The 57,671-nt window shown below is 71.2% G+C and carries 41 protein-coding genes (2 of these 41 only partly in view); 24 read left to right on the plus strand and 17 right to left on the minus strand.

The annotated features are described in order from the left end of the window. The 6 genes from ACFYXV_RS18300 to ACFYXV_RS18325 form a co-directional block, all read left to right on the plus strand. Positions 1-87, plus strand: the final stretch of a protein-coding gene (locus ACFYXV_RS18300) for an HAD family hydrolase (protein ID WP_389383441.1). 564 nt of this gene lie to the left of the window's left edge; the window shows 87 of its 651 coding nt (coding positions 565-651); its start codon lies beyond the left edge, outside the window; its stop codon occupies positions 85-87. Positions 88-288: 201 nt separating this feature from the next. Further along, the gene (locus tag ACFYXV_RS18305; protein ID WP_389383443.1) at positions 289-2,031 is read left to right on the plus strand and encodes an ABC transporter substrate-binding protein; all 1,743 of its coding nucleotides are present in this window, start codon (positions 289-291) and stop codon (positions 2,029-2,031) included. A 20-nt stretch (positions 2,032-2,051) separates the two neighbouring features. Then, entirely contained in the window at positions 2,052-3,071 is a 1,020-nt protein-coding gene (locus tag ACFYXV_RS18310) for an ABC transporter permease (protein WP_389383444.1), read from the plus strand. After that, positions 3,068-4,054 carry an ABC transporter permease gene (locus ACFYXV_RS18315; protein WP_385460619.1) on the plus strand — a complete coding sequence of 329 codons (987 nt, stop codon included), beginning with the start codon at positions 3,068-3,070 and terminating at the stop codon, positions 4,052-4,054. Before ACFYXV_RS18310 ends, ACFYXV_RS18315 begins: the two co-directional genes overlap by 4 nt. After that, positions 4,054-5,166, plus strand: a complete 1,113-nt coding sequence (locus ACFYXV_RS18320) for an ABC transporter ATP-binding protein (protein WP_389383446.1) — start codon at positions 4,054-4,056, stop codon at positions 5,164-5,166. Before ACFYXV_RS18315 ends, ACFYXV_RS18320 begins: the two co-directional genes overlap by 1 nt. Before the next feature lie 98 nt (positions 5,167-5,264). Beyond that, a complete protein-coding gene (locus ACFYXV_RS18325; protein WP_389383502.1) occupies positions 5,265-6,200 on the plus strand; it encodes an ABC transporter ATP-binding protein in 936 nt (311 codons plus the stop codon). A 149-nt stretch (positions 6,201-6,349) separates the two neighbouring features. Here the strand turns inward: ACFYXV_RS18325 and ACFYXV_RS18330 are convergent, their stop codons facing one another. Then, complete coding sequence (locus ACFYXV_RS18330) at positions 6,350-8,419, minus strand: prolyl oligopeptidase family serine peptidase (protein ID WP_389383447.1); 2,070 nt, start codon at positions 8,417-8,419, stop codon at positions 6,350-6,352. Between the two features lie 97 nt (positions 8,420-8,516). Here ACFYXV_RS18330 and ACFYXV_RS18335 point away from each other — a divergent pair, with 97 nt between their 5' ends. Further along, positions 8,517-10,064: an MFS transporter gene (locus ACFYXV_RS18335; RefSeq protein WP_385460628.1), complete on the plus strand. Its 1,548-nt coding sequence runs from the start codon at positions 8,517-8,519 to the stop codon at positions 10,062-10,064. A gap of 18 nt (positions 10,065-10,082) precedes the next feature. Here ACFYXV_RS18335 and ACFYXV_RS18340 read toward each other — a convergent pair whose 3' ends face one another. Together ACFYXV_RS18340 and ACFYXV_RS18345 are read right to left on the minus strand one after the other, a co-directional pair. After that, positions 10,083-11,501 (minus strand): cytochrome P450, encoded by a 1,419-nt coding sequence (locus ACFYXV_RS18340; RefSeq protein ID WP_389383448.1) that lies wholly within the window; start codon positions 11,499-11,501, stop codon positions 10,083-10,085. A 130-nt stretch (positions 11,502-11,631) separates the two neighbouring features. Further along, positions 11,632-12,276 carry an excalibur calcium-binding domain-containing protein gene (locus ACFYXV_RS18345; RefSeq protein ID WP_389383449.1) on the minus strand — a complete coding sequence of 215 codons (645 nt, stop codon included), beginning with the start codon at positions 12,274-12,276 and terminating at the stop codon, positions 11,632-11,634. A gap of 207 nt (positions 12,277-12,483) precedes the next feature. Between ACFYXV_RS18345 and ACFYXV_RS18350 the strand changes: the two genes are divergently transcribed. From ACFYXV_RS18350 to ACFYXV_RS18365, 4 genes are all read left to right on the plus strand, one after another. Further along, a complete protein-coding gene (locus tag ACFYXV_RS18350; RefSeq protein ID WP_389383450.1) occupies positions 12,484-14,580 on the plus strand; it encodes a protein kinase in 2,097 nt (698 codons plus the stop codon). A 132-nt stretch (positions 14,581-14,712) separates the two neighbouring features. After that, on the plus strand, positions 14,713-15,687 hold the full coding sequence (locus ACFYXV_RS18355; RefSeq protein WP_389383451.1) for a serine/threonine protein kinase: 975 nt from the start codon (positions 14,713-14,715) through the stop codon (positions 15,685-15,687). A 4-nt stretch (positions 15,688-15,691) separates the two neighbouring features. After that, complete coding sequence (locus ACFYXV_RS18360; protein WP_389383452.1) at positions 15,692-17,920, plus strand: protein kinase; 2,229 nt, start codon at positions 15,692-15,694, stop codon at positions 17,918-17,920. Positions 17,921-18,107: 187 nt separating this feature from the next. Beyond that, entirely contained in the window at positions 18,108-18,869 is a 762-nt protein-coding gene (locus tag ACFYXV_RS18365) for a hypothetical protein (RefSeq protein WP_389383453.1), read from the plus strand. Positions 18,870-18,942: 73 nt separating this feature from the next. Here the strand turns inward: ACFYXV_RS18365 and ACFYXV_RS18370 are convergent, their stop codons facing one another. Together ACFYXV_RS18370 and ACFYXV_RS18375 are read right to left on the minus strand one after the other, a co-directional pair. Continuing rightward, a complete protein-coding gene (locus ACFYXV_RS18370) occupies positions 18,943-20,472 on the minus strand; it encodes a UDP-N-acetylglucosamine 1-carboxyvinyltransferase (RefSeq protein ID WP_351782796.1) in 1,530 nt (509 codons plus the stop codon). Between the two features lie 145 nt (positions 20,473-20,617). Continuing rightward, on the minus strand, positions 20,618-22,531 hold the full coding sequence (locus tag ACFYXV_RS18375) for an amidohydrolase (RefSeq protein ID WP_385460652.1): 1,914 nt from the start codon (positions 22,529-22,531) through the stop codon (positions 20,618-20,620). 104 nt (positions 22,532-22,635) lie between these two features. Here ACFYXV_RS18375 and ACFYXV_RS18380 point away from each other — a divergent pair, with 104 nt between their 5' ends. The 6 genes from ACFYXV_RS18380 to ACFYXV_RS18405 all read left to right on the plus strand — a co-directional run bounded on the left by ACFYXV_RS18380 (position 22,636) and on the right by ACFYXV_RS18405 (position 30,846). Continuing rightward, positions 22,636-23,652 carry a LacI family DNA-binding transcriptional regulator gene (locus ACFYXV_RS18380; RefSeq protein WP_385460655.1) on the plus strand — a complete coding sequence of 339 codons (1,017 nt, stop codon included), beginning with the start codon at positions 22,636-22,638 and terminating at the stop codon, positions 23,650-23,652. 112 nt (positions 23,653-23,764) lie between these two features. Next, positions 23,765-23,965, plus strand: a complete 201-nt coding sequence (locus ACFYXV_RS18385; RefSeq protein WP_389383455.1) for a hypothetical protein — start codon at positions 23,765-23,767, stop codon at positions 23,963-23,965. 528 nt (positions 23,966-24,493) lie between these two features. Beyond that, a complete protein-coding gene (gene acnA / locus ACFYXV_RS18390; RefSeq protein ID WP_385460661.1) occupies positions 24,494-27,208 on the plus strand; it encodes an aconitate hydratase AcnA in 2,715 nt (904 codons plus the stop codon). A 297-nt stretch (positions 27,209-27,505) separates the two neighbouring features. Beyond that, positions 27,506-28,930: an N-acetylglucosamine/diacetylchitobiose ABC transporter substrate-binding protein gene (gene ngcE, locus ACFYXV_RS18395; protein ID WP_383337804.1), complete on the plus strand. Its 1,425-nt coding sequence runs from the start codon at positions 27,506-27,508 to the stop codon at positions 28,928-28,930. A gap of 22 nt (positions 28,931-28,952) precedes the next feature. After that, the gene (locus ACFYXV_RS18400; RefSeq protein WP_383337615.1) at positions 28,953-29,897 is read left to right on the plus strand and encodes a carbohydrate ABC transporter permease; all 945 of its coding nucleotides are present in this window, start codon (positions 28,953-28,955) and stop codon (positions 29,895-29,897) included. 13 nt (positions 29,898-29,910) lie between these two features. Beyond that, positions 29,911-30,846 carry a carbohydrate ABC transporter permease gene (locus ACFYXV_RS18405; RefSeq protein ID WP_383337617.1) on the plus strand — a complete coding sequence of 312 codons (936 nt, stop codon included), beginning with the start codon at positions 29,911-29,913 and terminating at the stop codon, positions 30,844-30,846. Here the strand turns inward: ACFYXV_RS18405 and ACFYXV_RS18410 are convergent. Together ACFYXV_RS18410 and mgtA are read right to left on the minus strand one after the other, a co-directional pair. Then, entirely contained in the window at positions 30,839-31,573 is a 735-nt protein-coding gene (locus ACFYXV_RS18410) for an MgtC/SapB family protein (protein ID WP_389383456.1), read from the minus strand. The two genes, ACFYXV_RS18405 and ACFYXV_RS18410, sit on opposite strands and share 8 nt — an antisense overlap. 27 nt (positions 31,574-31,600) lie before the next feature. After that, complete coding sequence (gene mgtA / locus ACFYXV_RS18415) at positions 31,601-34,321, minus strand: magnesium-translocating P-type ATPase (RefSeq protein ID WP_389383457.1); 2,721 nt, start codon at positions 34,319-34,321, stop codon at positions 31,601-31,603. A gap of 605 nt (positions 34,322-34,926) precedes the next feature. Between mgtA and ACFYXV_RS18420 the strand changes: the two genes are divergently transcribed. From ACFYXV_RS18420 to ACFYXV_RS18445, 6 genes are all read left to right on the plus strand, one after another. Further along, positions 34,927-36,129 carry an ROK family transcriptional regulator gene (locus ACFYXV_RS18420; protein WP_099889000.1) on the plus strand — a complete coding sequence of 401 codons (1,203 nt, stop codon included), beginning with the start codon at positions 34,927-34,929 and terminating at the stop codon, positions 36,127-36,129. Positions 36,130-36,246: 117 nt separating this feature from the next. Then, the gene (locus ACFYXV_RS18425) at positions 36,247-37,362 is read left to right on the plus strand and encodes a sugar ABC transporter substrate-binding protein (protein ID WP_383337625.1); all 1,116 of its coding nucleotides are present in this window, start codon (positions 36,247-36,249) and stop codon (positions 37,360-37,362) included. 237 nt (positions 37,363-37,599) lie between these two features. Then, positions 37,600-38,388, plus strand: a complete 789-nt coding sequence (locus ACFYXV_RS18430; RefSeq protein WP_382985137.1) for an ATP-binding cassette domain-containing protein — start codon at positions 37,600-37,602, stop codon at positions 38,386-38,388. A gap of 29 nt (positions 38,389-38,417) precedes the next feature. Continuing rightward, a complete protein-coding gene (locus tag ACFYXV_RS18435) occupies positions 38,418-39,677 on the plus strand; it encodes a sugar ABC transporter permease (RefSeq protein WP_383337806.1) in 1,260 nt (419 codons plus the stop codon). Between the two features lie 240 nt (positions 39,678-39,917). After that, on the plus strand, positions 39,918-41,834 hold the full coding sequence (gene dxs / locus ACFYXV_RS18440) for a 1-deoxy-D-xylulose-5-phosphate synthase (RefSeq protein WP_385460675.1): 1,917 nt from the start codon (positions 39,918-39,920) through the stop codon (positions 41,832-41,834). A gap of 120 nt (positions 41,835-41,954) precedes the next feature. After that, positions 41,955-43,451 carry an amino acid permease gene (locus ACFYXV_RS18445; protein WP_385460678.1) on the plus strand — a complete coding sequence of 499 codons (1,497 nt, stop codon included), beginning with the start codon at positions 41,955-41,957 and terminating at the stop codon, positions 43,449-43,451. Positions 43,452-43,533: 82 nt separating this feature from the next. Here the strand turns inward: ACFYXV_RS18445 and ACFYXV_RS18450 are convergent, their stop codons facing one another. After that, the gene (locus tag ACFYXV_RS18450; protein WP_385460681.1) at positions 43,534-44,598 is read right to left on the minus strand and encodes an LCP family protein; all 1,065 of its coding nucleotides are present in this window, start codon (positions 44,596-44,598) and stop codon (positions 43,534-43,536) included. 125 nt (positions 44,599-44,723) lie between these two features. Here ACFYXV_RS18450 and ACFYXV_RS18455 point away from each other — a divergent pair, with 125 nt between their 5' ends. Further along, positions 44,724-45,905, plus strand: coding sequence for a hypothetical protein (locus tag ACFYXV_RS18455; protein WP_389383459.1), 1,182 nt, complete (start codon positions 44,724-44,726; stop codon positions 45,903-45,905). A 70-nt stretch (positions 45,906-45,975) separates the two neighbouring features. Here ACFYXV_RS18455 and ACFYXV_RS18460 read toward each other — a convergent pair whose 3' ends face one another. From ACFYXV_RS18460 to ACFYXV_RS18500, 9 genes are all read right to left on the minus strand, one after another. Further along, positions 45,976-47,577, minus strand: a complete 1,602-nt coding sequence (locus ACFYXV_RS18460; protein WP_385460687.1) for a glycosyltransferase family 2 protein — start codon at positions 47,575-47,577, stop codon at positions 45,976-45,978. A 16-nt stretch (positions 47,578-47,593) separates the two neighbouring features. After that, positions 47,594-48,394 (minus strand): Ig-like domain-containing protein, encoded by an 801-nt coding sequence (locus tag ACFYXV_RS18465; RefSeq protein WP_389383460.1) that lies wholly within the window; start codon positions 48,392-48,394, stop codon positions 47,594-47,596. Then, entirely contained in the window at positions 48,391-49,218 is an 828-nt protein-coding gene (locus ACFYXV_RS18470; RefSeq protein ID WP_389383461.1) for a rhamnogalacturonan acetylesterase, read from the minus strand. Before ACFYXV_RS18470 ends, ACFYXV_RS18465 begins: the two co-directional genes overlap by 4 nt. 2 nt (positions 49,219-49,220) lie before the next feature. Next, a complete protein-coding gene (locus ACFYXV_RS18475) occupies positions 49,221-50,726 on the minus strand; it encodes an SDR family NAD(P)-dependent oxidoreductase (RefSeq protein WP_383497403.1) in 1,506 nt (501 codons plus the stop codon). Between the two features lie 93 nt (positions 50,727-50,819). Continuing rightward, a complete protein-coding gene (locus ACFYXV_RS18480) occupies positions 50,820-52,814 on the minus strand; it encodes a hypothetical protein (RefSeq protein WP_385460698.1) in 1,995 nt (664 codons plus the stop codon). Positions 52,815-52,923: 109 nt separating this feature from the next. Continuing rightward, positions 52,924-53,979 carry a signaling protein gene (locus tag ACFYXV_RS18485; RefSeq protein ID WP_389383463.1) on the minus strand — a complete coding sequence of 352 codons (1,056 nt, stop codon included), beginning with the start codon at positions 53,977-53,979 and terminating at the stop codon, positions 52,924-52,926. Between the two features lie 123 nt (positions 53,980-54,102). Beyond that, entirely contained in the window at positions 54,103-56,232 is a 2,130-nt protein-coding gene (locus ACFYXV_RS18490) for a 3-hydroxyacyl-CoA dehydrogenase NAD-binding domain-containing protein (protein WP_385460704.1), read from the minus strand. Continuing rightward, positions 56,229-57,455 carry an acetyl-CoA C-acyltransferase gene (locus tag ACFYXV_RS18495; RefSeq protein WP_030154540.1) on the minus strand — a complete coding sequence of 409 codons (1,227 nt, stop codon included), beginning with the start codon at positions 57,453-57,455 and terminating at the stop codon, positions 56,229-56,231. The genes ACFYXV_RS18490 and ACFYXV_RS18495 overlap by 4 nt, the downstream gene beginning before the upstream one ends. Before the next feature lie 133 nt (positions 57,456-57,588). After that, positions 57,589-57,671, minus strand: the end of a protein-coding gene (locus ACFYXV_RS18500) for a ferritin-like domain-containing protein (protein WP_389383465.1). Its footprint extends 667 nt past the window's final position; the window shows 83 of its 750 coding nt (coding positions 668-750); the start codon falls outside the window, past its right edge — the gene reads right to left on this strand; it ends in the stop codon at positions 57,589-57,591.

Here is a 57,671-nt window from a genome sequence, read left to right on the forward strand (position 1 = left end):
CCGACCCCCGCCGGGCGGCTGGAAGGCCCCGGCACCATCGTCTTCGACGACATGCGCAAGCTCCCGGAGCTGCTCGCCGCACTCTGATGCCCGGCCCGCTCCTCCGGCCGGCCGCGCGCCTCCTGGTCGCCCCCGCCCCCCGGCCGTGCCCCGCGTCCCCAACCCGCCTTCGGTGGGCCGGATTTGGACACGGCTGGATAACGGCGACACCAACCTCTTGTCAGTGCAATTTCACATTACTATGTTACCGGTCACATCATAGAGCGCGGCCCTTCACTGGAGTGACCCATGACCAAGCGCACCCAACTCGCCCTCGCCACCACCCTCGTGGCGGCACTCGCACTCGGTGCCTCGGGATGCTCCGACCCCAAGAAGGGCTCCGCGGGTGCCGGCGCGAGCAACCCCGCCGCCGCCAACGAGGGCAAGGTCCTCGGCGGCACCCCGGTCAAGGGCGGGACCCTGACCGTCCTGTCCAACCAGGACTTCTCCCACCTCGACCCCGCCCGCAACTGGGTCATGCCGGCCATGGACTTCGGCACCCGCCTCCTCTACCGCACCCTCGTCACCTTCAAGGCCGAGCCCGGCAAGGCCGGCAGCGAGCTCGTCCCGGACCTCGCCACCGACCTCGGCACCCCCTCCAACGGCGGCAAGACCTGGACGTTCACCCTCAAGGAGGGCGTGAAGTACGAGGACGGCTCGCCCATCAAGGCGCAGGACGTCAAGTACAACGTCGAGCGCTCCTTCGCCCCCGACCTGACCGGCGGCCCCGACTACGCCGCCCAGTACCTGGCCGGCGGCGAGGGCTACAAGGGCCCGCTCCAAGGTCAGCACCTCGACTCGGTCAAGACCCCCGACGACCGCACGATCGTCTTCGAACTGAAGCGTCCTGTAGCCGAGTTCTCCGCCACCGCCACCCTCCCCACCTTCGCCCCGGTCCCGCAGGCCCAGGAGAAGGGCACCCAGTACGACGCCCGGCCGTTCTCCTCCGGCCCGTACAGGATCGAGTCGTACGACCGCGACAAGAAGCTCGTCCTCGTCCGCAACGAGCACTGGGACCCGAAGACCGACACCGTCAGGAAGGCCTACCCCGACAAGTTCGTCGTGGTCATGGGACTCAAGGGCGGCCAGATCGACGACCGGATCATCGCCGGCGAGGGAGCCGACGCCTCGGCCGTCCAGTACATGGACATGCGCCCCGAGAGCGCCCCCAAGGTGCTGCCCAAGCCGGAGGTCAAGGCGCGCATGCTCGCCGAGTCCCAGGGCTGCACCGAGATGCTCTACCTCAACAACTCCCGGGCGCCCTTCAACGATCCCAAGGTCCGCGAGGCCATGCAGTACGCCGTCGACAAGGAGGCGGTGATCACCGCGGGCGGCGGTCCGGCCCTCAACGAGGTCGCCACCGCCTACCTGCCCCCGGCGCTCTCCGGCGGCAAGCAGGCCGACACCCTCAAGATCGCCCCGGCGGGCGACCCGGCCAGGGCCAAGGAGCTCCTCAAGGCCGCCGGCAAGGAGTCCCTCAAGGTCTCCCTCGCCGTCTCCACCGGGGACAAGGGCAAGGCCGAGGCCATTCAGCAGGGCCTCTCCCGCGCCGGCATCGAGGTCGTCGTCGACACCATCGACCCGGGCGCGTACTACGACGTGATCGGCGACCTCTCCACCACCCCCGACATGACGCTCTCCGGCTGGTGTCCCGACTACCCCTCCGGCTCCACCTGGATCCCCTTCGTCTTCGACGGACGCACCATCAAGGAGAAGGGAAACCAGGGCAACAACAGCCAGTTCCGCGACGAGGCCACCATGAAGCGGATCGACGAGATCAACGCCATGGCCGACGCCAAGCAGGCCAACCAGGCCTGGATCGACCTCGACGCCGAGATCATGAAGAAGTCCCCGGCCGTCCCGGTGCTCCTGGAGCGCAAGCCGCTGCTCGTCGGCCCCAACATCGCCGGCGCCTACGGCCACCCCGTGTGGACCGGCACCATCGACTACGCGACCGTCGGTCTCAAGGACCCCTCGAAGAGCCAGGGCTGAGGGACACGGACCCCGACACCATGACCACCACCGCACCCGGAGCCGGAGGCGAGGCCGCCAAGGCCAAGGCCCCGGTCCCGGCTCCGGGCCTGCCCCCGGCCCCCGGCGCCGCCGAGGACGCCACCGCCGCGGCGGCCGCCACCGGCAGCAGCCCCTGGCAGCTCGCCCGGCGCGAGCTCCGCCGCCGCCCCGCCGTCCGCGTCAGCCTCGGCGTCGTCCTCCTCTTCGTCCTGATGGCCGCCACCGCCCCCTGGCTGGGCGCCCTCGGCGGCTGGTCCCCCGAGGAGTTCGACAAGAGCGCCATCGACCCCTACCTCGGCGGCCAGCCCCTCGGCTCGCTCGGCGGGATCAGCCCCGAGCACTGGCTCGGCGTCGAACCCGTCACCGGCCGCGACCTGTTCGCCCGCGTCGTCCACGGCGCCCAGGTCTCCCTCCTCATCGCCTTCGCCGCGACCGCCATCGTCGTCGTCGCCGGCACCGCCGCCGGGATCGCCGCCGGCTACTTCGGCGGGCGCACCGACACGCTCCTGTCCCGCCTCATGGACCTGACCATGTCCTTCCCCTCCCTCATCTTCATGATCGCGATGCTGTCGGTGGCCAAGGACGTCAACCGCATCGTGCTGATGACCGCCGTCATCGGCGTCTTCGGCTGGCCCGGCGTCGCCCGCGTCGTCCGCGGCCAGACCCTCTCCCTCAAACACCGCGAGTACGTGGACGCCGCCCGCGTCGGCGGCGCCGGACCCTGGCGGATCCTGACCCGCGACATCCTCCCGGGCGTCTCGGGCCCGGTCATCGCCTACACCACCCTGCTCATCCCCGGCATGATCAGCACCGAGGCCGCGCTCAGCTACCTCGGCGTGGGCGTCCGCCCGCCGACCCCGTCCTGGGGCCAGATGATCGCCGAGTCCGTCGCCTTCTACGAGACCGACCCCATGTACTTCGTCATTCCGAGCACCTTCCTCTTCCTCGCGGTACTCGCCTTCACCCTGCTCGGCGACGCCCTGCGCGACATCCTCGACCCGAGGGGCGGCCGCAGTTGATCCTCTACCTCGCGCGCCGGCTGCTCGCCCTCGCGGGCGTCCTGCTCGCCATCGCCGCCGTCACCTTCCTCATCTTCTACGTCCTGCCCACCGACCCGGCCGCGGCCGCCTGCGGCAAGACCTGCAGCGCCGAACGGCTGGCCGACGTGCGGGCGTACCTGGGCCTGGACCAGCCCATCTGGCGGCAGTTCGCCGACTTCCTGACCGGCATCTTCACCGGCCGCACCCTGGGCACCGGCCAGTACGCCGTCCAGTGCGACTTCCCCTGCCTGGGCTACTCGTACGAGAACTCCCTGCCCGTGTGGGACCTGCTGATGGACCGCCTCCCGGTCTCCGCCTCCCTCGCCGTCGGCGCCGCGGCCTTGTGGCTGCTCCTCGGCCTCGGCGCCGGGGTCACCGCCGCCCTGCGCAAGGACACCGCCACCGACAAGGCCCTGATGGTCGGCGCGGTCGCCGCCGCCTCACTGCCCGTCTACTTCACCTCCGTCATGCTCATCTACGGGGTCATCCGGGTCGCCGGGCTCCTGCCCTACCCGACCTACCAGGCCTTCACCGACGACCCGCTCTCCTGGGCAGCCAACCTGCTGCTGCCCTGGACCGCGCTCGCCCTGCTGTACGCGGCCATGTACGCCCGCCAGAGCCGCGGCTCGATGATCGAGGCGATGGCCGAGCCGTACATCCGTACCGCCCGCGCCAAGGGCATGCCCGAGCGCACGGTCGTCGTCAAGCACGGCCTGCGCTCCGGGATGACCCCGATCCTCACCATCTTCGGCATGGACCTCGGCGGGCTGCTCGCCGGCGCCGTCATCACCGAGTCCATCTTCGGACTCCCGGGCATCGGGCGGCTGTTCTACGGGGCGCTGGTCAGCTCGGACCAGCCCGTGGTCCTCGGGGTCACGCTGCTCGCCGCCTTCTTCATCGTCGTCGCCAACCTCGTCGTCGACCTCCTGTACGCCGTCATCGACCCGAGGGTGAGGTACTGATGGCCGTCGTCCCCGACGCCCCGCTGCTCGAAGTGCGCGACCTGCACGTCACCTTCGCCACCCCGCGCGGACCCGTACGGGCCGTCGACTCGCTCGGCTTCACCGTCGAAGCCGGGCGCACCCTCGGCATCGTCGGTGAATCCGGATCGGGCAAGTCCGTCACCTCGCTCGCGGTCATGGGCCTGCACCGGGGCGCCGAGGTGGGCGGCTCCATCGCGCTCGCCGGGCAGGAGCTCACGGGCATGTCCGAGAAGCGGCTGTCCCGGCTGCGCGGCCGCAAGATGGCCATGATCTTCCAGGACCCGCTGTCCAGCCTGCACCCCTATTACACGGTCGGCGAGCAGATCGCCGAGCACTTCCGCGTGCACTTCAAGGCCGGGCGGGCCGCCGCGCGCAAGCGGGCCGTCGACATGCTCGGCGAGGTCGGCATCCCGGAGCCGGCCCGGCGCGCGGGGGAGTACCCGCACCAGTTCTCCGGCGGCATGCGCCAGCGCGCGATGATCGCCATGGCCCTGGCCTGCGAACCCGACCTGCTGATCGCCGACGAACCCACCACGGCCCTCGACGTGACCGTCCAGGCGCAGATCCTGGAGCTCATCGCCCGGCTCCAGCAGGAGCGCGGCCTCGGAGTGGTGATGATCACCCACGACCTGGGGGTGGTCGCCCGCGTCGCCCACGAGGTGCTGGTCATGTACGGCGGCCGGGCCGCCGAACAGGCGGGCGTCGACGAGCTGTTCGCCGACCCCGCGCATCCCTACACCCGGGGCCTGCTCGACTCGCTGCCCCGGCTCGACGACGCCGACGACGAGCCGCTGCGGGCCATCCCCGGCTCCCCGCCCTCCCTGCTCGCTCCCGCCCCGGGGTGCGCCTTCGCCCCGCGGTGCGGCCTCGCCGCCGCGGGCACCCCGGACCAGCGCGGCCGCTGCGCCACCGAACGCCCCGAGCTGCGGCCCCGGGGCGGCTCGCGCACCGCCGCCTGCCATTTCGCGGGGGCCGGCGCTCCGGCTTCCACGGCGACGGCAACGACAGCGACGACGGCAACGACGGCAACGACAGCGACGACGGCAACGACAGCAACGACGGCAACGACCGCTCCGGAGGCGACCCGATGACCGTAGAGGCCCGCCCCCCGGACACCACCGCACGCGCGGAGGGGGCCGGGACGGCCCCGGCGCCATCCGGGCCGCTGCTCTCCGTACGGGACCTGACCATGGCCTTCCCCGGCAAACGCTCCGCGTCGGGGCGCCGGGGGGCACCCGTGCGCGCGGTCGACGGGGTCTCCTTCGACCTCGCGGCGGGCGAAACCCTGGGCCTGGTCGGGGAGTCGGGCTGCGGGAAGTCCACCACCGGCCGGATGCTGGTGCGGCTGCTGGAGCCCACGTCCGGGGGCATCACCTTCGACGGACGCGACATCACGAGGCTGTCGCAGCGCGGGCTCCGCCCGCATCGGCGCCACCTCCAGATGGTCTTCCAGGACCCGCACTCCTCCCTCAACCCCCGCCAGACGGTGGCCCGGATCATCTCCGACCCGCTGCTCGTGCAGGGATGGTCGGCCGCCGACGCGCGCCGCCGTGCGGCCGAGCTGATGGACCTGGTCGGGCTGATCCCGGAGCACATCGACCGCTACCCGCACGAGTTCTCCGGCGGCCAGGCGCAGCGCATCGGGATCGCCCGATCGCTGGCCACCAGCCCCCGGCTGATCGTCGCCGACGAGCCGGTCTCCGCCCTCGACGTCTCCGTACAGGCCCAGATCGTCAACCTGATGGAACGGCTGCGCCGCGAACTGGGCCTGGCGTACGTGTTCATCGCGCACGACCTCTCCGTGGTGAAGCGGGTCAGCGACCGGGTCGCCGTCATGTACCTCGGCCGGATCGTCGAGATCGGCGAGAAGCGCGCCCTGTACGAGAGCCCCCAGCACCCGTACACCCGGGCGCTGCTGTCCGCCGTACCGCTGCCGGACCCGGCGGCGGAGCGGCGGCGCGAGCGGATCGTGCTGCTCGGCGATCCGCCGAGCCCGGCCGCCCCGCCCCCGGGCTGCACGTTCCATCCGCGCTGCCCGAAGGCGCAGGATGTCTGCCGCACGGACCGCCCGCTGCTGCGGATCGCCGCCTCCCGCGAGGTGGCCTGCCACTTCCCCGGTGACTGACGGGGATCCAGGGGAAGAGGGAGGACCCCGGGCCGATCGCATCGGCCCGGGGTCCTCCCGCTGCCCGCGGCGGAGCGCCTCGGTGCCGGACCGCAGGAGTGCCCGGTCGTCGAGGACGCGCCGTCCGGGGCCGGGGCCGGGCGTGCCCCTCAGGCCAGTGCGCGGCGGAAGAAGTCCAGTTCCAGCGCCGTGATCTTCTCCCGGGCCCCGTTCGGGGTCATGTGCGTGACACCGGGGAGGGCCAGGAGCTGGTGCGGGCGGCCCGCGTCGGTCAGGGCCTGCGAGAGCCGCAGGGTGTGCGAGGGGTGGACGTTGTCGTCGGCCAGGCCAGTGATCAGCAGCAGCGGCCGGGCCAGGTTCGGTGCGTCGGGGACGAGGGAGTCCCGCTCGTAGACGTCCGGGTGGTCCTGGGGCAGTCCCAGGTACCGCTCGGTGTACGCCGTGTCGTACCGGCGGAAGTCGGTCGGCGCGGCCCCGGCCGCCGCCGCATGGAAGACGTCCGGGCGGCGCAGCACCGCCATCGCGGAGAGGTAGCCGCCGTACGACCACCCGCGCACCCCGACCCGGCCGAGGTCCAGGTCCGGGTGGCGCAGGGCGAGTGCGTGCAGGGCCGCGACCTGGTCGTCCAGGGTGACCTCGGAGAACCCGCGGTACATGGCGTGGGTGAAGGCGGGGGACACGTACGGGGTGCCGCGGTTGTCGACGGTGACCACCGCGAAGCCGCGGTCGGCCCACCACTGCCGCTGCTGCCAGCGGCGCGGCTCGGCGGACACGTCCTGGTAACCGGGGCCGCCGTAGCTGTCCATCAGCACGGGCAGCCGCCGGCCCGGGACGTGGCCGCGGGGGAGGACCAGCGCGGTCGGGATGCCGTGCTCGGTGACCCGCTCCAGCACCGGCACCACCCGGTAGGGCAGCGGCGCGGACAGGTCGACGGGCGCGAACTCGCGCCCGTCGGCGGTGCGTACGGTCCGCCGCACCCCTTCGGCGTCGGCGCTGGTCAGCAGCAGCGTCCCGGCCGAGGCGTGCACGCCGTGCACCCCGGGTCCGTCGGCGAGCGGGGTCAGCTCACCGGTGTCGGGGTCGAGCAGGAGCACCTGCTGCTCGGCGGGGTCGCGTTGCCCGGCCTCGATCAGCAGCCGGCCCTGGTGGACCCCGGCCACCCGGCGGACCTGGATCCCGTCCCCGGTCAGGAGCTTCCCGTCGAGGGCGAGGGCGCGCGCGGCCCCGCCCTCGGTGTCGGCGCTGGTGAGCATCCGCCCGTCGGCCAGCCGGGCCGGGGTGCCGGGCACCAGCGGGTCGACCCAGTGGGGGTGTTCGGTGCGCGACAGCTCCCGGGTGCGGCCGGTGGCCGGGTCGGCGCTGAGCAGCAGCACGTTCTGCTGGAGCCGGTCCTGGACGGTCAGCAGGATCTCCGTCTCCGACTCCCAGCCGGCGTCGGAGACGTACGGGTACCGCGCCGCGTCCCACTCCAGCCGTACCCGGGCGCCGCCTTGGCCGAGCACCCACAGCCGGACCTCGGCGTTGGGTCCGCCCGCCTCGGGGTAGGCGAAGTCCTCGGCCGGGAGCTCGGGGTGGGCGGGGTCGGCGAAGTGGCGCCGCTGGAGGGCGGATTCGTCGACGCGGGCGGCCAGCAGGGTCCGTCCGTCGGGGGACCACCAGTGGCCCCGGTCCCGGCCCAGCTCCTCGGCGGCGGCGAACTCCGCGAGGCCCCAGCGGGCCCCGTCGGCGGGGCTGATCCGGCCGCCGGGGTGGGTGTACAGGGCGTCGTCGGTGACGTACGCGGTGCGGGAGCCGTCGGCGTTGGGGCGCGGGTCGAGGGCGGGCCCGGCGGCCGGGATCTCCTCGGGCCCGCCCTTCCCCCCGGCGCCGCCTTCGCAGCCCACCCGGTACAGGCGCCCGTACAGCGGGAACACCGCGCTGCGGCCGTCGCCGGAGAGCGCGTACGAGCCGATCCCCGCGGCCACGAGCCGGATCCGCTCGCGCAGTCGGCGCTCGGCGACCGGCAGGGTGCCCGGCTCGGGGGAGAGCTCCCGGGGATCGGCGAGCAGGGTTTCGGTGCCGGTCGCGGTGTCCAGCACCCAGAGGCCGTCGAAGGCGTCGGTGGGGCCGGTGGAGCGGAGGAACCAGAGGAGCCGGCCGTCGTCCCCGAAGGAGAAGGCGCGAGGGGCGCCGTACGTGAAGCGGCCGGTGCTCGCGGAGAGCCTGAGGAAGTCATCCATGATCATAGTGTGTCATGTGAAATGGCACACTGTACATGTCATGCAGCCTAGGCCATTCGAGTGGTGTACCCCCGGGAGCGGGTTTAGCGTCGAGAAGGTGGACGAGAATGCAGCGCCGATCAGCAACGGAACCGACGGCAAGGTCCGCGGAAGCGGAAACGGCCTCGCGCTGTTCGTCATCGCGTCCTGCCAGCTCATGGTCGTTCTCGACATCACCATCGTGAACATCGCGCTTCCGCACATCCAGACCGCCCTCGGCTTCTCCACCGAAAGCCTGTCCTGGGTCGTCAACGCGTACACCCTCACGTTCGGCGGACTCCTCCTCCTCGGCGGACGGACCGGCGACATCCTCGGCCGCAAACGCGTGTTCATCTTCGGCATCCTGCTCTTCGGCCTGGCCTCGCTGCTCGGCGGCCTCGCGCAGAACGAGAGCCAGCTGCTGGCGGCCCGGGCCCTCCAGGGCGTGGGCGGCGCCATCGCCTCCCCGACCGCCCTGGCGCTGATCACCACCACGTTCCGGGAAGGCCCGGCGCGCAACCGGGCGTTCGGCGTGTTCGCCGCCGTCTCCGCGGGCGGCGGCGCGATCGGACTGCTGGCCGGCGGCATCCTCGTCGAATGGCTCGACTGGCGCTGGGTGCTCTTCGTCAACGTCCCGATCGCCGTGGCCATCGCGGTGATGGCCGTGCGGGTCATCCGCGAGTCCGAACGCCACCCCGGACACTTCGACCTCGCCGGCGCGCTGCTGTCCACCCTGGGCATGGTCGCCCTCGTCTACGGCTTCATCCGCGCCTCCCAGCAGGGCTGGACCGACCCGTACACCCTGGGCTCCTTCGGCGCGGCCGTGGTCCTGCTCCTGCTGTTCTTCCTCAACGAGCGGCGTTCGCCCCAGCCGATCACCCCGCTGCACATGTTCGCCGACCGCAACCGGGCCGGCTCGTACGGCATCATGCTCTTCCTCGCCTGCGCGATGTTCGGCATGTTCTTCTTCCTGACCCTGTTCGTGCAGAACGTGCTGGGCTTCAGCCCCATCCAGGCCGGCCTCGCGTTCCTGCCGGTGAGCGCCGTCATCGCCGTGGGCGCGGGCATCACGTCCCAGCTGCTGCCCAGAGTCGGGCCGAAACCCTTCATGGTGGCGGGCGCCCTGTGCTCGGCTGCCGGCCTGGCCTGGCTGACGCAGACCGACATCCACTCGACGTACCTCGGCAGCATCCTGGGCCCGGTGCTCGTGTTCAGCCTCGGCATGGGAATGCAGTTCGTCTCGCTGACCCTGATGGCCCTGTCCAACGTCGCCGACCGGGAGTCGGGCGCAGCGTCCGGACTCCTCAACACGACGCAGCAGGTGGGCGGATCGCTGGGCCTGTCGATCCTGGTCACGGTCTTCGGCACGGCCAGCCGCAACGAGGCCCACGACCAGGTCCCGGCCTTCCTGAGCCAGGCCGACCCCGCCCAGAAGGCCCTCTTCCTGCGCACCGGACAGCTCCCGGACCCGTGGGGCGACCAGGTGCTCACCTCGGGCGTGAGCGCCGCGTTCATCGTGGCCGCGGGTTTCGCCCTGGTCGCGGCGCTCATCGCCCTGCTGGTGATCCAGGTACGCCCCTCGGACCTGGAACGCCTCAAGGGCAACCACACGCCGGCGGCGGTCTGACGGCCCCTCGGGGGAGGTCTACCGCGCGGTGCTCCGGATCCGGCAGCGGACCGGTCCCCGCGCCTGGAGGGTGATACCGGCGGTGACCGGGACGTCGGTGTCCACGGCCTCGAACTCGTACGCGCGCAGGATCATCGCCAGCGCGATCACCGACTCCAGCATCGAGAAGTGCTGTCCGATGCAGGCGCGCGGGCCGCCGCCGAAGGGGAACCAGGCGTAGCGGGGGCGTCCGGCCTCCGCCTCCGGAGTGAAGCGGTCCGGGTCGAAGCGGTCGGGGTCCGGCCAGTAGCGCGGGTGGCGGTGCGTCACCCACGGGGCCAGGATCACGTCCGCGCCCGCCGGGATCGTCAGTCCGCCGACCTCGGTGGCCGCGACCGCGTTGCGCCCGATGACCGGGGCCGCGGGGAAGAGCCGCATCGCCTCCTTGAGAACCCGCGTGAGGTAGGGGAGCCGGTCGAGGTCGGCCGCCTCCGGCGTACGGTCGCCGAGGACGCGGGAGACCTCCTCGCGGGCCCGCGCCTGCTCCTCGGGGTGGCGGGCCAGCAGGTGCAGGGAGAAGGCGAGCGAGGTGGCGGTCGTCTCGTGCCCGGCGAGCAGGAAGATCAGCACCTGGTCGCGCAGTTCGGCGGCGTCGAACTCCCCGTCGTCCGTGTCGTCCGTGCCGGAGGCGGCGGCGAGCAGGCTGAGCAGGTCCTCGCCCGGACCGTCGCCGGCGGCGGTACCCTCACCGCGCCGGGCGGCGATGATCGTGTCGCACGCCGCGTACAGCTCGTCCATCGCGGCGGCCGCCCGCTTGTTGCCCGGAGTGGGCCAGCCGCGCGGGATGTTGGCGGGGGAGTAGCCGCGGCGCAGCACGTACTCGGTGATGACCGGAAAACACCGGTCGACGACGTCGACGGTGGCCTCGACGCCGGTGCCGAAGAGGATGCGGGCGACAGCGCGCAGGGCGAGCCGCATCATCTCCTCGCCGACGTCGACCACACCGCCCGGCGCCCGTTCCCAGTCCGCGACGACGGCCCGGGTCTCGGCGGCCACGGCGCCGGCGTACCCGTCGACCCGGCGCTTGGTGAACAGCGGCTGGACGAGCCGCCGCTGGCGCAGGTAGTCCTCGTCCTGGCTGGTGAGCAGGCCGTTGCCGAAGGAGTCCCGGACCTCCTGGTAGAAGGAGTTGTCCTTGCGGAAGTTGGCCGACTCCGAGGCCAGGACCTGCTGCGCGCCCTCGGCGGAGAAGACGCAGTAGAGCTCGGCGCGCAGCCCGGGCGGGCCGGCGGTGATCCGTACGACGTCGCCGTGCCGCTGCTGTGCGCGCAGGTAGGTCCCGAGCGAGTCGGATGTCAGGTCGAAGAGGGATCCGAGCAGGGGGACCCCGCTGAGCGTCGGGACCTCCGCATCGCTTCGGCTGCCGCTCCCTGACCCCGTACGTGTTCCCACTGTCATGGCCGCCCCCTCGACACCGCCCGTACCGACCCCCCGATTCTGCCCGCCCGGACCCGGCACCGCCGGGCACGCCCGCTCCGACCGGCTGAATCAGGCCGACAGGACGGCCGACAGGACGGCCGGCCGACGGCTATTTGTCGCAGGCGATCCCGTCCTTGTCCCGGTCGAGGGCCTCCCGGTACCCGGGCCCGCCGCGCCGCATGGGGGCGGCCCCGGCGGCCTTGGCGTCGGCGCAGGTCTTGTAGTAGACGCTGCTCCCACCGCCACCGCCACCGCCACCGCCACCGCCACCACCGCCACCGTCGCCCCCGGTGGAGCCGGTGTCGGTCGGGGGCGAGGTCTTGGGCTTCGGCGGGGCCGGAGTCCTGGTGGGTGCCAGGGCGGCGCCGGCCTTGTCCGGGCAGGGCCGCCCCGGCGCGACGAGGGAGAGCTCGACACCGGACGCCGGCTCCACGGGGACCCCGGCCGCCGGCGTCTGGAAGCAGACCACCCAGGCCGCGTGGTCGGCGGCCGGTTTCACGTCGGAGTAGGCGCTGCGCGCCTCGACGGGGCGGGTGACCAGCTTCTTGACGGCGGCCTCGGCGTCGGCGAACTTCTGCCCGACGAGCGAGGGCATCGCGGGAGCCGTGGGCGAGGGCGAAGGCACGGGCGCGACGGCGGCCGCCGAACTCGCCGCCGCCGGGGCCTCCTTGGGAGCCGGATCCTCGCACCCGCTGCCGAGCGCGACCACCACCCCCACGACCGCCGCCACCGCGAAACCCCGACGCTGGAACACGCCCGACCCCCCAAGATCGACACTCTGCGCAACCGCCGCAGCGTACGCGGGTCACTCCACCACACGTGAACCGGTTTCGCGCCGTTTTCCCTGGCATGGGCATGTGGACGGGTGCGCCACCGCGGGACAGGCGGGACTTTGCGGACACCCCCTAGGATCGGGCAGGCCCCGGCGGCGGGCCGGCCCCCTGACAGAAGGCAGCACCCCATGGAACCGCTCGGCCCCGGCGACCCGATCCGGCTCGGCCCGTACCGGGTCGTCGGCATCCTCGGCGAAGGCGGCATGGGCAAGGTCTACCTCGGCCGCGACGGCTCCGGCCGGCCCGCCGCGGTCAAGGTCCTGCTCCCCGAACTGGCCGACGACCAGAACCTCGCCCGGCGCTTCCTGCGCGAGGCGCAGACCGCGCGGTCGGTCACCGGCGGCGGCGTGGCCCGCGTGCTGGACGCGCAGAGCGAGGGCAACCGCCCCTGGATCGCCACCGAGTTCCTCTCCGGCCCCACCCTCGACGAGGCCGTGCGCCGGTACGGTCCCCTCGCCGGCGACGCCGTACGGGCGCTGACCGCCTCCCTCGCCGCCACCCTGCGGGAGATCCACGCCGCGGGCCTGGTCCACCGCGACCTGAAGCCGGCCAACATCGTGCTCACCTCGGGCGGGCCGCGCGTCATCGACTTCGGCATCGCCCGCCCCGAGCACGGGCTGACCCTCACCACCACGGGCCAGATCCCGGTCACCCCCGGCTACGGCGCCCCCGAGCAGGTGCTCGGCAGGCGCGTCGGTCCGGCAGCGGACGTCTTCTCGCTCGGCGCGCTTCTCGCGTACGCGGCGACCGGGCAGCGCGCGTTCGACGGGACGCACGTGGCCGCCGTGCAGTACGAGGTCGTGCACGGTGAGCCGCAACTCGACTCCGTTCCGGCGGACTTGCGGCACCTGATCGCGCCCTGCCTCGCCAAGGACCCGGCGCACCGGCCGACACCCGAGCAGATCGAGGCCGCCTTCGCCCCGCCGCGCGGGGCGGACCGGGCCTGGCGCAAGGGGCCGATCGCCGACGACATCGCCCGCCGCACCGCCGAGGCCAGGCGGCAGACCGCGCTCGACGGGCCGGGGCCCGGATCCGGAGCCGGGCCGTCCCGGCGCCGCCTGCTGCGCGGCTCGCTGGCGGCGGGCGGCGTGCTGGTCGCCTCGGGCACGGCGACCGGCTCCTGGTGGCTCCTGCGGGACGACACGCGCCCGCTCCCCGCCGCCGGGCCGGCCCGCACCGAGCAGCCGATGTCCCTGTCGGCGGCCGACTACGGCCGGCTGCCGCCGCCCCTGTGGGGGCCGCTCCCGGTGGCGGCGCAGGCGGTGGACGGCGTGGTCACGCCCCCGCTGCCGCTGGTCGACGTGGTCGTGTTCGCCGCCAAGGGGGGAGGCCTGGCGGCCCGAACGGCGCACGACGGCAAGGAGAAGTGGCGGCTGCCCGACGTGTCGCCGAAGGCCGGCCTCCTCGCCCTGCCGGACCAGGGGTTCGTGGCCGCCGGCTCCGACGGCGCGCTCCTGCGCTTCGAGGCCTCCACCAGCAGGCGGTCGTGGAAGGTGGCGGGCGCCGACACGGGCCGCATCCTGGCCGCCGACGAGTCGGCCGTCTACCTGCTGACCCGCGATCGGCAGCTGCGCGCCGTGGACACGCTCGGTCGCAAGGTCCGCTGGACGGTGCGGCTGGCCCAGGGCGCCGTGCAGGGCGCCGGGCCGCTGGCCGCGGCCGGATCGGGCCGGCTCGTCGTGTCCGGAGCCGACGGCGACGTCCTCGCCCTCGACACCGCGACGGGAAACCGGGTCTGGTGGGCCAACGGCCAGGCGAAGTCGGCCGTCGCACCCCTCGTCGACAAGGACACCGCATATCTGGGCGGCCGGAACCTGACCGCCCGCGACCTCGCCGACGGAAAGGTGAAGTGGAAGGCGGACGAGGCGGAGCACGGCGCTCAGCCGGGTACCGCCGACTGGGGTCCGGCGGTCCCGTACGGCGACTACGTCATCGGCGTGCACGGCTCCGTGCTGAGCTGGGCGAGGACCGGCACCGGCCTCCCGTGGTCGAAGGTCCGCGGCGGCAAGAGCTCGTTGCCGAACACGCCTCCCGTGGTGCAGAGCCGCACGGTCTGGGCGGTCGAGGCGGGCGGGCACGGCGTGTCGGCCTACTCCGCCGAGCACGGCGCCCTGTACTGGACCTTGGCGCCCGAGTCGCAAGGACCCTGGGGCGTGTCCGGAGCCGGCAACCGCGTCTTCCTCGTCAACGACGGGAAGCTCACGGCCATGCCCAGCGTCGACTGAGGTCCCGCTGCCCGCGGCCCGGCCCGCGGCCCGGCCCGCGACCCCGCCCGCAGGAGCGCTCACCCGGTTCTCCCGCGCACCCGACCAGCGCTTAGGCTCGGTCCGCCACTTCACCGAACCCGGGGACCGCGCATGGAACGCCTACGCCAGGACGACCCGCCGTACATCGGGCCGTACGCGACCCTGGCCCGGCTCGACGCCGATTCCACCGAGCGCACCGTGCCCGAACGCCGCTACCTCGCGCGCACCGCCGACGGCGGGCGCACGGTCCTCGTCTGCCTGCCCCGGGCCGGCGCCGATCCCTCCCGCTGGGCGATCGAGGCCGAGTGGGCCCGCCGGCTGTCGGTGGCCCGGTTCCTCAACGTCGCCGAGGTGGGCGGGACGGCCGGATCCCCCTGGTACGCGGCCCCGTACACGCCCGTACTGCCGCTGCCGGCCGTGCTCGGCGCGTACGGCGGCCCGCTGCCCGAGAACCTCGTACGCGGGCTCGGCGCCGCGCTCGCGGAGGGGACGGCCGCCGCGCACGCCCAGGGCGTGACGCACGCGGGCCTGTCACCGGCAGCCGTACTGGTCACCCCGGGCGGCCCGCTGCTGACCTGCTTCGGTGCGGTACGGGCCGCCGCCCCCGACGGAACGCCGCGGACGGGGCTTCCCGGTCTCGACCCGGGCTGTCTGGCCGCGGAGGAGGCGGCGGGCGGCCCGCCCGGGCCGCTCGGGGACGTCTTCGCGCTCGGCGCCGTACTGGCGTACGCCTCGACCGGGCACACCGTGCCCGAGCAGGGCGAACTGCCGCCGGGGCTGCGGCGCCTGGTGGCCGCGTGCCTGGCGCGCGACCCGGGGGACCGGCCTTCGGCGCAGGAGCTGCTGCGCGAGCTCGCGGCGCCGGGCGCCCGTACCGGCCCCACGGAGGTCTCGCCGCTGCCGGGCGCCCGTACCGGCCCCACGGAGGTCTCGCCGCTGCCGGGCGCGACGGTCCTCGACCACGCGGCCCCCCTGCCGCTGCCGGGGCGCGTCGTCGCCGCGCTGGCGCACCAGTCCGCACGGCTGCTCGGCATGGAACTGGCCGCGGCGCAGGAGTCGTTCGCGCCGACCGGGAAGGCGCACTGACCCCGTGTCCCAGGCATCGCCCCCGACCTCCCCGAACCTTCCCTCCTCCCCGGACCTTCCCTCCTCCCCGCACGTCCCCCGTTCCCCGCTCGCGCCGCTCACCCATGAAGACCCGCAGGAGGTGGGCGGCTTCCGGCTGCTCGCCCGGCTGGGCAGCGGCGGCATGGGAACGGTGTACCTGGCCCGCTCGGCGGGCGGGCGCACGGTGGCCCTGAAGACCGTGCACACCCGGATCGCCGCCGACACCGCCTTCCGCACCCGGTTCCGGCTGGAGGCGGACGCGGCCCGCATCATCGGCGAGCGGTACGGCGCCCGCGTCTTCGGCTCCGACGCCCTGGCCGCGACCCCCTGGCTGGCCGCCGAGTACCTGATCGGACCGCAGCTGGACGAGGCGGTCCGCACCGGAGGCCCGCTGCCCGAGCCGGGTGTCCGGTCGCTGGGCGCGGACCTCGCCCGGGCGCTCGGCCTGCTGCACCGTTCGGACGTGGTGCACCGCGACCTCAAACCGTCCAACATCATGATCACGGCGGCCGGGCCCAAGGTCATCGACTTCGGTATCGCCCGCGCCCTCGGCGACGAGCGGCTGACGCGGATCGGCGCGGTGGCGGGCACGCCGGCGTACATGTCGCCCGAGCAGGCGGGCGGTCTCGAACACACCCCGGCGGGCGATGTGTTCGCGCTGGCCGGTGTCCTCGTCTTCGCGGCGAGCGGGCACGCCCCCTTCGGCGGCGGGCAGGCCGCCGATCTGCTCTACCGGGTGCGGTACGCGGAGCCCGACCTGAGCGGCGTACCGGTGGGACTGGCGACGCTGCTCGCCCGCTGCCTGGACAAGGACCCGGCGCGGCGGCCCACGACCGCCGAGCTGGCCCAGATGCTCGCGCCCGGCGACGGCCTCTTCGGGGACGGGCTGCCGCAGCCCGTCCTCGCGGACATCGCCCGGCGCAGCGCGCTGGTCTGGACCGAGCCCCCGCACCGGCTCCCGCCACCCGCTGCGGAACCCGGCGCGACAGGCGTCTCGCGACGCACCCTCCTCACGCTGGGCGCGGCCGCGGTCGGCGGCGCGGCCCTCGCCGGCGGCGGCCTGTGGGCCTGGCGGGCCAACCGCGCCCAGGACGGTTCACCGGACGCCCGGACCCCCCTGCAACCGGCCCCCGCTCCCCTGTGGACGCGCGACATCGCGCGCGCGAAGGAGGGCGCCGAGCCGATGAGCGTCGGCGGCATGCTCTTCGCGGTCGCGGGGATCACGGCCGTCGGCATCGACCCGCGGACGGGCGCACTCCGGCAGGACTACCGCATCACGGGGACCTGGCGGGTCGCCACCGACGGCACGGCGCTGTACGCGCTCAAGGAGCAGGACGCCCCTGACCCGGCGGCACTTGAGGTGCTGCTCCTTCCCCTGGAGTCCGGGAAGGAGCCGTCCCCCGTCGTGAAGCTGCCCGCGTTCGACGGCACCCACGTACTCAACCAGCTGCTGTGCGTGGACGGCGGCACGGCATACCTCCTCGCCAAGTCCGCCGCGGGCGACGCGTGGTTCCTGGTGGCGGCGAACCTGCAGTCCGGCCGCGAACTGTGGCGGAGGCCCGCGCCGGCCCCCGACAGCGCCCTCGTCACCCGGCACGTCCCGGCCGTGGTGCGCGGCATGCCGGTCAAGGGCGGGCTGCTCCTGTGCCGCCGCGCGGACGCGGGCGACACCCTGGCGCTGAGCCTGCACGACACCGCGGGCGGTGCGACGCGCTGGCAGAAGTCGCTGTCCGTCCCCGGTGCGGTGCCGCACCGTCTGGCCGCGGACGAGGACCACGTCTACCTGGGCACCGCGACCCTGCAGGCGGTGCGGCTCTCCGACGGCGCGCCGGCCTGGTCCTTCGGCAAGGACCGCGAGCAGGTGAAGAACCTGTACGGACAACGCCGCTACGGCATCCCCACCGTCCGCGACGGGGTCGTCTACACCGTCGAGGGCGCCGCGGGCATCGTCGCCGTGGACGCCCGTTCGGGCACCGAACGCTGGACGGAGCCCCCCGTGCAGGACGCGACCCCCAACGGAGACATCGCCCCGGTGGTATCCGCGGGCCACGTCTACACCATGGACAGCACCGGCATCCGCGCGGTCGACATCCGCACCCACCGCCCGGTCTGGCGCTACGAAACGCAGGCGGACACCCTGGCCTCCGACCCCGGGTCCACCCGGCTCTACGCGCGCGACATGACCAGACTGCACGCCTTCCGCATCGGCTGAGGGCCGTCCCGCGGTCCCCGGCGGGTGCGGGTCGCGGGACCCCTCGCGGGTCCGGCAGGTGGCCGGCGCGGCAACTCCGGCCCGGTGAAACCCGTTTCACGTGATGGACCGCTCGGGAGTGGTCTACGTTCGCGGTCTGCAGTTCGCGAGCTCCCCCGCCGAAAGACCACCCTCCGGAGGTCCCATCGTGTCCACGCCGCCCAGCCCGGACCCCATACCGCCGCGGCCGGCCCACCAGCCCGCGTACGGCCACCCGCAGCCCGGACCCCCCGGCGCCCCGGAATGGCCGGCACCCCCGCAGCCGCCCCGGAAGTGGCCCACCTCGGCGAAGGTGGTCACCGGGGCCGCGGCGGCGGTGCTGATCATCGTGGGGACGGTGCTGGTGACCACGTCCGTGACCGGTGGCTCCGAGAACACCGCCGCCCCGAAGACCGTGCCCATGCCCAGCCTCGTCGGGAAGGCGTTCACCGACATACCCGCCGACATCTCCACGCGTCAGTACGTCAACCAGCGCAGTGCGTTCGGCGGAACCGCCCCCGCGTCCGGCAACGTCATCTGCTTCCAGGAACCCGCCGCGGGCTCCCCCCTCACCGCCGCGCAGAACGTCTACGTCTACGTGGCCGAAGCCAGGGAAACCTGCCCGGCCCGGCTCGGTGACCTGCGCCCGCAGCCCACTGCGACCCCCGCTGCGACCCCGACGGCGGCCCCCGCCCTCGACCCGACGGCGGAGGCGGCCCTGGCCAAGATCATGGCTCCCTCCATCGTCGAGAAGCAGTGGAAGGAGATGAAGGCGGAGGACAGGAAGAGCATGTGCGACGCCTACACGACGTACGGCGCCGACTTCGTGGTGGCCATGTTCACCTCCGGGATCAAGCCCGGCACCGATGGCTACGCGTTCAAGGACGTCCTCGCCGACGCGTTCAGGGCCTCCCTCGCCAAGAACTGCTGACCGGGTCAGCGGAACACCGTTGACCCGGTCACCCGTCGCCCACGCCCACCGACCGGGCTTCGGCCCTGCTCGGCTAGATGTCGCGGAAGATCTCGATCTGGGCGCCCACCGAGTTGAGGCGCTCGGCGAGTTCCTCGTAGCCGCGGTTGATGACGTAGACGTTGCGCAGGACCGAGGTGCCTTCGGCGGCCATCATCGCCAGGAGGACGACCACCGCCGGGCGGAGGGCCGGCGGGCACATCATCTCCGCCGCGCGCCAGCGCGTCGGGCCCTCGACCAGGACGCGGTGGGGGTCCAGGAGCTGGAGGCGGCCGCCGAGGCGGTTGAGGTCCGTCAGGTAGATGGCCCGGTTGTCGTACACCCAGTCGTGGATCAGCGTCTGGCCCTGGGCCGCGGCCGCGATGGCCGCGAAGAACGGGACGTTGTCGATGTTCAGCCCGGGGAACGGCATCGGGTGGATCTTGTCGATCGGGGCTTCGAGCTTCGAGGGGCGGACCGTCAGGTCGACCAGGCGGGTGCGGCCGTTGTCCGCCGTGTACTCCGCCGAGCGGTCGTGGTCGAGGCCCATCTCCTCCAGCACCGCGAGCTCGATCTCCATGAACTCGATCGGGACGCGGCGGATCGTCAGCTCGGACTCCGTGACCACCGCGGCGGCGACCAGGCTCATCGCCTCGACCGGGTCCTCGGAGGGGGAGTAGTCCACGTCCACGTCGATGTTCGGGACGCCGTGGACGGTCAGCGTCGTCGTGCCGATGCCGTCCACGCGCACACCGAGCGCCTCCAGGAAGAAGCACAGGTCCTGGACCATGTAGTTGGAGGAGGCGTTGCGGATGACCGTGGCGCCGTCGTGCCGGGCGGCGGCCAGCAGCGCGTTCTCGGTGACCGTGTCCCCGCGCTCGGTCAGCACGATCGGGCGGCCGGGGGAGACCCCCGCCTCCACCTTCGCGTGGTAGATGCCCTCGGTCGCCGTGATGTCCAGGCCGAAGCGGCGCAGGGCGATCATGTGCGGCTCGATGGTGCGGGTGCCGAGGTCGCAGCCGCCGGCGTACGGCAGGCGGAACTGGTCCATCCGGTGCAGCAGCGGGCCCAGGAACATGATGATGCTCCGGGTGCGCCGGGCCGCGTCCGCGTCCATGGCGTCCATGTCGAGGCGGGCCGGCGGGACGATCTCCAGGTCCACGCCCTCGTTGATCCAGCGGGTGCGGACGCCGATGGAGTTCAGGACTTCGAGGAGCCGGTAGACCTCCTCGATGCGGGCGACCCGGCGCAGCACCGTACGGCCCTTGTTGAGCAGCGAGGCGCACAGCAGCGCCACGCAGGCGTTCTTGCTCGTCTTGACGTCGATGGCGCCGGACAGGCGGCGGCCGCCGACGACCCGCAGGTGCATCGGGCCGGCGTAGCCCAGAGAGACGATCTCGCTGTCGAGGGCTTCACCGATTCGGGCGATCATCTCAAGGCTGATGTTCTGGTTGCCGCGCTCGATCCGGTTCACGGCGCTCTGGCTGGTGCCCAGCGCGTCCGCGAGTTGACTCTGCGTCCAGCCCCGGTGCTGCCGGGCGTCACGGATGAGCTTGCCGATGCGTACGAGGTAGTCGTCTGCCATGGATGCACCGTATCTCAGATATGAGATGCCCCCTGCGTCGGGTGTGGCAGACGGGTGTTACCGACCGTCAGATGCCCGGCGTGTCGCTTCCACCCGTCTCCCGACGCATCACTTCAATTATGGACATCCCCCTCATTATGCAGATTTAGTGTCCACATGCATGGTGGCGGCCTCCGTGTACCGCCGCGTACGCCGCCGGGCGCGGTCCGGATCCCGCGCGCGCCGCCCGGGCCACCGCGGCGCGGCCCGCCTGCGAGTCCGCGTCGTGCACCACCCGGCCGCCGACCAGGGTCATCCGTACGCCGGTTCCGCTGATGTCGGCCACCGGACAGCGGGTCACATCCCGGTCCAGCAGCACCAGGTCCGCGGCCTTGCCCTGCTCCACCGTCCCCGTCAGCCCCTCCTGCCGCAGCTGCCACGCCGTCCCGGCCGTGTGCATCCGCAGCACCGAGGTCCGGCTGAGCCCCTCCAGTTCGCGGTACAGCTCACCCGTCCCGTGCGCGCCCTGCCGGTCGATCGCCGTCCGCAGCTGGTTCCACACCTGGAGCGCGTCCACCGGCCAGTCCGAGCCGCCGGTCAGCCGGGCCCCCGCCCGCTCCAGGCTGCGCGCCGGGTACATCCACCGGTGGCGCCGCGGGCCGATGTAGGGAAGCAGCGCGTCCATCGTCCAGGTGTCCTCGGCCGCCCACTGGAGCTGCATGCAGGCCGCGACGCCCAGCTGGGCGAAGCGCCGCAGGTCCGCCGGGTCCACGATCTGCAGATGGGCGATCGCGTTGCGCGCGTCCCGCTGCCCGGTCACCCGGTGGGCGTAGGCGTACCCGTCCAATGCCGTACGGACCGCCCGGTCTCCGAGCCCGTGGGCGTGCAGCTGCCAGCCGGCCTTGTTGAAGGCGGCCGTCAGGCGGCCGTAGTCGGCCGCCGAGGTGTAGAGCTCGCCCCGGTTCGCCGTCGGCTTCCCGTTGCCGTCCAGGTACGGCTCCAGCAGCGCGGCCGTCTGCGCCGGGTACTCGATGACCCCGTCCAGGAACACCTTGACCATCCCGAACCGCAGGCCCCGCACCCCCTCGAACTCCTTGCGCAGGCCGCGCGCGTACGCCAGCGAGCCCGCCGGGTCCTTCGTCTGCCCGGCATCGAGCCGGATCGCGGGCACGATCCGCTGCGGCAGCTTCCCCGCCGCCGCGAGGGCCTGGTAGAGCTCCAGCTCGTGCCGCCCGACCAGGGCGTCCATCATCGTGGTGACCCCGGAGGCCGCCGCCAGCTCCAGCACCTTCGCGCAGGCCGCGACCAGTTCGGCCCGGGAGGGCTCCGGGATGTGCCGCTTCACCAGGTCCTGCGCGTCGTCCTTCAGGACACCCGTCGGCTGCCCGTCCGCCCCCTTCACGATCCGTCCGCCGACCGGGTCCGGGGTGGCCGCGGTGATCCCGGCGATGTCCAGGGCCCGCCGGTTGGCCCAGAGGTTGTGCCCGTCGCCGCCGACCAGAGCGACCGGCCTGCGGGTGGCCAGCGCGTCCAGCATCGAGTGGTGCGGCACGCTCCCGGTCGGCAGCAGCCCGACCGGATTCCAGTCCTCCACCACCAGCCAGCGGTCCGGCTCCGCGTCCGCGCCCCCGGTGTCGGCGAGGAAGCCGGCCAGCAGCTCCCGGAGCTCGGGCAGCGTGGTCTCGGCCCCCTCCAGCGAGGGCCGCAGCGACCGGTCGCCGGCCCCCAGCGGGTGCACGTGGCCGTCGTGGATGCCGCTCATCACCGTGTTCCCGCGGGCGTCGACGACCTCGGTGTCCCGCCCGACGTGCCGGCGCACCGCCGAACCGCTCCCGGTCGCCAGGATCTTCCCGTCCCGCCCGACCGCCACCGCCTCGACCGGCGCCCCGCCGCCCGCCGCCCCGGTGAACACCCGGGCGTTGTGGATGACCAGGGCGGCCGAGCCGCGCCCGCCGGAGGAGGCGGCCGCCGCCGCGGGGCCCGCGCCCAGCAGACCGGCGGCGCCCGCCGCCCCGACGGCGCCGACGGCTCCGAGAAGGCCCCGGCGGGACAAGGGGGAAGAGAAGGAAGCAGAGGTCATGGCCACTCCAAACGTCGGTGTGGCCAGGACACTGTTTGATTAACCCCTTAACCAGAACCCGCCGCGGCCGACGAAATCCGCACCGCCGTCCGTACGATGACCCCGTGCCCGGCCCCGGACCGACCATCGCCGACATCGCGCGCGCCGCGGAGGTCTCCACCGCGACCGTCTCGCACGCGCTGGGCGGCACCGGCCGCGTCGGCGAGTCCACTCGCCGCCGGGTCCGCGAGGTGGCGGCCGCCCTCGGCTACAGCGCCCGCCGCGGCCCCCGCACCCGTACGCTCGGCCTCGCCGTCACCACGTACGCGGGCTCCCCCTGGAACTACGTCGAGATCGCCTACTTCTCCCGGCTGCTGACCGCTGCCACCGCGGCCGCCCACGCCCGCGGCTACGCCCTCACCCTGCTGCCCGCCGACCGGGGCGCCGAGCCGCTGTGGCACGACCTCGCCGTCGACGGGATGCTGCTGCTCGACAGCCCGGCCGGGGATCCGGTCCTCCGCGCCCTGCGGGCCCGCGGTCTGCCGGTGGTCTTCGACGGCCGGCCCCCCGACCCCCGGCCCGGGGACGTATGGGTGGACAACGACCACGAGGCCGCCACCCGCGAGGTCCTCGACCACCTCGCCGCCGCCGGGGCCACGCGGATCGCGCTGCACTCCGCGTACGGCCGCGAGTACTACACCGAGGCCGTCACCTCGGCCTACGCCCGCTGGTGCGCCGAGCGCGGGATGGCCGGGCTGGTGGTCGCGTTCGACCCGGAGGACGCCGCCGGCCACGCCTTCGACCCCGTCTTCGCCGCGCCCGGCCGCCCCCGCCCCGACGCCGTGTACTGCGTGTACGACCCGGGCGGGCGCCAGGTGCTGGCCGCCGCCGCCCGGCACGGGCTGCGGATACCGCACGAGCTGCTGCTCGTCTGCGCGAGCGAGGACCCCTCGTACGCGGCGGGCGACCCGCCCGTGAGCACCGTGACCCTGTGCCCGGAGGTGATCGGGGAGAGCGCCGTCGGCGCACTGGTGGCGCTGCTGGAGTCACCGCGGGGAGCGGAGCCCGGCCAGCTGACCGTCCCGGCCGCGCTGACGGTGCGTACGTCCTCCCGTCCGCACGGGGGCATGCCCGGACTGTGATCCGGCCCATTGTCCGGTCTCGTCGAAGACAGTCGGTGACGGCCAGTGCCATGCAAGGATCCCGCTCATGATGCCGAAGCCGACTCTGACGGAGCGCCACTCTCCTCGGGTCGTGTTCACCTCCCCAGCTGACCCCTGGCTGGCGTCGGAGACGGCCGCGCTCGTGCAGCGGAACGGTCTGGTCCTGCGGCTGGACGGCCGTGAAATGCGGGATGCCGCGTCTGTCTTCCGCACGTTCGAACGGGAGCTCTCGTTCGTCGGCCACTTCGGCCACAACACGTACGGCGTCGAGGTCCGCTGCCCTTGTGCTTGAGGGGGTCCAGGCCCAACAACCGGACCGCCGTGTCCTCGGCGACCAGTTCGTGGTGCCAGAGGAGGTGGAACAGTGCGGGCAGCGTCGCGAAGACCTCCCGCAGGCGGTCCGCAGCCGTGCTTAGTCCGGAGGGTGCCGACGCTCCCGCAGCCCGTCGTGCCAGTGCAGCCAGAAGGTGCAGACCCGCAAGATCCACCCCGGCCGGTATGGCCACCCAGAACCCCCAGCGGGATGGCCCGCACGACCGGGTTCGCTGAGACGGAAGGCCGAACGACTGGGTTCGGTGAGCAAACGCCTCGATTGGATGAGAGCGGTCACCCGGACTGTGATCTGGCCCATGCCGTGCATGACCAGGGCGCGGCAATGCACTAGAGTTATCTCGACATCGAGATATCTGCCGAAGGCGTACCGCAGCCGCCCCTGCTGGTAAGGCTCACCTAACTTAGCCTTACCTTAGCGGATTGGCCACAGGGCGTGGCGGCAGGATTGCGGTAAAACGCGCGAATTTCATGCATGAAGGAGACTGTCGTGTCGGCGAACAGCTTCGACGCCCGCAGCACGCTGCAGGTGGGCGACGAGTCGTACGAGATCTTCCGGCTGGACAAGGTTGAGGGCGCTGCCCGCCTTCCCTACAGCCTGAAGGTGCTGCTGGAGAACCTGCTCCGCACCGAGGACGGCGCGAACATCACCGCCGACCACATCCGGTCGCTCGGCAACTGGGACTCGCAGGCCCAGCCCAGCGAGGAGATCCAGTTCACGCCGGCCCGCGTGATCATGCAGGACTTCACCGGCGTCCCCTGCGTCGTCGACCTCGCCACCATGCGCGAGGCCGTGAAGGCCCTCGGCGGCGACCCGGCGAAGATCAACCCGCTCTCGCCCGCCGAGATGGTCATCGACCACTCGGTCATCGCCGACAAGTTCGGCACGAAGGACGCCTTCGCGCAGAACGTCGAGCTGGAGTACGGCCGCAACAAGGAGCGCTACCAGTTCCTGCGCTGGGGCCAGACCGCCTTCGACGACTTCAAGGTCGTCCCCCCGGGCACCGGCATCGTCCACCAGGTCAACATCGAGCACCTGGCCCGCACGGTCATGGTCCGGAACGGCCAGGCGTACCCCGACACCCTCGTCGGCACCGACTCGCACACCACCATGGTCAACGGCCTCGGCGTGCTCGGCTGGGGCGTCGGCGGCATCGAGGCCGAGGCCGCGATGCTCGGCCAGCCGGTCTCCATGCTGATCCCGCGCGTCGTCGGCTTCAAGCTGACCGGCGAGCTGCCGACCGGCACCACCGCGACCGACCTCGTGCTGACCATCACCGAGATGCTCCGCAAGCACGGCGTCGTCGGCAAGTTCGTCGAGTTCTACGGCGAGGGCGTCGCCGCCACCTCGCTGGCGAACCGCGCCACCATCGGCAACATGTCGCCGGAGTTCGGCTCCACCGCCGCGATCTTCCCGATCGACGACGAGACCCTGAAGTACCTGCGCCTGACCGGCCGCGACGCCCAGCAGGTCGCGCTCGTCGAGGCGTACGCCAAGGAGCAGGGCCTGTGGCTGGACCCGGCCGCCGAGCCGGACTTCTCCGAGAAGCTGGAGCTCGACCTCTCCACGGTCGTCCCCTCCATCGCCGGCCCGAAGCGCCCGCAGGACCGCATCGTCCTCGCCAACGCCTCGCAGCAGTTCGCGCAGGACGTGCGCAACTACGTCAGCGACGACGAGGAGGCCGGCAAGGAGTCCTTCCCGGCGTCCGACGCCCCGGCGTCCTCCAACGGTGTGCCCACCAAGCCCACCCTGGTGACCCTGGCCGACGGCACCTCCTTCGAGATCGACCACGGCGCCGTCACCGTCGCCGCGATCACCTCCTGCACCAACACCTCGAACCCCTACGTCATGGTCGCCGCGGCGCTCGTGGCCAAGAAGGCGTCCGAGAAGGGCCTGACCCGCAAGCCCTGGGTCAAGACCACCCTGGCCCCCGGTTCGAAGGTCGTCACCGACTACTTCGACAAGGCCGGCCTGACCCCGTACCTGGACAAGATGGGCTTCAACCTCGTCGGGTACGGCTGCACCACCTGCATCGGCAACTCCGGTCCGCTGGACGAGGAGATCTCGAAGGCGATCAACGAGGCCGACCTCGCGGTCACCTCGGTGCTCTCGGGCAACCGCAACTTCGAGGGCCGCATCAACCCCGACGTCAAGATGAACTACCTGGCCTCCCCGCCGCTGGTCGTCGCGTACGCCATCGCGGGCTCCATGAAGGTGGACATCACCAAGGACGCCCTGGGCACGGACACCGACGGCAAGCCGGTCTTCCTCGCGGACATCTGGCCCTCCGAGGCCGAGGTCAACGACGTCGTGGCGAACGCCATCGGCGAGGACATGTTCAGCAAGTCCTACCAGGACGTCTTCGCGGGCGACGCCCAGTGGCAGGCGCTGTCGATCCCGACGGGCAACACCTTCGAGTGGGACCCGCAGTCGACCTACGTGCGCAAGCCCCCTTACTTCGAGGGCATGACGATGGAGACCACCCCGGTCTCCGACATCGCCGGCGCGCGCGTGCTGGCGAAGCTGGGCGACTCGGTCACCACCGACCACATCTCCCCGGCCGGTGCGATCAAGGCCGACACCCCGGCCGGCAAGTACCTCACCGAGCACGGCGTCGAGCGCCGCGACTTCAACTCGTACGGTTCCCGCCGCGGCAACCACGAGGTCATGATCCGCGGTACCTTCGCCAACATCCGCCTGCGCAACCAGATCGCCGAGGGCACCGAGGGCGGCTTCACCCGCGACTTCACCGTCGAGGGCGCGCCGGTCGCGTTCATCTACGACGCCTCCCAGAACTACCAGGCCGCCGGCATCCCGCTGGTCATCCTGGCGGGCAAGGAGTACGGCTCGGGCTCGTCCCGCGACTGGGCCGCCAAGGGCACCGCGCTGCTCGGCGTCAAGGCCGTCATCGCCGAGTCCTACGAGCGCATCCACCGCTCGAACCTGATCGGCATGGGCGTGCTCCCGCTCCAGTTCCCGGAGGGCGCCTCGGCCGCCTCCCTGGGCCTCACCGGCGAGGAGACCTTCTCCTTCACCGGTGTGGAGGAGCTGAACAACGGCACCACCCCGCGCACCGTCAAGGTCACCACCGACACCGGTGTGGAGTTCGACGCGGTCGTCCGCATCGACACCCCCGGTGAGGCGGACTACTACCGCAACGGCGGCATCATGCAGTACGTGCTCCGCAACCTCATCCGAGGCTGACGGCAGTAGCGGCACCAAAGGGCCGTATCCCCGTTAAGGGGATACGGCCCTTCCGCTTTTTTCCGGACCGGGCCAGGTTTCGGGGAGGTCTCAACTCGGAAAAGCTGACGGACAACCGTGTGCATGATCTTGCTCACATGAACGGAAGTGGACTATACCTGTGCCTCGTCCGGATCATCGCGTTACGAGCGGCACCGGACCGGGGGACGGCGGGGACCTGCGGTGATGTCCGTACGTGCGGTGACCGCCGCTGTTTCCGGCCTCCTTCACACTTCTGACGAAGGCGAGGACATGAGCATGGGATCCACTGGTGAGGGCCTCGGCCGCCGTGACCTGATCAAGCGCTCCGCAGCGCTGGGACTGATCTCGGTGCCCACGATGAGCTTCCTGTCCGCCTGCGCCTCCGGCGGCGAGGACACCACGAAGGGCCCGGACAAGGGTGCGGTGACCAAGGAGAACCCGTTCGGCGTCGCCAAGGGCGGCAAGCTGGACGTCGTCGTCTTCAAGGGCGGCTTCGGCGACGACTACGCGAAGGCCTGGGAAGCCGCCTTCGACAAGAAGTGGGGCACCACCAGCTCCCACCTGGGCACCCAGGAGATCGCCGCGAAACTCCAGCCCCGCTTCAACGGCGGCAACCCGCCGGACGTCATCGACGACTCCGGCGCCCAGCAGATCAAGGTCGACGTCCTCGCCAAGGGCGGCCAGCTCGCCGAGCTCACCCCGGTGCTCGACGCGCCCTCGCTCGACGACCCCGCCAAGAAGGTCCGGGACATGCTCATCCCCGGCACCGTCGAACAGGGCACCCAGGGCGGCAAGTTCGTCGCCCTCTACTACGTCTACACCGTGTTCGGCTTCTGGTACTCGGGCAAGCTCTTCAAGGAGAAGGGCTGGGCCGAGCCGAAGACCTGGGACGAGTTCCTGGACATCTGCACCAAGGCCAAGGCGGCCGGCATCGGCGGACTCGCCCACCAGGGCAAGTACCCGTACTACATCAACGTCGTCATCATGGACCTGATCGCCAAGAAGGGCGGTCTGGAGGCCATGAAGGCGATCGACAACCTGGAGCCGAACGCCTTCGAGGGCAACCCCGCCGCCCTCGCCGCCGTCGAGGCGGTCTACGAGGTCGTCGAGAAGGACCTGCTGATGGCCGGCACCAACGGCCTCACCCACACGGAGTCCCAGACCGCCTGGAACCAGTACAAGGCGGCCTTCATCCCCTCCGGCTCCTGGCTGGAGAACGAGCAGCTCAAGCAGACCCCGGACGACTTCGACATGAAGTTCCTGCCGGTTCCGACCCTCGCCGACAGCAAGCTGCCCTTCGAGGCCATCCGGGCCGGCGCCGGCGAGCCCTTCATCGTCCCGGAGAAGGCCGCCAACAAGGCCGGCGGCCTGGAGTTCCTCCGCTCGATGCTGTCGCGCGAATGGTCGACCCTCTTCGCCCAGCAGGCCAACTCCCTCACCGTGGTCAAGGACGGCGTCGACCCGAACGTCAAGCTGCGCCCGGGCACGGCCTCGGCGGTCGCGGCCGTCAAGACCGCCGGGACGAACACCTTCAACTACCTGTACCCCGACTGGTACAGCGAAATGGACACCGAGATCCAGAACGCGTCCAATGAGCTGATGGCCAAGCGGATCCAGCCAAAGGAATGGATCAAGCGGGCCCAGGCTGCGGTAGACAAGGCTGCCAAGGACCCGAACGCCAAGAACAACCACCGCAGCTGACATCGTCCAAGGGGCGGACACCATGAGCCAAGTAGCCCGGGGCAAGGGAAGGACCGGCTTCATCGCCGGCTTCCTCTTCCTGCCGCTCGCGCTGTACCTGACTTTCGTCATCTGGCCGTACGTTCAGACGTTCGGCTACTCCTTCACCAACTGGTCCGGACAGTCGCCCACGTTCGACTTCGTCGGCCTGGACAACTACTCCGCGCTGATGGAGGACGAGGTCTTCCGCGGAGCCCTCTGGCACAACCTGCTGCTCCTGGTGTTCGTCCCGACCATCACCATCCTGCTGGCCCTCTTCTTCGCCTTCATGGTGAACGCGGGAGGGCGCAGCGGGGCGGGCGGGGTGCGGGGCGTCCGAGGCTCCTCCGTCTACAAGATCGTCTACTTCTTCCCGCAGGTCCTGTCGCTCGCCATCCTCGCCGTGCTGTTCGGCGCCGTGTACCGCAGCGACGAGGGCGGCCTGCTGAACGGATTCCTCACCAAGCTGGGCCTGGTGGACCCGGCCCACCCCGTCGAATGGCTGAACCAGCCGAACCTCGTGCTGTGGTGCCTGCTCCTGGTGGTCGTCTGGCACGGGGTCGGCTTCTACCTGGTGCTCTTCTCGGCCGCCATGCAGTCCGTGCCCAAGGACATCTACGAGGCCGCCCTGCTCGACGGCGCCGGGCGCGCCCAGACCTTCCTCAAGGTCACCCTGCCCCTGCTGTGGGACTCCGTGCAGACCTCCGCGGTCTACCTGGGCATCGCCGCCATGGACATGTTCGTACTGGTGTCGACCATGACCTCCGGCCAGTTCGGCGGCGGCCCCGACCACCACAGCGAGGTCATGGCCACGGTGCTGATGCGCAACTTCCTGTACTTCGGCAAGAGCGGCTACGCCTGCGCCATGGGCGTCGTCATGCTCGTCCTGACCATGATCCTCTCCGTCGTCACGCTGCGCGCCACCCGCCGCGAGCGCATCGAGTTCTGAGCGGAGTTCCACGATGACTGCAGAATCCACGGTGATCAAGGCGCCGGGCGAGGCCTCGGCCGAACGCGCCGGCGGCAGCGGCCGCCCCGGGCAGGGCGCGAAGCGCGGCTCCGACGGCATGGTGCTGAACGTCTTCTCCCACGGGTTCCTCGCCGTCTGGGCGATACTGATCGTCCTGCCCCTGATCTGGCTGGCGCTCGGCTCGTTCAAGACCGACGCCCAGATCGGCGGCTCGGCCCTCAGCTGGCCCTCCAACTGGCATTTCGACGCGTTCTCCCGGGCCTGGGACAAGGGCATCGGCGACTACTTCGCCCACACGCTGATCGTGATGGTGTTCTCGGTCCCGCTGACCATGCTGCTCGGCTCGATGGCGGCGTACGTGCTGGCCCGCTACCCCTTCCCGGGGAACCGGCTCTTCTACTACTTCTTCGTCAGCGGGGCCATGTTCCCCGTGTTCCTGGCGCTCGTCCCGCTGTTCTTCATGGTCAAGCGCCTGGACATGCTCAACACGTACCAGGGTCTGATCCTGGTCTACGTGGCCTACTCGATGCCCTTCACCGTCTTCTTCATGCACTCCTTCTTCCGCACGCTGCCGACGGCCGTGCACGAGGCGGCGGTGATCGACGGGGCCTCCGACACCCGGATCTTCTTCCAGGTGATGCTGCCGATGGCCAAGCCCGGCCTGATCAGCGTCGGGATATTCAATGTCCTGGGGCAGTGGAACCAGTACATCCTGCCGTCGGTGCTGATGCAGCCGCAGACCGGATCGGACCCCGAGCGCTACATGCTCACCCAGGGCCTGATCCAGCTGCAGTACCAGATGGGGTACGAGACGGACCTGCCGGTGCTGTTCGCCGGTGTGACCATCGCGATGATCCCGATGCTGGTGGTCTACCTGTCCTTCCAGCGGCAGATCCAGGCCGGCCTGACCTCGTCCACCCTCAAGTAGCCGAGGCCGAGGGGTCGGGCACGACCGACCAGCTGACCGCCGAGACGGACGGGTCGAGCGAGAGGTTGCTGACCGCCTCCTCCAGCATCCGGCCCCCCGCCGCCCCTTCGGCGGTCAGCAGCGCGGACACCGTGACCAGGCCGGCCCCCGGGCCGTCCTGGCTGCGGATCGAGCGCAGCGTGTAGCCGGGCCGGCCGAGGGCGTCGACCAGCCGGTGGCGGATGTGGGCCTCCTCCGCCTCCAGGCACACGGCCTCGAAGTGGAAGTCGGTGGCCACCTCCGCCCCGCCGCGCGGTTCGCGGTCCAGGCGCCGGCCCAGCGGGCGCAGCAGGAGGTTGGCCCCCACGACGCCCGCCGTGCCGAAGGCAGCGAGGACGAACATCCCGGTGCCGGCCAGGCAGCCCACGGCCGCCGAACACCACAGGGTGGCGGCCGTGTTCAAGCCTCGTACGCTCAGCCCGTCGCGCATGATCACTCCGGCGCCGAGGAAGCCGATGCCCGAGACGATCTGGGCCGCGACCCGGGAGCCGTCGTACTGGACCTCCGAGACGGCGCCGATGAACCCGTACTGCGAGAGCAGTACGAACAGCGCCGCGCCGCCCGCCACCAGGGCGTTCGTGCGCAGTCCGGCCATCCGGGCCCGCCACTGGCGCTCCAGGCCGATGGCCGCCCCGAAGCCGAGCGCGGCGGCCAGGTGCCCGGCCATCTCCCATTCGTTGAGCAGCATCGGTCTCCCCCTCCTCGGCGCGGCCGGTTACAGCCAGGTGCCGAACTTGCGGATGTACAGGGTCTTCAGGAGCTGGGTGAGCGTGCAGTACGCCAGCAGCACGCCGATCAGCCACGGGAAGTAGCTCGCCGGCAGGGCCACGAAGCCCAGCGAGGAAGCCAGCGGCGAGAAGGGCAGGTAGAGCCCGGTCAGCACCGCGAGGACCGTCATCACCATCACCGGCCACGAGGCGCGGGACTGGATGAACGGGATCTTCCGGGTACGGATCATGTGGACGATCAGGGTCTGCGAGAGCAGGCCCTCGATGAACCAGCCGGACTGGAACAGCGCCTGGTGCGCCGCGCTGTCGGCCGCGAACACGTTCCACATGATCACGAACATGGCGATGTCGAAGATCGAGCTGATCGGGCCGATGCAGACCATGAACCGGCCGATGCCCTTGGCGTCCCAGTTGCGGGGCTTGCGCAGGTACTCCTCGTCCATCCGGTCCCACGGCGTCGCCAGCTGGGAGATGTCGTAGACCAGGTTCTGCACCAGGAGCATGATCGCGAGCATCGGCTGGAAGGGGATGAACGCGCTCGCCACCAGGACCGAGAAGACGTTGCCGAAGTTCGACGAGGCCGTCATCTTGATGTACTTGATCGTGTTGCCGAAGGTGGTCCGGCCCTGGATCACGCCCTGCTCCAGGACGGTCAGGTCCTTCTCCAGCAGGATGATGTCCGCCGACTCCTTGGCGATGTCGACCGCCGTGTCGACGGAGATGCCGACGTCCGCGTCGCGCAGCGCGGCGGCGTCGTTGATGCCGTCCCCGAGGAAGCCGACGGTGTGCCCGTCCGCCTGCAGGGCGCGTACGATCCGGGCCTTCTGGACCGGGTTGACCTTGGCGAAGACCGTCGTACGGGCGGCCAGCGCGCGCAGCGCCGCGTCGTCGAGGGCGTCGGTCTCGGGGCCGAGCACCACGCGCCCGACGTCGATGCCGACGTCCGCGCAGACCCGGGCGGCCACGAGGTCGTTGTCGCCGGTGACGACCTTGACCGCGATGCCCTTGTCGGCCAGGGCCTGCAGCGCCCGCGCGGCGTCGGCCTTCGGCGGGTCGAGGAAGGCCAGGAAGCCGACCAGGGTGAGGCGGTCCTCGTCCGCGACGGAGTAGGTCTCGCGCGGGGTGCTCATCGTGCGGGTGGCGACGGCGAGGACGCGCAGGCCCCGGCGGTTGTTCTCCTCGGCGATGCGGGTGACGTGGGCACGCAGCTGATCGGTGAGCTCGACCGTCTCGCCGCGGTCGCGCATGTGGGTGCACAGGTCCAGGACCTCCTCCACCGCGCCCTTGGTGATCATCACGTGCTCGGGGCGGCCGAGGCCGCCGACGATGCTGTTGCGGTCCAGGACCACGGACATCCGGCGGCGGGCGAAGTCGAAGGGGATCTCGTCGACCATCGAGAACCGTGCGTCGACGACAACCTCCTCGGCCTCGTCCACGCGGTTGATGACCGCCTGGTCCATCAGGTTCTTCAGACCGGTCTGGAAGTGGGAGTTGAGGTACCCGTACTCCAGGACCTCGCCGTCCTCGTTGCCGTGCACGTCCAGGTAGCGGTCCAGGACGATCCGGTCCTCGGTGAGGGTGCCGGTCTTGTCCGTGCAGAGCACGTCCATGGCGCCCAGGTTCTGGATCGCGTTGAGGCGCTTGACGACGACCTTGCGCCGGGACATGGCGACCGCGCCGCGCGCCAGGTTGGCGGAGACGACCATCGGGAGCATCTCGGGGGTCAGACCGACGGCGACGGCGATGCCGAAGAGGAAGGCCTCGTTCCAGTCGCCCTTGGTGAGGCCGTTGATCGCGAACACGACCGGGACCATGACCAGCATGAAGCGGATCAGCAGGAAGCTGACCTTGCGCACGCCGTTGTCGAAGTTGGTCTGCGGGCGCTCGCCGACCAGCGAGCCGGCCATCGAGCCGAACCAGGTGTCGGCGCCGGTGGCGACGACCACGCCGGTGGCGGTGCCGGAGGTGACCGAAGTCCCCATCAGGCAGAGGTTGTCGGCCTCGACCGGGTCGGTGGTCTCGGACTGGCCCCGGTCGTCCGTACGCGTGTCGGCCTTGGCGACGGGCAGGGACTCGCCGGACAGCGCGGCCTGGCCGACCATCAGGTCCTTGGAGGTGATGAGCCGCAGGTCGGCGGGGATCAGGTCGCCGGCGGCCAGTTTCACCACGTCGCCCGGGACCACCTGGTCCATGGGCACCTCGAAGGTGGTCGGCGCGGAGCCGCTGCCGGCCCGGCGCTGCACCGCGCAGGTGGTGGTGACGAGCCTCTTGAGCGCGTCGGCGGCCCGGCCGGAGCGGAACTCCTGCCAGAAGCGCAGCAGCCCGCTGATCGCCACCATCACGGAGAGGATGACGACGCCCGGATCGGCCGGGTCCTGCCACCACATGACGGCGGCCAGGAAAACGAGGACGCCGATGAAGGGGTTCCAGAACGCCTTCGCCAGCTGGAACCACCAGCGCGGGGCGCGCTCGTGGGCGACGACGTTGGCGCCGTGCCGCTCCAGGCGCAGGGCCGCCTCGGCGTGCGTGAGGCCGCTGCGGGAGGCGTCGACCTCCTGGAGGACCCGGACGCCCGGGCTGGCGCTGAATCCGGCGAGCCGCTCGCCGGCGATGCGGGTACGGCCCTCCAGCTCGGCGGCCTTGCGCTCGCGGCGGCCCTTGCCCGGCGGTGCGAGCTTGGTCGGGGTACGGGGGGTGAGCATGGTCATGACGAATACCTCCCTCCACCGCGTCCGGGCAGCGCGAAGCCGCACGGTCACGTGGAGTGATCGCGGGTCGGCGCGCGGCGGCGCGAAACGCCGCCGGGCACGCCGAGGGGCATGGATGACGCACGCCCGGACGGAAGGGCCGGGGCATGCGGAAGGAAAGGGAGGGGGGAAAGATGAAGGAATGCAGAACCGCACGCGGGCGGCGGGATGTGCCGCAGCCACGCCGTGAAGATCACGGCCGTGCGCACTCAGGGAAAGATCGGCCGATCAGGTCAGCCGACGAGAGCGCTGCAAGGACTTCGATCGGGACTCATCCCGAACACCTCCTTGCGTAGCGCCGTCATTGCGAGGCAGCCGATCCGGCTCGAAAGCCGCAGAGAACCGGTTGCCTCAGCGACCGTAACACGATCCAGAGGGATGTCTCTCATACTTATGACCGGTAGTGGCCGATTCGTTCTGTGTCAGCCTCTTGACGTCTGGAGGGCCAAAGGCTCGACTTAAGGTTCACAAGTTGGAGAGACGCCGGGGTCTCGGAGCACCAAGCCGCGACCGCCGGCTCGGGGGGCGACGGCCAGCCGTCGCTAATGGGCAGGAGTGGATGAGTCGTGCAGACTCCCGGATCGCAGTCTTCGCTGCACCGCGCGAATCTCGAACGGGTCGTGCGGGCGGTGCGGCTCGCGGGTTCGCTGACCCAGGCGGAGATCGCCCGGTCCACCGGACTGTCGGCGGCCACGGTCTCCAACATCGTCCGCGAGCTCAAGGACGGTGGGACCGTCGAGGTCACGGACACCTCGGCGGGCGGACGCCGCGCACGCAGCGTCTCGCTCAGCGGTGACGCGGGCATCGTGATCGGCGTGGACTTCGGCCACACCCACCTGCGGGTGGCCGTCGGCAACCTCGCCCACCAGGTCCTGGCCGAGAAATCGGCCCCGCTGGACGTGGACGCCTCCTGGGCGGACGGCTTCGACCGGGCGGAAGCGCTGGTCGGAGAGCTGATCGCGGGCATCGGGGTGGGCCTGGAGAAGGTCATCGGCGTCGGGCTCGGCGTCCCCGGCCCCATCGACGTGGAATCCGGGACCCTGGGCTCCACCGCGATCCTGCCGGGGTGGGCAGGGATCAACCCGCGCCAGGAGCTGTCGCAGCGCCTCGGCGTGCCCGTGTACGTGGACAACGACGCCAACCTCGGAGCGCTCGGGGAGCTGGTGTGGGGGAGCGGCCGGGGGGTCAAGGACCTCGCGTACATCAAGGTCGCGAGCGGTGTCGGCGCGGGCCTGGTGATCAACGGGCAGATCTACCGGGGGCCGGGCGGCACCGCCGGCGAGATCGGGCACATCACCCTGGACGAGTCCGGCCCGGTCTGCCGCTGCGGCAACCGCGGCTGCCTGGAGACCTTCGCGGCGGCCCGCTACGTACTGCCTCTGCTGCAGAGCACGCACGGGCCCGAACTCACCATGGAGCGCGTCGTCGAACTGGCGCGGGAGGGCGATCCGGGCTGCCGTCGCGTGATCGCCGACGTGGGCCGCCATGTGGGTAGTGGTGTCGCGAACCTGTGCAACGTCCTCAATCCGAGCCGTGTGGTCCTCGGCGGTTCGCTGGCGGAAGCCGGTGAACTGATCCTGGCCCCCATACGTGAGTCGGTGGGGAGGTACGCGATCCCCAGTGCGGCACGCCAACTCTCCGTGCTCACAGGGTCGTTGGGCGGCCGGGCCGAGGTATTGGGAGCGCTGGCCCTGGTGCTGAGCGAGATGGGCGATTCGACCCTTCTGGCCGGTTCGCCGACCCTCAAGCTCTTGCCTTCAGTTAGATAACGGATGGCACCGTTGTCATCTCGTTAAGGATTCACTCCTTGACGGCAAACTGCGGCCGAGGTTGACTCACGTCCACCTCGGCCGCAATGTTGCGGCCTCGTCAGGGAGGTTCAGGAAATGAACACGCGTATGCGCAGAGCCGCCGTTGCCGTAGCCGCCACCGCCATGGCCGCTTCCCTTGCCGCCTGTGGCAGCGCCAAGGAGGCCGGCGAGAAGCCGAAGGAGTCCGGCTCCGCCGCCGCGGGTGGCGCGATCAAGATCGGTCTGCTCCTGCCGGAGAACCAGACCGCGCGTTACGAGAAGTTCGACAAGCCGCTCTTCGAGAAGAAGGTCGCCGAACTCACCGGCGGCAAGGCCGAGGTGGTCTACGCCAACGCCAAGCAGGACGCGACCACGCAGAACTCCCAGGTCGACACGATGATCACCAACAAGGTGAACGTCCTCGTCGTCGACGCGGTGGACTCCAAGGCCATCGCCGGCTCGGTCAAGAAGGCCAAGGAGGCGGGCATCCCCGTCGTGGCCTACGACCGCCTCGCCGAGGGTCCGATCGACGCCTACACCTCCTTCGACAACGAAGAGGTCGGCAAGGTCCAGGGCAAGGCCCTTCTGGAGGCCCTGGGCGACAAGGCCGGATCCGGCCAGATCGTCATGATGAACGGTTCGGTCACCGACCCGAACGCCGCCCTCTTCAAGAAGGGTGCGCACTCCGTCCTCGATGGCAAGGTGACCATCGGCAAGGAGTACGACACCAAGGAGTGGAAGCCGGAGAACGCCAACACCAACATGGCGGGCGCCATCTCCGCGCTGGGCAAGGACAAGATCGTCGGCGTCTACTCCGCCAACGACGGCATGGCCGGCGGCATCATCACCGCCCTCAAGGCGGCCGGCATGGACCCGCTGCCCCCGGTCACCGGCCAGGACGCGGAACTCGCCGGCGTGCAGCGCATCGTCGCGGGCGAGCAGTTCATGAGCGTCTACAAGCCGTACGCCCCCGAGGCCGAGGCCGCCGCGAAGATGGCCGTCGCGCTCGCCAAGGGCGAGAAGCTCGACGGCGTCACCACCTCCAAGGTCGACAGCCCCACCACCAAGGGCATCCCGTCGGTCCTGGTCCCCGTCGTCTCGCTGACGAAGAACAACATCAAGGACACTGTCATCAAGGACGGTGTCTACACGGCCGACGAGATCTGCACCGACAAGTACGCGGCCGCCTGCACCACCCTCGGCCTGAAGTAGGCCCCGGGGCCTCGTCCAGGCCCTTCCGGCCTCCCGCGAGGCCCGTCGTCCCGCCGGCCGGAGGCCCGCCCCCGCGACCTCCGGTCCACCGGGACCCCCGCGCCTGCCCGGCGCCCCGCCCCCTCCTTCCCCGCCACCCGCGGGGCGCCGGGCAGAAACGATCACCCCACCCCACCCCACCCCACCCCGCTCCTGCACTTACTGCACGACATCCCCGCCGGTCAGGCGGCGAAGGAGATGGTTCATGTGTCCGCTGCGCCCGTGCTGGCGTTGCGAGGGGTCTCGAAGCGATTCGGTGCCGTCCAGGCGCTCACCGACGTAGAGCTCGAGATCCACTCCGGCGAGGTGGTCGCCCTGGTCGGCGACAACGGCGCCGGCAAGTCCACGCTCGTCAAGACGATCGCCGGCGTCCACCCCATCGATGACGGAGTCATCGAGTGGGACGGCAAGCCGGTCGCGATCGGCAAGCCCCACGACGCCCAGAACCTGGGCATCGCGACGGTCTACCAGGACCTCGCGCTGTGCGACAACATCGATGTCGTCGGCAACCTCTTCCTGGGCCGCGAGCTCAAGCGCCGCGGTGTCCTGGACGAGGTCGAGATGGAGCGCCGCGCCCGCGAGCTCCTGACCACGCTGTCCATCCGCATCCCCAGTGTCCGCATCCCGATCGCCTCGCTCTCCGGCGGTCAGCGCCAGACCGTGGCGATCGCCCGTTCGATGCTCGGCGAGCCCAAGCTCGTCATCCTCGACGAGCCCACGGCCGCCCTCGGCGTCGAGCAGACCGCGCAGGTCCTCGACCTGGTGGAGCGGCTGCGCGAGCGCGGCCACGCCGTCATCCTCATCAGCCACAACATGGCCGACGTGAAGGCCGTCGCCGACAAGGTGGCGGTCCTGCGGCTGGGCCGCAACAACGGCGTCTTCAACGTCAAGGACACGTCGCAGGAAGAGATCATCTCCGCCATCACGGGTGCCACGGACAATGCCGTGACCCGCCGCGCGGCCCGCACCGGGGAGGCCGGCAAGTGAGCACCGAACACCACACCTCGGCGGAGGACGTGGCCAAGCTGGCCAACCCCGCCGCCCCGGCGGACGCGATCCCCGCGGTGGACCCGCGCCTGCTCGTGCGCGAGCAGGGCCTGTCCGGCTACCTGAGCGAGTTCGGCCGCAAGATGAAGGCCGGCGACCTGGGCTCCGTCCCGGTCGTCATCGGCCTGATCGTCATCTGCGGCATCTTCCAGGGGCTGAACGCGAACTTCCTGTCCCCGGAGAACCTGACCAACATCGCGATCACGATGGTGGCCACCGGCATGATGGCCGTCGGCATCATCTTCGTGCTGCTGCTCGGCGAGATCGACCTCTCGGTCGGTTCCGTCAGCGGTGTCTCGGGCGCCCTCTTCGCCGTCCTGGCCGTCACCCACGGGGTCAACCAGTGGGTGGCGATCCTGGCGGCGGTCGCCGCCGGTGCCCTGATCGGCGCAATCCACGGCTTCTTCTTCGCCAGGATCGGCGCACCGGCCTTCGCGGTCACCCTGTCGGGCCTGCTCTTCTGGTCCGGCGCCATGCTGCAGATCCTCGGCAGCAACGGCACGATCAACATCGACCCCGACGGTCCGGTGGGCCAGCTCACCACGTACTTCTTCACGGACGTGGCGGCCGGCTACGGCCTCGCCGCGGTCGCCGTGATCGGGTACTTCCTGGCCAGCTTCTTCGACAACCGGCGCCGCGAGGCGGCGGGGGTCCCGTCCCGCCCGGTGAGCGAGATCGCCCTGCGCACGGGCCTGCTGGCCCTGTTCACGTTCGGTCCCGCCGCGGTGTTCAACCAGTACAAGGGCCTCCCGCTCGCGGTGGTGCTCTTCGTGCTCGTGCTGGTCGGCACGGACTTCCTCCTGCGCCGCACCTCGTTCGGCCGCAGCATCTTCGCGCTCGGCGGCAGCGTCGAGGCCTCCCGGCGCGCGGGCATCAACGTCACCGGCATCCGCATCACGGTCTTCGCCATCGCGGGCACCTTCGCCGCCATCGGCGGACTGTTCTGGGCCTCCAAGATCGCGGCGGCCAACCAGAGCGCCGGCGCCGGCGACCTGCTGATGAACGTGATCGCGGCGGCCGTGATCGGCGGCACCAGCCTCTTCGGCGGCCGGGGCCGGACCTGGAACGCCCTCCTCGGTGTCATGGTCATCACCTCGATCCAGTACGGTCTGGCTCTCCAGGGCATCGCCACCCCGATCCAGTACATGATCACCGGTGCGGTGCTGCTGGCCACCGTGGTGATCGACTCGGTCACCCGGAAGACCCAGAAGACGGCCGGACGCGCCTGACACCGCGCTCGTGCGGTAAGAACGGTCACAGTGCCCGGTGCCACTTCGTGTGGCACCGGGCACCCGTGCGTACAAAGATGCGTACAACTGTGCGGGTATGCGCCCGTTTGGAATGTGTGACCGTGCGGCGCCGTGTACATGTATGACAAAGGTGTGACCCGCCAGGGACCGCCCGATGACCACCGCCGCGAGCGGAACATTAGACTCGACAGACCAGCAAGCAACTGCAAGGAGGCACGGGTGCTGCTGACCCGCATCAAGGGACCGCGCGATCTGGACCGGCTCAGCCTGGAGGAGCTCGACCAGCTCGCCGCCGAGATCAGGTCCTTCCTCGTCGACGCCGTCTCCAAGACCGGCGGGCACCTCGGCCCCAACCTCGGGGTGGTCGAACTGACGATCGCCCTGCACCGGGTCTTCGACTCGCCCAAGGACAAGGTCCTCTTCGACACCGGCCACCAGGCCTACGTCCACAAGCTGCTCACGGGCCGCCAGGACTTCGCCGGACTGCGCACCAAGGGCGGCCTGTCCGGCTACCCCTCGCGCGCCGAGTCCGACCACGACGTCATCGAGAACTCGCACGCCTCCACCGTCCTGGGCTGGGCCGACGGCCTGGCCAAGGCCAACGAGGTGCTCGGCCGCGAGGACCACCACGTCGCCGCCGTCATCGGCGACGGCGCGCTGACGGGCGGCATGGCCTGGGAGGCGCTGAACAACATCGCCGCCGCCAAGGATCGCCCGCTCGTCATCGTCGTCAACGACAACGAGCGCTCGTACGGCCCCACCATCGGCGGCCTCGCGAACCACCTGGCCACCCTGCGCACCACGGACGGCTACGAGCGCTTCCTGGCCCGCGGCAAGGAGCTCCTGGAGCGCACCCCGGTCGTCGGGAAGCCGCTCTTCGAGACCCTGCACGGCGCCAAGAAGGGCCTCAAGGACTTCATCGCCCCGCAGGGCATGTTCGAGGACCTGGGCCTGAAGTACATCGGCCCCATCGACGGCCACGACGTCGAGGCCCTGGAGTCCGCCCTGCAGCGTGCCAAGCGCTTCAGCGGACCGGTCATCGTGCACTGCCTGACCCAGAAGGGCCGCGGCTACACGCACGCCGAGCAGGACGAGGCGGACCGCTTCCACGGGATCGGCCCGATCCACCCGGACACCGGCCTGCCGATCAAGACGGCCGCCGCCAGCTGGACCTCCGTCTTCGCCGACGAGATGGTCAGGCTCGGCCACGAGCGCGCTGACATCGTCGGCATCACCGCGGCCATGCTCCACCCGGTCGGCCTCAAGAAGTTCGCGGACACCTTCCCGGACCGGATCTTCGACGTCGGCATCGCCGAGCAGCACGCCGCCACCTCGGCGGCGGGCCTGGCCACCGGCGGCGTCCACCCGGTCTTCGCGGTGTACGCGACCTTCCTCAACCGGGCCTTCGACCAGGTCCTGATGGACGTCGCCCTGCACAAGTGCGGGGTCACCTTCGTCCTGGACCGCGCCGGTGTGACCGGCGACGACGGCGCCTCCCACAACGGCATGTGGGACATGTCCATCCTCCAGGTCGTCCCCGGCCTGCGCCTGGCCGCCCCGCGCGACGCCGAGCAGCTGCGCGCCCAGCTCCGCGAGGCCGTGGAGGTCAAGGACGCCCCGACCGTCGTGCGCTACTCCAAGGGCGTCGTCGGCCCGGCCGTACCGGCCGTCGGCCGGATCGGCGGCATGGACGTACTGCGCGCCCCGGGCGCCGAGGTCACCCGTCCGGACGTACTGCTGGTCTCGGTCGGCGCGCTCGCCCCGATGTGCCTGGAGATCGCCGACCTGCTCGACAAGCAGGGCATCTCCACGACCGTCGTCGACCCCCGCTGGGTCAAGCCCGTGGACGAGGCCCTGGCCCCGCTCGCGGAGCGGCACCGCGTGGTGGTCACCGTCGAGGACAACGGCCGCACCGGCGGCGTGGGCTCCGCCGTCGCGCAGGCGCTGCGCGACGCGGGCGTCGACGTACCGCTGCGCGACTTCGGCATCCCGCAGCGCTTCCTCGACCACGCCCTGCGCAAGGAGATCATGGCCGAGATCGGCCTGACCGCGCCGGACATCGCCCGGCAGGTCACGGGCCTGGTCGCCAAGCTGGACGGGCGCTACGACAGCGAGCCGGCCGCCGCCGTCGACTAGCTCCGGCCACAACGGGTCGCGGCCGATCGCGCGGTTGCACGTCACGGGCCGGGAGATCACCCTTGAAGGGTGGGCCTCCCGGCCCGTTCGCGTACGTCGTCACCCGTCGGAGGTGCGTCGGTGAGCAAGGACCTGAACAGCGTCTTCCGCACCAAGACGGTGGAGCAGTCCATCCGTGACACGGAGGAGCCGGAACACGCACTCCGCAAGTCGCTCTCGGCCTGGGACCTGACGGTCTTCGGCGTGGGCGTCATCATCGGCACCGGCATCTTCGTGCTCACGGGCATCGCGGCCCGGAACAACGCCGGACCCGCCACCTCCCTCGCCTTCGTGGCGGCGGGCGTCGTCTGCGCCCTCGCGGCGCTCTGTTACGCCGAGTTCGCGTCCACCGTTCCGGTGGCCGGATCGGCGTACACCTTCTCGTACGCCTCCATCGGCGAGCTGCCCGCCTGGATCATCGGCTGGGACCTGGTGCTCGAATTCGCGCTCGGCACCGCCGTCGTGGCGGTCGGCTGGTCCGGGTACGTGCGCCACCTCATGCACACCAACCTGGGCTGGGACCTGCCCAAGGCGCTGGAGGGGCCGGACGCGGGAGGAAGCTTCGACCTGCTGGCCTTCCTGCTGATCCTGGTCCTGACCGTGATCCTGGTCGTCGGGACGAAGCTCTCGGCGCGGATCACCGCGATCGTGGTCGCCATCAAGGTGTTCGTGGTCCTGCTGGTCATCGTCGCGGGCCTGTTCTTCATCAAGGCCGACAACTACTCGCCCTTCATCCCGCCGGCCCAGCCACAGGAGGCGGGGAACGGGCTGCACGCGCCGCTGGTCCAGTTGATGTTCGGCTACGCGCCCACCAACTTCGGCGTCATGGGCATCTTCACGGCGGCCTCCCTCATCTTCTTCGCCTTCATCGGCTTCGACGTCGTGGCCACCGCGGCGGAGGAGACGAAGAACCCCCAGCGGGACATGCCGCGCGGCATCCTCGGCTCCCTGCTGATCTGCACCTTCCTCTACGTCGCCGTGACGCTGGTGGTCACCGGCATGCAGAAGTACTCGGAGATGTCTCCGACCGCGCCACTGGCCGAAGCCTTCAAATCGGTGAACCAGCCCTTCTTCTCCGGTGCCATCAGTCTGGGGGCGGCCGTCGGGCTGATCACCGTGAGCATGATCCTGCTGCTCGGCCAGACCCGCGTGTTCTTCGCGATGAGCCGTGACGGACTGCTGCCGCGCGTCTTCTCCGTCACCCACCCCAAGTACCGCACCCCCTACCGCGCGACCATCCTGCTCGGCGGGATCATCGCGGTCGTCGCGGGCTTCACCAGCCTGGAGAAGCTCGCGGAACTGGTGAACATCGGCACGCTGTTCGCCTTCGTGCTCGTCGCCCTCGGCGTGATCATCCTGCGCAGGACCCGCCCCGACCTGCACCGGGCGTTCCGCACCCCGTGGGTGCCGGTGATCCCGATCCTGTCGATCGCGGCCTCGCTCTGGCTGATGCTCAACCTGCCGGCCGAGACCTGGATCCGGTTCGGCATCTGGATGGTCATCGGCATCATCGTCTACTTCCTGTACGGCCGCCAGCACAGCCGCCTCGGCAAGTCCGGCCAGGACGCGGAGTACTGAGCGGGAGGGGACGACGCGAAGAAGCGGGCCGTACGGGAGGTGTTCCCGTAACGGCCCGCTTCTTGGTGGCGCTGCGGCGGTCTCAGCCCTTGGCGGGGGAGTTCTTGGCGTCGGCCGGGATCTTCTGGTCGGTGCGCAGGGCCTCCCACAACTTGCCCGCCTGCGGTTCGGCGACGACCACGCGGTTCGGGTCCACCTTGTCGTAGGCGACCGGGAGCATGATCGTCTCCATGGTGTCCGGGTCCACGCCCTTCATGCTCTGGGCGAAGTCGGCCAGGGAGGTGAGGGAGGCCAGGTCGGAGTCGGTCGTCAGCGACTTCGTACCGGCGTCGGCCAGCTTGTAGAGCCGGGCGGGGTTGCCGAGGGCGTCCTGCTTCTTGATCTCCGACAGCATCGCCATCATGAACTGCTGCTGGAGGCCTATGCGCCCGAGGTCGCTGCCGTCCCCGTAGCCGTAGCGGGTACGGACGAACTTGAGCGAGTCGGTGCCGTTCAGCCGGTGCGTGCCGGCGTCCAGCTTGAGCCCGCCCTTGGCGCCGCTCATCGGCTTGTCCAGGGTGACGGTGACCCCGCCGAGCGCGTCCACCAGGCCCTTGAACCCGGCGAAGTCGACCTCGACGAAGTGGTCCACCCGGATCCCGGACATCTGCTCCACCGTCTTGACCACGCAGGCCGGACCGGCCAGCGAGTAGACCGAGTTGAACATGACCCGGTTCGCCGGCTTGACGGTCTTGCCGTCGGCGTCCTTGCATTCGGGCCGGCTGATCAGGGTGTCGCGCGGGATGCTCACCGCGGTGGCCTTGGACCGGCCCTCGGGTATGTGCACCAGCATCGCGGTGTCCGAGCGGGCCCCGCTCACGTCGCCGTGGTCGAGGTCCCCGTTGGCGCCGGCGCGCGAGTCGGAGCCGAGCACGAGGACGTTCTGCGCGCCCGCGACGACCTTCTTCGGGCGGTTGTCGCCGAGGGCCTGGTCGAGGTCGACGCTGTCGATGTTGCCGTTGAGGTGGCTGTACGCCCACCAGCCGCCGCCGGCGGCGGCGAGGACGAGCAGGGCCACCGTCAGCAGCACGATCCGCAGGGCACGCCTGCCGCCGCGCCGCCGCCTGCGCCGGGAGGAAGGAGAGGTGGCAGAGGGCAGGTCGGTCATGGAAGCAGGGCCCTTCTATTATCGATGGGGTGCATCATAAGACACACTTTCGAGTGGCTGGTTCTCTCCGGTGAGGAACCGGGCCGCTTGAGCAGGACATTCTCGGCAGAAGGGTGAAGAGCGGCGTGGTCCGAGGCAAAAGCGGAGGCCGGGGCGCCACTTCCGTCCGCGCGACGCAGGATGCACCCCCCGGCGGACCAGGGTCCCGCCCGTTCTCGCCACCGGCCGGAAACTGGCTGTTCAAGGGCGGCGACGGCCGCCTGACGGCCTACGCCTGCACCCCGCACGGCCTGCTGCGCTGGACCGAGGCCGCGGCGCCCCGCACCGGCTGGACCGGCCCGGAGACCTTCGAGGTCGAGGGCTGGACGGGCACCGCCGCGATGGCGCAGAGCCGCGAGGGGTACGTGCACTTCGTCGCCGTACGGACCGGCGAGGCCGGCCCCGGCGGCCCCGGCGGCTCGGACGGCCCCGGCGGCTCGGGGCGGCCGGAAATCATCGTCGCCACCCAGTTCCAGCCGGGCCGCCCCCTGACCGACTGGCACAGCCTCGGTACCCCCGCCCTGCGCGGCGGCCCCGACGGCGACCGGCTCACCGGCCCGCCGCGCATCGCCGTCAACCAGCGCTCCGGCTCCACGCACGTCCTCGTCTCGCTGCGCCGGGGCGGCGTGCTGCGCCGCAGCCGCAACGCCGAGGGCGCGTGGGGCGGTTGGAAGCAGGTGGCCCCGGAGCCGTACGAGGGCGACGTGGCCCCGCTCATGTCGGCGGGCGGGCCGCTCGAACTGCTCGCCCTCGGCCCGGCCGGCGCCGACCGCTGGGTGGGCGTCGGCCAGGGCCGCTTCCAGCTCGCCGACCGCATCCCCACACCGGTCCTGCCCGGCACCGCGGTCCTGTGCGAGACGGGCCCGCGCCGGGTGACGTACTTCTGGCGCTACCCGGGCGACGGTTCGCTGGTCGCCTGGCGGGCCGGCCACCAGGGCGCGCCGGGCGGCCTGATGGGCCTCGGCGGGGCCGGGGGCAGGGGCGCGCCGGGCGTGGTCCGGTCCGTGATCGGCGGCTACGACTGCACGGTGCTCGCGCAGACCGGCGCCGAGGGCGATGTCGAACTCACCGCCTACGTCACCGAGAACGAGGGCTACGGCGCCTGGTGGGCCTCCCTCGGCGGACACGGCGCGCACGCCCCCCAGGTGGCGGTCGACGCGGCAGGCCGCATCGTCGTGGCCGCCTTCGACGCGCGCGGCGCGCTGATCTGCACCCGTCAGGACACCACTCAGCAGGGGCTGGTGTTCGGCTCCTGGGAGGCCGTCTGAGGCCGTCTGAGGCCGTCTGAGGCGGTCCGAGGCGGTCCGAGGCCGGGGGCGTGGCCTCGGACACCGCACCTCAGGCCTGCCGCGGCAGCGGGGTCCTCCGGGACACCTCGATGCTGAGACCGCCGGACTCCGTGTAGTACGGGGTGGCCGTCAGCTCCATGCCCTGCGCATCGGGCGCCGCCGCGATCCGCACCGGCATCCGGGCGGTGGTGTCCAGGGAGGCGGAGCGCTTCGGGCCGAGCCGGACCTCCTGCGTCACGCCCTCGAACCCGACCGCGAGGTGGAGGTCCCAGGTGCCCGGGGGGAGCGGCCAGCCGCTGGAGGTCTGCCCCAGGTTGACCCGGCAGGAGAACCGGCCCATCGCCCGCGGCCTGCCCTTGGCGTTGGTCAGGTCGTCGTCCCGGCGGGCCGTGACGGAGCAGCTCTCCTGCGCCCCGCTCGTCCGCTCGCGCAGCACGACCCGGGTGGCACGGTCCTTCGTCGACAGCTGCTCGAAGAAGGCGAAGCCCTCCAGCAGCAGCATCGGCCCGTCCCACTGGGCCTTCTCCAGCTGGTGGGTGACCGTCATGTCACCGGTGATGTCGAACAGCTCATCCGGCAGGGCCACCTGCGGATCGCGGAAGAACGGCAGCGTCGTGAACACCCGGCCGTTCTCGACCGTCTTGCGCACCACCGGCCGGTCCTTGTCCGCCTCGAAGGCGGCGATCCGCTGCGCCTCCGCGAAGCGGCCCTGCGCCAGCAGGGCGAACCGTACGGCCACCATGCGCGGCAGCAGCGCCAGCGCGCCCGGGGCGGCCTGGGTGCGCAGCACCTCGGCAGCCGCCCACAGCGCCTGGTCCCGCTCCGCCGCGTCCGCGGCGGAGAGCAGCGCGGCCGCGGTCGCCCCGCCGAGCTCCACCTCCAGGTGGCGCGACTGGAGCTTGTCCCGGCGAGGCCCCTCGGGCAGCTGCGAGGCCACCAGCGCCAGCATCCGCGACGCCAGGGCCACCCGGTCCGGCAGCGTCGCCCGCTCCGCCGGCGGGGCGCCCTTGACCACGCAGGTCGCGTCGCCGACGACCGCGACGTTGTCCGCGCCGACGAGGGCGCGGGCCGTGAACGCCTGGTCGTCGCCGATCGGCATGTCGGTGGGGAAGGCCAGCCCGCGGCGCTGGAGCAGGCTGGTGCGGAACAGCTTGTCCGGGGTCAGCGACCAGTACACGCGCGAGGCGTACAGGTCGGTGTAGGCCTGGCTCTTGCGGAACACCGAGGTCTCGGCCGCAGGCCGGCCCGAGCCCTCCAGCCTGCCCAGCACGACGTCGGCCTCGTACGAGTCGCCCGCCGTGACCATCCGCTCCAGCGCGTCCGGCGCCAGCCGGTCGGTGGCCTCCAGGAAGATGACGTACCGTCCGCGCACCTGGCTCAGCGCCCAGTTGCGGGCCCCGGCCGCGCTCAGCCCCGGCGAGACCTGCCCCGCGCGTACGAAGGCGGGGTACTGGTGGGCCACCCGCGCCAGCACGGACCCGCTCTCGTCCGTCGACCCGTCGTCGACGCCGATGAGCTCCAGCCGGTCCGTGCCGATGGTCTGTACGAGGACGGAGGCCAGGCAGGCGTCGAGCGCGGCGGCCTGGTTGCGGACCCGGACGGCGACCGTCACGTCCTTGACGCCGGTGGGCCCGGCGGCGGCGGTGTTCATGATGGGGGGATCCTCGTCAGTTCTGCGGAGCGGCGGGACGCGGCCAGGGCATCTCCCCGGTGAGTTCGGGCCATTGCCAAGGCCGCGGGGCGCTGTCCGCCGGATGCTGCGGGAAGGCGCCCGGGACGTGTTCCAAGGAGCCCACGAAGACGTTCACGTGCGAGCTCAGCTGCCCGGCCGCGGCGGTGCCCACCGTGTACTCGAACCGGTCGTAGCCCGTGAAACCGGGGGCGGGGGCGTACGTGACCCAGCCGTCCGGCGAGAGCTGCGCCCTGCCGCCGCGCGGCTGCGTCACGGAGACGGCGGTGCTGCCCGCCGGGGCCGCCGAGAGCACGTTGACGGTGCCCGGTGCGCCCGGCTCGGTCACGAGCCGCAGGCCGCGCGGGGCGGACGAGCGCACCGGCAGGGGTTCGGCGGCGAGCTTTCCCGTCCGCACCAGCTTGCGGCCCGATGCGTCCGGGATGCCCACGACGATCCGGGGCCGGACGCTGCGCGCGGCGGTCCGGTCGCCGACGCGCAGGTGCAGCACCCCCGTCGTCTGCTCCCCGGCGTCCGCGCGGGCCCGGAACCAGCGCTGGCGGGGGAAGTACTCCAGCCCCTGTACGCCGACGATCTCGCCGACGGCCGCCAGCGGTTCCTCGGTCAGGTACGCGCAGCCGCGCGAGGCCCCCTGGTCGGGGGCGACGGACAGGCCGAACTGGACGGTCTCGCCCGGGGACACGCCCCGGCGCGGGTCGGCCGAGACGTACAGGGCCGCGTACACGGTGCCCAGCGACGGGGCGTCGCCGACGGCCTGCCCGCGGAGGAGGAGGTTCACGCGCTGGACTCCTTGCGTGCCGCGGGCTCGGACACCCGGGACTTCGTACGGTGCTCGAACGTCTCCTCGTCCAGCCAGCCCATCTCCTCGTAGGAGAACCGGCGCCGGTCGAGGTCGCGGATCCACGGGCGGGGGACGGCGCCCTGCTCGGCGAGGCTGCCGGCGACGAAGCGGGCGCACTCGATCGCGCCCTCCGCGCGCAGGTGCACGTTGTCCCCGTCCTGGACCTTCTCCAGCAGCGGCTCACCGGGCCGCAGATGGGTGAAGACGAGCTTGGACGACTCCGGCCCGAGCTCCTCCCACCACCGCAGGCTCTGGCCGTACAGGTCGACGACGGGCACGTGCTCGTCCTCGGCCAGCTGCCGGGCCGCGAGCGGATAGTCGCCGAGGAAGCGGGCGACGTTGCCGTGCGCGTCCACGCGGCGCCGCTCGTACGGCAGCACGATCACCGGGTGGGCCCCGCGCTCGCGGGCGCCGTGCACGTACGCGGCCATGTGCTCCCGGAACGTGGAGAACGGCTTGGTGTGCAGGCCGGGATCGGTCTTCCAGTCGATCTGGCCGAAGCCGAACAGCAGGCGGTCGTCCGGCTCCAGGTTGTCGAGGATCCACTGGAGCCGGCCGCGCTCGCGGAAGCTCTTCGAACTCGCGCGGGCACGGGCACAGTTGACCACCTCGACCGCGCCGGTGAGGAAAAGGGGCAGGGCCTGGGCCCAGCCCGCCATCGGCAGGTAGCTGTACGGACGGGTGACCGCCACCGAGTCGCCGGCCACGAAGATCCTTCGTGGCGCGGGCGGCCGCTCCTGCTGTCCGGGTGCGTACGTCACGCCTAGACCCCCTGGTCCTCCGTGGTCTGGATCAGTACGGACGCCAGCGCCGCCTCGAACCCGGAGCGCTGTGCCGGCGTCGTGGTCGGGTCCTGCTTGCGTACGTCGATGACGTGGCCGGTCATCTCGGAGAGCAGCACGTCCAGGGAGGTCAGTGCGACCGACTCGGACGTGAGCAGCGAGGCCGAGGGCTCCTGGCCGAAGGCCTTGGTGCGCATCGGGGTGGCCGTGCGCTCCGGGTTCACGCAGTTGACGCGGATGCCGTCCTCGGCCCACTCGTCGGCCAGCGCCTGGGTCAGGTTGACCATGGCGGCCTTGGTGGAGGAGTACAGGCTGTACTCGGCGCGGCCGCGGGTGTAGCTGCTGGAGGTGAAGAGCAGCAGCTGGCCCCGGGTCTCGCTGAGGTACTTGAACGAGGTCCGGGCGATGTTGACCGGGGCGAGGTAGTTGACGTCGAGCGCCTCGCGGATCGTGTCGTTGTCGGTCTCGTCGAGGCGGCCGACGCGCAGGACGCCCGCGGTGTTGACGACGTAGTCGATGCGGCCGGTCTCGGCGTAGGCGCGGGCCAGGGCCTCCTCGACGTGGTCGAGGTTCTCCACGTGCGTACCGGTGGTGGAGCGGCCGAGCGCGAAGACGCGGGCGCCGAAGCCCTCGGCGATGCGCGAGATGTCGGCGCCGATGCCGTACGAGCCTCCGAAGACCACCATCGTCTTGCCGGCCAGCTGCTCGCGGTACGCGGCCTCGCCGGCCTGGGCGGGCGCGGCGTGGGAGGCGAGCTGGAACAGCTTGTCGGCGATGAAGACGTCGACCGGCTGGGTGACCTTCATGTTGTAGTCGTCGCCGGTGACGATGTGGACCGGGACGTGGGGCAGGTACTTGACGACGACGGAGCAGTCGTCGGTGGCCTGGAAGAACGGGTCCGCGGCCGCCCGCTCGTACGCGGCGCGGATCGTGGAGAGCCGGAAGCCCTGCGGGGTCTGGCCGCGGCGCAGTCGCGAGCGGTCCGGGACCTCGGTGATGAACTCGCCGTCGTTGCCGTGGGTACGGGTCACGATGACGGTGTCGGAGGAGGGGATGGCGACGTCGACGGCCTGGTAGCGCTCCAGGGACTCCACGCATTCGCGCACCACGCGCTGCGAGAGCAGCGGGCGGACCGCGTCGTGGAACAGGAGGTTGCAGTCCTCGCCCTCGCCGAGTCCGGCGGCCGCGGCCTCGATGGCGATCCGCGTGGTCTCGCTGCGGGTCGAGCCGCCCGCCAGGACCCGGGTGACCTTGCCCAGCTGGGCCCGCTCGACGATGCGGCGGGCGTCCTCCACGTACGCGGGCGTCATCAGGAGGATCACCTCGTCGACGTCCGGCGCGTTCTCGAAGACGTGGAGCGTGTGTTCCAGGATCGGCTTTCCGGCGATCTTGAGCAGCTGCTTCGGTATTTCGAGCCCGATGCGCTGGCCGGTTCCACCGGCGAGAACGACGGCGACGGTGCGGTGGGGGACGGGCCTGGAGGACAAGGCGCCTTCTTCCTGAGCGAGGGGTGCGGCACGGCAGTGGTGCGGGGCGGCGGTCGGCGGGCGGTGCGACTCGACTGCCCGGGGGAGGTCCGCCTACACGGGGTGGGGGACCTGCTCCGGGTATTCGATGGGGAAGTCGCGCAGCCCCCGCCGGTAGAGGTTGTTGGCGGCCGCGTTGAAGCGGACGATCGAGGGCGGGTACTCCTCGCCCAGCAGGTATTCCTTCAACTGCTCGCGGTAGGGCGCCATGACGTCCTCGCGCGGGTTCAGCGTGGCCTCGATGGCCTCGGTGAGGCCGTTGCAGTCGCCGTCGAGCAGGTAGGAGGCGTACGCCGTCCGCTGCTCGTTGCGGAACTGGTCGTCGGGCAGGCCGTCGAGGTTGAAGATGGCGTACGGCTTCAGCGTCGCGACGAAGTCGGAGACGACGCTGGACATGTCGCCGATGAGCAGGTCGGACTGGTTGAAGCAGTCGTACAGGGCCGGGATCCGCTCGGTGACCACGTGGTGGGCGGCCTCTGGGACGGCGTTCCAGTACAGGGCCCCCGCCTGGTTGCGGCTGCGCCGGATGCGCGCGGTGCGCTCCTCCTCGGTGAGGTCCGGGTACTTGGAGCGGACGCCGCGCTCGGAGAGGTCGGCGATGCGCTGGTCGATCCGGGCGAGCTTCTTGGCGGCGGCCTTGGAGTCGGTGAGGTTGCGGCCGAAGCGCCGGGCGTTGTCCTCTTCGAGGAGGGCGATGACGCGGCGGTGGGCGGCGGCGGCCTCGGCGGAGCGCGAACCGGTGAGGGGGTGCGGCTTGTAGATGATGCGGATGTCGCGCTCGTAGTCGAGCAGCGCCTTGATCAGCTTCTCGCCGGCCGGGATGACCGAGGTGTAGCAGGCGTCGTCGGTCCAGCCCTCCCAGGTGGGGGCGTAGATGACGGTGGGGACGGGGGCGGCGACCTTGCCGGTCCAGCGGTGCAGGGGCATCAGCTGGGGGCGGCCGACCTCGACGATCTGGTGGTGCGACACGGCGTGCTTGATGCGCTCGTAGCGGTCGCGGCCGGCCCGGCCCGCCACCCAGATCTCGTCGAAGACCTTGCTGACGCGGTTGCTGCTCGCGAGCTTGTCGCTGTCGCCGTGGCCGATGAAGACGTGCTTGACCTCGGCGCGCTGGAGCATGTGCACGTTCTTGCCCGCGTTGCCGGGGTAGAGGGCGACCCTCAGTTCGTTCATCTCGATGCGGGCGAGGTTGTCCGCTTTGGGTATGCAGATGACCGGGACCGAGGTCGCGTCCAGGTAGCGCAGGGTGGCCCGCTCGCGCAGCACGATGATGGGCCGCAGCTCCAGCGACTCCAGCGACTCCAGCCACATGTTGACCTGGTACATGAAGTCTTTGGAGACCGCCGCGAAGGTGAAGTAGAGCGCGACCTGGGGCCGGTATTCGGCCAGCTGGTGGTTGAGCTCCTCGATGGCCTCGTCGGTGGTGGGCAGCTTGAGCGCGTTGCGCGCGTCGGGCACCAGCACCAGCAGCGAGAAGTAGGCGAGGAAGACGGTGGTGATCATGCCGTACGTGACGAAGCGCCAGTCGTCCGTCGCGATGGTGGCCAGGGCTCCGGCCACCAGCGGGATGTCCAGGTGCAGCGTCTTGCGGACGTGCTTGTTCATCAGGAACGGGTGCGGCATGCGGCGGATGCCGAGCGCCTCCAGGTCCAGCCCGCGCGTGGTGAACGGGAGTTCGTTGCGCATCTTGCGGACGTGCTTGAGGAGCGCGCCGTACGCGAGCTGCAGGATGAACAGCAGGAGCAGGCCGATGGTGGTCATCTGCGACACGAAGGACTCGATGTCGGCGATGGCCCCGCACAGGCCCAGCAGCAGGAACTGCCGGATGAGGAAGCGCATCGTGAGGCCGAAGCGCGAGTCGCGCAGCTTCTCCAGCGTGGGCGACTCGGTGTTGTGGAGCATGAGGTCGGCCACGTAGCTGAGAGCCGCGCAGCCGGCGAACAGGGGGAGGGAGGCGAACGCGACGGCGACCAGCATCCCGACGAAGCTGAGGATGAGCCCGGAAGTGATCAGAACGCCGAGCGCGGCGCGCAGCCGCTTGGAGCCCATCGTGCGGTTCCTCCCCCGTGGAGGTATAAGGATTCTGTGAAGTGTCGCAGTAGTATAAGCAGCAACATTGATGGCCGAGGAACGCAGGGTTAACCGAGGGCCAATGCCGTCAGGCCGTGAAGCGATACAACGCCAGCTCACGCCGGTCCTGCGTCTTCACGGAAAAGCCGATGCACAATGCCGCCCGGCCGCCGGCCATGGAGACCGCGATTCCCTCCGGCTCCCGGTACACCAGATCCGGGGCGACGGTCACGTGATGACGGCCCTGTGCCTTCCCCGTGCGCACGTCAATTGCGGAGACATAGGTATTTCCGCCCGACTTCCGCGGGTTGTCCCCGTTCTTGCCAGTGTACGGACCGCCGGTAAGGACGTAGACGTGGTCCCCGTACAGGGCGCAGCCCTGGAACCACTCCTCCTGCCTGACCTGTACCCCGGCCTTGAGGGTCTGTGCGGCGTCGAAGCGCCCCTCCAGGAAATCCGCCGTCCCGTACACCGAGAACCGGTGCACGCCGTCCTCCTCGTGGCTCACGAGCACCCGCCCGCCGGGCAGGTCGAGCGCGGGGCAGACCTCGGTGGAGCCGGGCACCGGATCGAAATGGCGGACGGATTCGTCCGAACTGTCGAGGACCGAACCGTCCTTGAACGGGACCCGGACCACGGTGCGGCCGTAGCCGCTCTCGGCGTCGGCGCGGCCCTCCAGCCATATGTACGTACGCTGGCCGGTGGGCTCGACACCGCAGGAAATTCCGTGGCCGAAGCCGCGCAGATACATATGCCCGAGGGTTTTCCCCGAACTGTCGAGCCGGGTCAGGCACATATCGCCGGAGGTCTTCCGATCGCCGGAGTCGAGCGGCTCCTCCTCGTCGTCGAGACGGATACCGGCCTCGACGGTCTGCAGTACGTAGACCTGGCCGTTCGTATCGTCGAACGCGAAGGACTGCGGGCCCGTCGTATTGAAGAGCGGAGTCGGGGCGAGCAGTTGCGCACCGGTCCGCATGTCGAACGCGCCGGCCGTCGGGCCCGGGTCGACGGGCCTCGCGTCGTCCTGCTCGCCGGCCCCGGTGCGCAGGGCCCAGGACAGGCCGCCCGCCGTGAGGCCGGCGGCCACCGCACCACCGGCGAACAGCAGGTTCCGGCGGCTGAAATGTGTCGTGCCATCCGCCATGAGCCGCATTCTGTCAGTCCGGACGGGAGAGTTCCGCGCCGGGCCCCGCCTCGTCCCGCGAAACGGCGGACGCCCGCCCCCCGAGCGGGGGACGGGCGTCCGGGGCGTTCAGGCGTACGGGCCTCAGGCCGGGACGCTCGCCAGGCCCGGGGCGAGGAACTTCTTGCCGTTCACGCGCTCCGAGACACCCTCGCGGTCCAGGTACGGCGTGATGCCGCCCAGGTGGAAGGGCCAGCCGGCGCCCGTGATGAGGCAGAGGTCGATGTCCTGGGCCTCGGCCACGACACCCTCCTCCAGCATCAGGCCGATCTCCTGCGCCACCGCGTCCAGGACGCGGTCGCGGACCTGCTCCTCGGTCAGGACGGAGTCGCCCTGGACCAGGAGCGCGGCGACCTCGGGGTCCAGCTCCGGCTTGCCGGAATCGTAGACGTAGAAGCCGCGCTTGCCGGCCTTGACGACCGCAGCCAGGTTCGGGGAGACGGTGAAGCGCTCCGGGAAGGCGCGGTTCAGGGTCTCGGACACGTGCAGGCCGATCGCCGGGCCCACGAGCTCCAGGAGCACCAGCGGGGACATCGGCAGGCCGAGCGGCTCGATGGCCTTCTCCGCCGTGACGACCGGGGTGCCCTCGTCGATGACGTTCTGGATCTCGCCCATGAAGCGGGTCAGGATGCGGTTCACGACGAACGCCGGGGCGTCCTTGGTGAGCACCGCGGTCTTCTTCAGCTTCTTCGCGACACCGAAGGCCGTGGCCAGCGAGGCGTCGTCGGTCTGCTCACCGCGGACGATCTCCAGCAGCGGGAGGATCGCGACCGGGTTGAAGAAGTGGAAGCCGACCACGCGCTCCGGGTGCCGGAGCTTCGAGGCCATCTCCGACACCGACAGCGAGGAGGTGTTGGTGGCGAGGATCGCGTGCGCCGGGGCGACCGCCTCGACCTCCGCGAACACCTTCTGCTTGACGGACATCTCCTCGAACACGGCCTCGATGATGAAGTCCGCGTCTGCGAAGCCCTCGGCCTTGTCGAGCACACCGGTCACCAGGGCGGTCAGGCGGTTGGCCTTGTCCTGGTTGATGCGGCCCTTGCCGAGCAGCTTCTGGATCTCGGCGTGGACGTAGCCCACACCCTTGTCCACGCGCTCCTGGTCGATGTCGGTGAGGACCACCGGCACCTCCAGGCGGCGCAGGAAGAGCAGCGCCAGCTGCGAGGCCATCAGGCCCGCGCCGACGACGCCGACCTTGGTGACCGGACGGGCCAGGGACTTGTCCGGGGCACCGGCCGGGCGCTTGGCGCGCTTCTGGACCAGGTTGAAGGCGTAGATGCCCGAGCGCAGCTCGCCGCCCATGATGAGGTCCGCGAGCGCGGTGTCCTCGGCGTCGAAGCCGGCCTGGAGGTCCCCGTCCTTGGCCGCGGCGATGATGTCCAGCGCGCGGTAGGCGGCCGGAGCGGCGCCGTGCACCTTGGAGTCCGCGATGAAGCGGCCCTTGGCGACGGCCGCGTCCCAGGCCTCGCCGCGGTCGATCTCGGCGCGGACGACCTCGGTGGTGCCGTTCAGGACGTTCGCGGTCCACAGGAGCGACTGCTCCAGGAAGTCCGCGCCCTCGAACAGCGCGTCGGCGATGCCCAGGTCGAAGACCTGCTTGCCGCGCAGCTGCTTGTTCTGGTTGAGCGAGTTCTCGATGATCACCGAGACCGCGCGCTCCGCGCCGATCAGGTTCGGCAGCAGGGCGCAGCCGCCCCAGCCCGGAACCAGGCCGAGGAAGACCTCGGGGAGCGAGAACGCCGGGATGGCCTTCGAGACGGTGCGGTAGGTGCAGTGCAGACCGACCTCGACACCGCCGCCCATCGCCGCGCCGTTGTAGTAGGCGAAGGTGGGGACGGCCAGCGCCGAGAGGCGCTTGAACACGTCGTGGCCGCCCTTGCCGATGGCGAGCGCCTCGTCGTGGTTCTTCAGCAGCTCGACGCCCTTGAGGTCGGCGCCGACCGCGAAGATGAACGGCTTGCCGGTGATGCCCGCGCCGACGATGGAGCCCGCGAGGGCCTCCTGCTCGACCTGGTCGATCGCCGCGTTCAGGTTGGCGAGGGACTGCGGGCCGAAGGTGGTCGGCTTGGTGTGGTCGAAACCGTTGTCCAGCGTGACGAGCGCGAAGCGCCCGGCGCCGAACGGCAGGTCCAGGTGGCGCACGTGCGCGGACGTGACGACCTCGTCCGGGAACAGCTCGGCCGCGCCCTTCAGGAGCTCAGCGGTGGTGCTCACTTGGAGTCTCCCTCGGCGTTGAAGTTCGGGTTCTCCCAGATGACCGTGGCGCCCATGCCGAAGCCGACGCACATGGTGGTCAGGCCGTAGCGGACGTGCGGCTGCTCCTCGAACTGGCGGGCCAGCTGCGTCATCAGGCGGACGCCGGAGGAGGCCAGCGGGTGGCCGAACGCGATCGCGCCGCCGTACTGGTTGACGCGGGCGTCGTCGTCGGCGATGCCGTAGTGCTCCAGGAACGCGAGGACCTGGACCGCGAACGCCTCGTTGATCTCGAACAGGCCTATGTCCTCGATGGACAGGCCGGCCTGGGCGAGGGCCTTCTCGGTGGCCGGGATCGGGCCGTAGCCCATGACCTCCGGCTCGACACCCGCGAAGGAGTACGAGACGAGGCGCATCTTGACCGGGAGGTTGTTCTCGCGGGCGAAGTCCTCGGAGGCGATGATCGCGGCGGTGGCACCGTCGTTGAGACCGGCGGCGTTGCCCGCGGTGACCCGGCCGTGCGTACGGAACGGGGTCTTCAGGCCGGCCAGGTTCTCCAGCGTGGTGCCCGGGCGCATCGGCTCGTCGGTGGTGACCAGGCCCCAGCCGGTCTCGCCGGCGGCCTCGTTGGTGTTGCGCACCGAGATCGGGACCAGGTCCTGCTGGATCTTGCCGTCGGCGTACGCCTTGGCGGCCTTCTCCTGCGAGCGCACGGCGTACTCGTCGGCGCGGAGCTTGGTGATCGTCGGGTACCGGTCGTGCAGGTTCTCGGCGGTCATGCCCATGAACAGGGCGGACTCGTCGACCAGCTTCTCGGAGACGAAGCGCGGGTTCGGGTCGACGCCCTCGCCCATGGGGTGGCGGCCCATGTGCTCGACACCGCCGGCGAGGGCGACGTCGTACGCACCGAAGGCCACGCCGCCCGCGACAGCGGTCACGGCGGTCAGCGCGCCGGCGCACATGCGGTCGATGGAGTAGCCCGGCACGGACTGCGGGAGGCCCGCCAGGATGCCGGCGGTACGGCCCAGCGTCAGGCCCTGGTCGCCGATCTGCGTGGTCGCGGCGATGGCGACCTCGTCGATCTTCTTGGGGTCCAGGTCCGGGTTGCGGCGCAGCAGCTCCCGGATCGCCTTCACGACGAGGTCGTCGGCGCGGGTCCCGTTGTAGATGCCCTTCGGGCCCGCCTTGCCGAACGGGGTGCGGACGCCGTCGACGAAGACGACGTCCCTGACGGTACGAGGCACGTTGGCTCTCCTCCAGGTGCGGGTGTGCACTGCTGCGCGGGGGCGGTCGGCCAGTGGCTGAGCGCCCGCTCACCCGGCCATGCTACTTGCCGGTAACCGACGTGCACACCCCCTCCGGGAGGAGCGGCGAACGTCACACTCCGGCGGGGCGGGCAGGGGCGGGGGCGGGCGTCGCGGCGGGTTCGGTGCGCATGGCCCTGGCCAGCGGGCCCGAGG

It is taken from the genome of Streptomyces sp. NPDC002181, from assembly GCF_042890485.1.
Lineage (GTDB): Bacteria > Actinomycetota > Actinomycetes > Streptomycetales > Streptomycetaceae > Streptomyces.

Bases quoted from the DNA above. Each gene is read 5' to 3' on its own strand.
- ACFYXV_RS18305 (WP_389383443.1), top strand. From the start codon at position 289: ATGACCAAGCGCACCCAACTCGCCCTCGCCACCACCCTCGTGGCGGCA.
- ACFYXV_RS18310 (WP_389383444.1), top strand. From the start codon at position 2,052: ATGACCACCACCGCACCCGGAGCCGGAGGCGAGGCCGCCAAGGCCAAG.
- ACFYXV_RS18320 (WP_389383446.1), top strand. From the start codon at position 4,054: ATGGCCGTCGTCCCCGACGCCCCGCTGCTCGAAGTGCGCGACCTGCAC.
- ACFYXV_RS18325 (WP_389383502.1), top strand. From the start codon at position 5,265: ATGGCCTTCCCCGGCAAACGCTCCGCGTCGGGGCGCCGGGGGGCACCC.
- ACFYXV_RS18330 (WP_389383447.1), bottom strand. From the start codon at position 8,419: ATGGATGACTTCCTCAGGCTCTCCGCGAGCACCGGCCGCTTCACGTAC.
- ACFYXV_RS18340 (WP_389383448.1), bottom strand. From the start codon at position 11,501: ATGACAGTGGGAACACGTACGGGGTCAGGGAGCGGCAGCCGAAGCGAT.
- ACFYXV_RS18350 (WP_389383450.1), top strand. From the start codon at position 12,484: ATGGAACCGCTCGGCCCCGGCGACCCGATCCGGCTCGGCCCGTACCGG.
- ACFYXV_RS18355 (WP_389383451.1), top strand. From the start codon at position 14,713: ATGGAACGCCTACGCCAGGACGACCCGCCGTACATCGGGCCGTACGCG.
- ACFYXV_RS18370 (WP_351782796.1), bottom strand. From the start codon at position 20,472: ATGGCAGACGACTACCTCGTACGCATCGGCAAGCTCATCCGTGACGCC.
- ACFYXV_RS18375 (WP_385460652.1), bottom strand. From the start codon at position 22,531: ATGACCTCTGCTTCCTTCTCTTCCCCCTTGTCCCGCCGGGGCCTTCTC.
- ngcE (WP_383337804.1), top strand. From the start codon at position 27,506: ATGGGATCCACTGGTGAGGGCCTCGGCCGCCGTGACCTGATCAAGCGC.
- ACFYXV_RS18400 (WP_383337615.1), top strand. From the start codon at position 28,953: ATGAGCCAAGTAGCCCGGGGCAAGGGAAGGACCGGCTTCATCGCCGGC.
- ACFYXV_RS18405 (WP_383337617.1), top strand. From the start codon at position 29,911: ATGACTGCAGAATCCACGGTGATCAAGGCGCCGGGCGAGGCCTCGGCC.
- ACFYXV_RS18410 (WP_389383456.1), bottom strand. From the start codon at position 31,573: ATGCTGCTCAACGAATGGGAGATGGCCGGGCACCTGGCCGCCGCGCTC.
- mgtA (WP_389383457.1), bottom strand. From the start codon at position 34,321: ATGACCATGCTCACCCCCCGTACCCCGACCAAGCTCGCACCGCCGGGC.
- ACFYXV_RS18425 (WP_383337625.1), top strand. From the start codon at position 36,247: ATGAACACGCGTATGCGCAGAGCCGCCGTTGCCGTAGCCGCCACCGCC.
- ACFYXV_RS18430 (WP_382985137.1), top strand. From the start codon at position 37,600: ATGGTTCATGTGTCCGCTGCGCCCGTGCTGGCGTTGCGAGGGGTCTCG.
- ACFYXV_RS18450 (WP_385460681.1), bottom strand. From the start codon at position 44,598: ATGACCGACCTGCCCTCTGCCACCTCTCCTTCCTCCCGGCGCAGGCGG.
- ACFYXV_RS18460 (WP_385460687.1), bottom strand. From the start codon at position 47,577: ATGAACACCGCCGCCGCCGGGCCCACCGGCGTCAAGGACGTGACGGTC.
- ACFYXV_RS18480 (WP_385460698.1), bottom strand. From the start codon at position 52,814: ATGGGCTCCAAGCGGCTGCGCGCCGCGCTCGGCGTTCTGATCACTTCC.
- ACFYXV_RS18485 (WP_389383463.1), bottom strand. From the start codon at position 53,979: ATGGCGGATGGCACGACACATTTCAGCCGCCGGAACCTGCTGTTCGCC.